Raw genomic sequence first — 57,671 nt, 5'->3', positions numbered from 1 at the left:
GGGTCAGATGGCGTGGCCGTCGGTGTCGCGCAGCACCTCGCGCCGGCCGACATGGTCGGGGCGGCCGACGATGCCGTCCGACTCCATCCGCTCGATCAGCCGTGCCGCCGAATTATAGCCGATGCGGAGCTGGCGCTGGAGCCAGCTGGTCGATGCCTTCTGCGATTCACACACCAGCTGGATCGCCTGGCGATATTGCTGGTCCTCCGCCGAATCCTCGCCGGTCGGCGCACCGTCGAGCGCGAAGCTTTCCGCCGGCTCCTCGGTGACCGACGAGATATAGTCGGGCTGCCCCTGCGCACGCCAGTGATCGGCCACCGCGCGCACCTCGTCGTCGCTGGTGAAGGGGCCGTGGACGCGGACGATGCCCTTGCCGCCGGGCATGTACAGCATGTCGCCGCGGCCCAGCAGCTGCTCGGCGCCCTGCTCGCCCAGGATGGTGCGGCTGTCGATCTTGCTGGTGACGTGAAAGGAGATGCGCGTCGGCAGGTTGGCCTTGATGACGCCGGTAATGACGTCCACCGACGGCCGCTGCGTCGCCATGATGAGGTGGATGCCCGCCGCGCGCGCCTTCTGCGCCAGCCGCTGGATCAGGAACTCGACCTCCTTGCCCGCGGTCATCATCAGGTCGGCGAGCTCGTCGACGATGACGACGATCTGCGGCAGCGGATCGTATTCGAGCTTCTCCTCCTCGTACATCGGCGCGCCGGTATCTGGGTGGTAGCCGGTCTGGACGCGGCGGCCGAGCGGCTGGCCCTTGGCCTTGGCGGCGCGCACCTTGTCGTTGAAGCCGGCGAGCGAGCGGACGCCCACCGACGACATCTGGCGGTAGCGGTCCTCCATCGTCTCCACCGCCCATTTAAGCGCGCGCACCGCCTTGGCCGGATCGGTGACGACCGGGGAGAGGAGGTGGGGGATGTCGTCGTACATGCTGAGTTCCAGCATCTTCGGATCGATCATGATCATCCGGCACTGGCTGGGCGTCAGGCGGTAGAGCAGCGACAGGATCATGCAGTTGAGCCCCACCGACTTGCCCGATCCGGTGGTGCCCGCGACCAGCAGGTGCGGCATCGGCGCGAGATCGGTGATGACGGCGTCGCCCGCGATGTTCTTGCCCAGGATGATCGGCAGCTGCGCGGACTGGTCCTCGAACGACTGCGAGCCGACGAGTTCGTGCAGGGACACCGATTCGCGCTTGGCGTTGGGCAGCTCGATGCCGATGACGTTGCGGCCGGGGATCACCGCGACGCGCGCCGACACCGCCGACATGTTGCGCGCGATGTCGTCGGCCAGCGCGATCACGCGGCTGGCCTTGATGCCGGGCGCCGGTTCCAGCTCGTACATCGTCACCACCGGGCCGGGCCGCACCTCGATGATCGAGCCCTTGACGTTGAAGTCGTCGAGCACGGTTTCCAGCAGGCGCGCGTTCCGCTCCAGCGCCGCCTTGTCGATCACGTTGCCGGCGGAGGGCGGCGCGGGAACGAGCAGGTCGAGGCCGGGCAGCGCGTAGGGCAAGGCATTATGGTCACGCCCTTCCTGCGTGCGCTTCGGCGGCGCGAGCGAGGGTGCCGCCTGGCGGTCGGCGATGACGGGCGCGGGGCGGGGTTCGGGTTCGGCCTCTGTACGCGGGGTGACGGGCTTGCGGGTAAGCGTCAGCGGCTCCTCTTCCTCCTCCGCGTAGCCGTCGTAATCGTCCTCCTCGCGCACCACGGCGCCGTCGCGGCGGCGGCGGAAGCGCCAGCGCCGCTCGCCCAGTGCGATCTCCAGGCTGCGCGCCCAGACGATCACGCCTGCGACCCCCGCGGCCAGGCCGACGCCGCGCGCCGCCCACAACTCGGCCACCGGCTCGCCGACCAGCAGCAGCACCCAGCGTACCGCGCCCGATGCGGCGAGGCCGACCAGCCCGCCCCAGCCGGCGGGCAGCGCCAGCACCGACGCCGCCGACACGAAGGCGAGGGCGGTGGCCATCAACGCGACGCCCAGCATCGCCCCTCGCAGCATCCGTGCCCAGCGGCCCGCGGGCAGGTCGCGCCACAATCGCGACGCGACGATCGGGCCGACCGGCAGCAGCAGCGCGACCGCCGGCCCGAACAGCATCAGCAGCAGGTCGGCGATCCAGGCGCCGGGGCTGCCCAGCAGGTTGCCGACCGCGTCGCCGGAGGCGGTGTTGATCGCGTGGTCGCCGGGATGGTAGCTCGCCAGCGCCAGGGCGACGAGCAGCGTCGCGACGAACAGCATCGCCGCGGCGATCACCGCGCCGCTGCGCACCGCGCCCGCCTTCACCGTCTCGCGCCACAAGACCGGCTGCGCCTGGCTCGCCATCCCCAATCCTTCGAATGTCACAAAAACGCCCGGGCGGAATCATCGGCTTTCGCGTTAACCCCGTCAAGCAGCGGGCGAGTTGGCAGGCCTGCCCGCGACCGGTAGGACGACCCCATGAACCAAGCATCGACCGACGTCATCATCCTGGGCGGTGGGCTCGTCGGCACCACGCTGGCACTGGCGCTGGCCGCCTCCGGCGTGACCAGCATCGTCGTCGATCCCGCCGATCCGGCGGTGACGCTCGCCGCCGGGTTCGACGGGCGCGCCTCCGCCATCGCCAGCGCGAGCGGCCGGATGCTCGACGCGATCGGCGTGGGCGCGGCGATCGCCGGCCAGGGCTGTCCGATCCGCCACATCCGGGTGAGCGACGGGCTGGCGCCCGGCAAGCTCGACTTCGTGCCCGACGCCGACGACGATCCGCTGGGCACGATGTACGAGAACAAGCTGCTGCGCCGCGCGCTGTTCGACGCCGCCACCGCCTCGCCGCTCGTCGATCTGCGCATGCTGACGCGCGCCGATACCGTCGAGCGCGGCTCCGCGGGCGTGGTCGCGACGCTGACCGACGGCACGACGGTGCGCGCGCCCCTGCTGGTCGCGGCCGAGGGGCGCAACTCGCCGACGCGCGAGGCGGCGGGCATCCGCGTCGCGCGCTGGTCCTACGACCATCACGCGATCGTCGGCGCCTTCCATCACGAGCGCCCGCACGAGGGTGTCGCCTTCGAGATCTTCTATCCCGCCGGCCCCTTCGCGCTGCTGCCGCTGCCGGACGACGAGATCGGCCACCGCTCCGCGATCGTCTGGTCGGTGGAGGCGCGCAACGGCCCCGGCTTGGCGAAGCTCGGCGACCGCGCCTTCCTGGCCGAGGCGGAGGCGCGGATGGGTGGTTTCCTGGGCAGTCTGTCGGCGCCGAGCCCCCGCGCCAGCTACCCGCTCGGCTTCCATCACGCGGCCACCATCGTCGGCGATCGGCTGGCGCTGGTCGGCGATGCGGCGCACGGCATCCACCCGATCGCGGGGCAGGGGCTCAACCTGGGCTTCCGCGACGTCGCCGCGCTCGCCGAGGTGCTGGTGGAGGGCAAGCGGCTCGGCCTCGACCTGGGCGACGCGCAACCGCTCGCCCGCTACGGCCGCTGGCGCGGGCTCGACACGCTGGCGGTGGCGGCGGCGACCGATACGCTGACCCGGCTGTTCGGCATCCGGGGGCGTACGGCGAGCGCGGTGCGCCGGTTCGGGATCGGTGCGGTGGACCTGATCGCGCCGCTCAAGAACCGTTTCATGGCCGAGGCGCGTGGCGAGAGCGGGGCGCTGCCGCGTTTGTTGCAGGGCACGGCGATCTGACCAGCGGATCGACGCGTCGTTAGGACGGCGTTAGCCTTTACCTGCGATGCGACAAGGCATGACGGACCACGCCCCAGAAGCCGGAACGGAACGTGACAAGCGCAGCGGCGTGATCTTGCGCGCGATGATCGACGTCGATGGCCTGGTGGTCGAACGCCGGGTCCGTAACCTGTCGGTACGCGGTGCCTGCGTCGACAATGACGGCGACCTGATCGTCGGCAGCACGGTTCTGGTGACGATGGGCGAACTGGAAGCGCTGGTCGCCGAAGTGATGTGGGCCAAGCCCTCGCTCGCCGGCCTCCGATTCCACCGCAGCATTGACCTGGAGGCGGCCCGCAAGCCGCGGGGTCGCGGCCTCAAGGCAGGAGCCGGGTGGATGACCGACATCGATCACGCTTACCGCAAGCGGGCGTGATCGCGTTCAATGAACCTTCGTCACTCCGGCCTTGAGCCGGGGGCCATGGCTCCGCACGAGCAACGGCGGAGTAGGTAGCCCCATGGATGCCGGGTCGAGCCTAGCATGACGGTGAATGAGGCGGTTCTGTAGAGCTCGAAGGCCCAGCGCGGCGATGGATGGCGCTGTACGAGAATCGATGTCGATCAGGGTTGGTCACCCTCCCGCAGCGGCGCTGCTCCGTCCCTCCCAGCAGCGGGAAAGACGCCGAAGGCGGCGAAGGGTGAAGACGACCAGAGGCGATCGAGTTCGACTCTAGCCGAGCCTCAGCCCCGATCCTCCAGCCGCCGCGCTTCCTCGACCAGCATCACCGGCACGCCGTCGCGGATCGGATAGGCGAGGCCCGCCGCCTCCGACACCAGCTCCCCTGCCACCTCGTCATAGTGGAGCGGCGTGCGCGTCGCCGGGCAGACCAGCCGCTCGAGCAGCCACGGATCGATGGTCATTGTCCCGCCTTCATTGCAGCGTCACCCGTTCCTCGCCGTCGTGGCGGCCGAAGAAGCGCATCAGCTGGATCAGCAATTCGGCTCTTGCCTCGATCCCCTCCGCCTCCAGCAGCCCCTGCTTGGCGGCGGCGTCGAACGGCGCGATCTGGGCGACGCCGTTGACCAGGCTCTCGTCGTCGAGCCGCGCGACCGCGTCCCAGTCGACCGCGTAACCGGCGGCGTCGGCGAACCGGCGCGACTCCGCTTCCAGCGCGGCGCGGCGGCCGAGCGAGAGGTCGTCGGGGGAGGGCAGCGCGATCAGCTCCGCCTCGACCTGGCGGAACAGCGTCGTCACCTCCAGCTCGCGTAGGATGCGGAACAGCGACACGCCTTCGAGCACCAGATTGTAGCGACCGTCTTCCATTGCCTCGACCTCGACGATGCGGCCGATGCAGCCGACCGCGTAGAGGCCGTCCTCGTCGTCGGACGGCTGGATCATCCCGATGCGCCGGTCGCGCGCCATCGCGTCCGAGATCATCGCCTGGTAGCGCGGCTCGAAGATGTGAAGCGGCAGGTGCAGCCCCGGGAAGAGCAGCGCACCGGGCAGCGGGAAGATCGACAGCCGCATGGGGCTAGCCGAACAGCGCCGCGGAGAGACGGCGGCGCTGCGCAGAGACCCAGGGGTCCATCAGCCCGACGACCTCGAATAGCTTCAGCAGCTGCGCGCGCGCCGCGCCCTCGTTCCAGTCGCGGTCGGCGGCGACGATGTGGAGGAAATTGTCCGCAGCGGCATCGCGCTCGCCCGCCGCCATCTGCGCGTTGGCGAGATCGAAGCGTTTGGCATGATCGTCGGGGCTGGCGGCGACCTCGGCGGCGAGGCCGGAGAAATCCTCCATCACCGGCGCCGACCGGGCGAGGTCGAGCGCCGCCCTGGCGCGATCGATCCCGGCGTCCTTCACGCCCTCGGGCAGCGCCGCGATCGCCGCGTCCGCCTCGTCGTGCAGGCCGGCGGCAACCAGCGCGCGGATATGGCCCGACAGGACCGCCGGGTTCTCCGGCGCCATCTCGACCAACTGCGCGAAGATGCCCAGCGCGCGCTCAGCGTCGCCTTCCGCCAGCACTTCCTCGCCCATCGCGATCAGCGGTTCCAGCTCGGCCGCCTCGTCGGCGGCGGCGGACTTGATCGGCAGCTGCTTTAACAACTGGTCGAGCATCGTGCGGAGCGCGCTCTCGGTCCGCGCGGGCGTCAGGTCGGCGACCAACTGGCCTTGGAACATCGCGTAGACGGTGGGGATCGACTTGATCTGGAATTGCGAGGCGATGAACTGGTTCTTGTCGGTGTCGACCTTGGCCAGCACCACGCCCTTGTCGGCATAAGCAGCGGCGACCTTCTCCAGCACCGGCGTCAGCGCCTTGCACGGCCCGCACCATTCCGCCCAGAAATCGATAATGACGAGGCTCGTCATCGACGGCTCGACGACGTCGCGGCGGAACGCCGTCACCGCGTCCTTGTCGGCGGCGGTCATACCCAAGGTGGCCAAGTGCTGCTCCCGTTGTTCGTTACGCCGCTATGTGGGCGCGGGGCGGCCTCAATGGAAGTCCCGCGACTTGGGCAGGATGCGGACGTCCCTGGGATGGCTTGGGCGTGCCTCGCGCGGATCGTGGCTCTTGGCCACCGTGCTGCCGACGGGCAGGTCGCGCGCGCGGCGGATGCCTTGGCGCATCACGCAGGCGGGCGCGTTGGTGACGTCGCCGCGCGCGAACTCGGGCTCGAACGTCACGTCCTCCGACAGGCGGCGCAGCTCGTGCGTGCGGTCGTCGACGCGCGCCGCCATCAGGTGGATCACGCCCTCCTCGCTCCGCTGCACGACGCCGTGCATCACCATCAGCCGCGACGCCATCACCGCGCGCCGGTTCGCCTCGAAGTCGCGCGCCCAGATCAGGCCGTTGACGATGCCGAACTCGTCCTCGATCGTGACGAAGATCGCATTGCCCTTGCCCGGCCGCTGGCGGACCAGCACCACCCCCGCCACCGAGGCGCGACGACCGTCCTTCAGCCGGTCTAGCTCCGCCGACGACAGGATGCCCTCCGACCGGAATAGCGATCGCAGAAAGGTCATCGGATGGTCCTTCAGCGACAGCCGCGTCGCGCGGTAATCGGCGGCAACGTGCTCGGACAAGGGCATGGCCGGCAGCCGCGCGTCGGCCTCCTCGCCGAGTTCGGGCGCGTCGGCGGCGGCGAACAGCGCGAGCTGTCGTGGCGGCGTGCGCCGCGCCTGCCATCCCGCCTCGCGCCGGTCGGCACCGAGCGATCGGCACGCGTCCGCCTCGGCGAGCAGGTCGAGCGCGCGCCGCGGCAGCGACGCGCGCCGGGCGAGATCCTCGATCGAGGCGAAGGGCGCGGCGGCGACGATCGCCCCGGCCCAGCTCTCGCGGAAACCGTCGATCTGGCGAAGTCCCAGGCGGATCGTCAGATCCCCATCGAAAGATCGTTCAAGCGTGTTGTCCCACCCGCTCGCGTTCACGTCCACTGGTCGCACCTCCACCCCGTGCTCCTGCGCGTCACGGACGAGCTGTGCGGGAGCATAGAAGCCCATCGGTTGCGAGTTGAGGATCGCACAGCCGAACACCGCCGGGTGAAAGCATTTGATCCAGGACGAGACGTAGACCAGCCGCGCGAAGGACAGCGCGTGGCTTTCCGGGAAACCGTAGCTGCCGAACCCTTCGATCTGCTTGTAGCAGCGCTCGGCGAAATCGGCCGGATAACCGCGACGGACCATGCCGTTCACCAGCTTGGCTTGGAAATTCTCCATGCCGCCGACGTGACGAAACGTCGCCATGGCGCGGCGCAGCTGATTGGCTTCATCCCCCGTGAAGCCGGCGGCGACGATCGCCAGCTTCATGGCCTGTTCCTGGAAAAGTGGCACGCCGTAGGTGAAGCGAAGCAGTTGTTGTAGTTCGTCCGGGGGGCCGTGGCGGGGTGAGGGCGACGGGAAAACGACCGGCTCCTTGCCCGCGCGGCGGCGTAGATAAGGGTGGACCATGTCGCCCTCGATCGGACCAGGCCGCACGATCGCGACTTGAACGACCAAGTCGTAGAGCTGCCGTGGTTTCAGGCGCGGCAGCATGTTGATCTGCGCGCGGCTCTCGACCTGGAACACGCCGATGCTGTCGCCCTTGCACAGCATGTCGTACACCGCCGGATGCTCGTCGACCGCGACGCTGTCGAGCGCGGGCCGACCGAGGCCGTGGCGTTCCATCAGGTCGAACGCCTTGCGGATGCAGGTCAGCATGCCGAGCGCGAGGATGTCGACCTTCATCAGGCCGAGCACGTCGATATCGTCCTTGTCCCACTCGATAAACGTCCGGTCGGCCATCGCACCGTTATGGATCGGGACCATCTCGTCGAGCCTGCCCTGCGTCAGCACGAAACCGCCGACGTGCTGCGACAGGTGACGGGGAAATTTGAGCAGCCGGTTCACCAAGTCGTGCAGCCGTGCCATCTCCGGATTGGCGGGGTCAAAGCCGCTGCCCTCGAACCGCTCCGTGCCGAACCGGTCGGAGAAGCTGCCCCACACGGTGCTGGTCAGCCGCTGCGTCACGTCTTCGCTGAGGCCCAGCGCGCGGCCGACCTCGCGAACCGCGCTGCGCGGGCGGTAATGGATCACGGTGGCCGCGATCGCCGCGCGGTGGCGGCCGTAGCGGCGATAGATGTACTGCATCACCTCCTCGCGCCGCTCGTGCTCGAAATCCACGTCGATGTCGGGCGGCTCGTCGCGCTCCGCGGAGACGAAGCGCGAGAAGAGCAGATCGTGCTTCATCGGATCGACCGAGGTGACGCCGAGCAGGTAGCAGACCACCGAATTGGCCGCGGATCCCCGCCCCTGGCACAGGATCGCCGGTTCGCATGATCGCGCGAACCGCACCACGTCGTGCACGGTCAGGAAATAATACGCGTATTTCCGCTCGCGAATGAGATAGAATTCTTCATGAAGGAGCGCGCGCATCTTGTCGGGAACGCGGTCCTCATAGGTGTCGAGCGCGATCTGCCAGACGAGATGTTCGAGCCAATCCTGCGGGTCCCAACCGCCCGGCACAGGCTCGTGCGGGTATTCGTAGCGGAGCTGGTCGAGCGAGAAGCCGATCCGGCCGAGTAGCCGGCCACTCTCTGCCACCGCATCAGGTCGGTCGCGGAACAGGCGCGCCATCTCCTCGCCGTCCTTCAGATGCCGTTCGCCGTTCGCGGCGAGCAGGCGACCAGCGGCATGCACGGCGACGCCCTCGCGGATGCAGGTAACCACATCGTGCAGATCGCGATCGCCCGCGTGCGCGTACTGCGCGTCGCAGGTCGCGAGCAGCGGCACGCCGGCCCTGCCTGCCATGTCCGCCATCTTGGCGAGCCGACGTCGGTCGCGCCCGCGCCGCGGCATCGTCACGCCCAGCCATGTCGCGGTGGGATCCAGTCGCTTCACCGCCAGCAATGTCGCGAACAGGCCGGCATCGACGCGGCGCGGCGGTAACTCGGCACCAGCCACCGGTACCTGTGGCCGTGCAGTGGAGGCAGGAAGGACGATCAGCAACAGGTCGCGATGGAGTGCGATCAAGTCTCCCAAACCCAGGATGCAGCCGCCCTTCTGCGCGCGGCCGTTGCCAATGGTGAGCAGTCGGGTCAGCCGGCCCCAGCCGATGCGGCTCGACGGGTAGGCGACGATATCCGGCGTGCCGTCGGCGAACACCAGCCGCGCACCAACCGCGAGCTTGAAGGCGAGCGGCGGCAGATGGATACCGCGCGAGCCTGTGCGCGCGCGCAACAGCGCGTCATAGGCACGCACCACGCCCGCCACCGTGTTGCGATCGGCGATGCCGATGCCGGCATGGCCCAGCTCGATTGCGCGGGCGACCATGTCGCTCGGTTGGCTGGCGCCGTCGAGGAACGAGAAGGCGGTCGCCGCGACCAGTTCGGTGTAGGCGGTCACGATCAGTCGCTCCGGTGTTGAATCGTCGATGGTCGATCCGGCCACCTATCTTCGTCACCCCGGACCTGTTCCGGGGGCCACCGTGCCGCATGACCTGCGTCCTCCGCTCCTGCGGGACCGTGGACCCCGGAACAGGTCCGGGGTGACGGATGTGGGTGCACGCGGCCGGCCGTCACGCGAACAGCCCGTGGACGTACCAGCGCGGGCGCTCCGTCTCGGCATACAGCCCGTGGCGGAAGATCCAGTAGCGGCGGCCGCGGCGGTCCTCGACGCGGAAATAATCGCGCGTCGGCACGGGGGCGTCGTGGCGGCGCCACCACTCGCCCGCGATCCGCTCCGGACCCTCGGCGCGCGCCACGTCGTGGACGGCGCGCCGCCAGCGGAAGCGGGCGGGGGGACCATCCGGCGTCTCCGCGGCGATCGAATCGATCGGCTGTGGCGGATCGAACAGGTAGATGGGGCGGAGCGGCGGCTCGCCCGGCTCGGTCGCCAGCCAGTCTGGCGCGGGGGAAGGGGCCTGCGCCGCGGGCAGCATCAGCTCGGCCTGTTCGGGAATGTGGCTCTCGCGGGGCGCGAAGCGGCGCACCCGGCCGCGGCCCAGCCGGGTCGACAGCCGGTCGACCAGCGCGCCAACCTCGCCCTCCCGATCTTTGGCCCGGACATGGCCGCCCTCCAGCTTCAGCTGGCTACCTTCCAGCCGCTCGGCCAGCACCACGCCCAGCCGGATCAGGTCGTAGCCGAAACCGGGATCGAGCGGGTCGGCGAGCGCGTCGATCCGCTCGGCGAACAGCCGCATCAGCGCGGCCACGTCGCGCGTCGGCCTGGCCGTCTCGACGCGCAGCCGCTGAACCTGCCCGTCGGCGCGGAACAGTCGCGCTTCCCAGCGGCGCCCGCCCTCGCGCCGCTGCTCCAGCATGTCGGCCGCCTCGCCGGCGAGTTCGGCGATCACCGCCAGCGCGAACTCGGTGCGCGCGATCGGCTCGGCGAAGCGGCGCTCGACCACCACCGGGATCGCTACCCGCCGCGCGGCCACCGGCGCGCGCGTGTCGCCCGACAGCCGGCGCACCGCCGTCGCCGCCTCCTCGCCGAAGCGCGCCGCCAGGCCGGACAGCGGCCGGGCCATTACGTCGCCCACCGTCTTCAGCCCCGCCGCGACCAGCGCCGCGGTGTCGTCCGCGTCGAGGCCCAACGCCGCCACCGGCAGCCGCCTGACCGCGCCCTTCTCGTCGGGGGCGGGCGCGCCAGCGTAGCGGGCGAGCGCGTGCGCCACCTCGGGCGTGTCACCGAACGCGTGCCGGGCGATCACGCCGCGCCGCGCCAGCCGCCCCTCCACGTCGGCGGCCAGGAAGCGCTCGCCCTCGAACGCGTGGGTGCAGCCGGCGATATCGAGCAGCAGCGTGTCGGGCGGCGCCAGCGACACCGTCGGCGTGTAGCGCGCGCAGCCGTCCGCCAGCCGCTCCAGCCAGGCATGGTCGGCATGGGGATCGGCCTCGAACACCTCCAGCTCGGGCACCCGCGCGCGCGCGTCGGCCAGCGTCAGGCCGGGGACGAGCCCGGCGAGCAGCGCCGACCGGTCGAGTGCGGCGAGCCGGATCGCGCCGCCGACCCGCTCGGTCAGGGCGAGCGGCTGTTCACCCCGCCCGACGAACAGGTGCGGCCGGTCGGCGCGCAGCCGGTCCACCGACAGCCAGGGGAACACCAGCGCCAGCCAGCGGCGCCTGGTAGGAGGACGGGTCGTCGAAGCATCGGTCATCACGGTTCCATTCCACGCGCGCGCGGGTTCCCGCGGGGCCACCGCGGCGGCGCAGGCATTCGATCTCGAAGGCAGGGGCACCCGGCGCGTCGGCGGCGAGCGCGGTGGAGGGGCAGGCCGCCACCGCCCAGCGCGTCGCCGCGGCGCTGGGGCACACCGCCGCGCCGACCCGCACGCTGAGCACGGTCACCCCCGACGCCTCCGCCGCCAGCATCAGTCGCCGCGTCGCGGTGAGGTCCAGTCCCGGCGCCCGTCCGCGACTCTCGACCAGCAGCGTCCCCAGTCCGGCGCAGCGCGCGGCGTCGGCGGCGGTGCGCAGGGCGGCGTCCTCGTCGGGCACCACGACCAGCAGCAGCGCGTCGGGCGCCAGTCCCAGTTCCAGCAGCCCGGTCGCGTGCAGCCGCCCGGTCGCCGCCTCGTGTCCTTCCGTGCGCAGCCACAGCACCGGCAGCGCCCCGGCGGCAAGCGCCACCGCCACCGCGAAGCCGATCGCGGCGGGCCCGTCGGCGTCCTCGGCGGCGTAGATCTCGTGCAGTTGCCCGCGCGCCAGCCCGCCCCGGCGCCACGCGTCGGCGGGCCGTGGATCGGCTTGCGTCGCGGCCCCGCCGGCGACTAGCTGGCGCAACTCGGCGATCGAGAGGGGTGAGTCGCTCACCCGTGTTCTTGTAATGTTCTCATACCGGAATCGCCAAGCGGGAAATTTCTCCAACATGTCGCTTGCGGGATCGAAAGGTCGCTGCTAGTGGCCCCGCTCACCCCGCCGGGAGCCTCCACGAAGGATGCCCGGCCCGGCGCCAGAGCGGGCGTAGCTCAGGGGTAGAGCACAACCTTGCCAAGGTTGGGGTCGAGGGTTCGAATCCCTTCGCCCGCTCCAGCGATCTGCGGAGAACGGATGAAATCCGCTCCGTAGCGCTTCGATCGGCGTGAGAGCTGCGCCTCGGTGAAGGCGGAGACGCCTCACCTGCCCATGCCGATGATCGTGATCGACGACGTGGTCGTTTCGGCGTTCATTCTGACCCCGGCAGTTGGGCGCGCTGCTCGCGCAAGATCGCCGGATGGTTCCGCGAGTGACCCTGGAAGCGGTGTGGGCGATCCTGGGCTCCGTCCTCGCCTGCTCAAATGATCGGCGGCCGCGCGGCATTCCGCCCCGCGGATTGGACGGGCGATCGCCGATCATTGATTCGGCCGGATCGGTCGACAAGCATCGGCGGCGCTGCGATAGGCCGCGGATGGCCACGTCCGCCCTGCGTCCGTCTCCCATCCGCCGCATCGCCATCGGCCGCGGTGGCCCCTTCACCGACGTGTCGCGGTGGGCGGCCCGGTTCGAGCGGCGGCGTGAGGCGGTGATCGTCGGCGTCCGCGTGTCGGCACCGATGCTGCGGATCGACACGGTGGCGGCGGGCGGCGGCTACGGTCACCCTCATCCTTCCGCACCTGGTGGCGCTTCCTCCCTTTCCCACCGGGAGAGGGAAGAACCCGCGGAGCCGGCGAAAGGCGGGGGCGACCGTTCCTGGGAGGACCCCCGCTGATGCTCGTCCTCTCCGGCGTCGCGGTGATCGCGCTCGGCTTCCTGCTGCGCTTCAACCCGCTGCTCGTCATCGTCGTCGCGGCGCTGGTGACCGGGCTCGCCGCCGGGCTCGACCCGCTGGCGGTGCTCGCCCGCTTCGGCCACGCCTTCAACGAGACGCGCTACGTCACCGCCATCTACATGGTGCTGCCCGTCATCGGCCTGCTGGAACGCTCGGGGTTGCAGGCCCGCGCCCGCTCGCTCGTCGCCGGGCTCAAGGGGCTGACCGTCGGTCGCCTGCTCGCCGGCTACCTCCTCTTCCGCCAGCTCTCCGCCGCGCTCGGCCTCAACGCCGTCGCCGGCCATGCGCAGACCGTCCGCCCGCTCGTCGCGCCGATGGCGGAGGCCGCCGCCGAGGGGCAGGGCGCCACCGATACGGAGCGGGTCCGCGCGCTCGCCGCCGCTACCGACAATATCGGGCTGTTCTTCGGCGAGGACATCTTCATCGCGATCGGATCGATCCTGCTGATGAAGGGGGTGCTCGACGGCTACGGCATCCATATCGAACCGTTCCACCTGTCGGTCTGGGCGATCCCCACCGCGATCGCCGCCTTCCTGATCCACGGCGTCCGGCTATGGCTGCTCGACCGCGGGCTGGCGAGGGCGCGGGTAAGGGCGGGGGCGAGCCGATGATCGGCCTCGGCTTCGTCTACCTCGTCGCGGGCAGCTTCTTCGCCGCCTGCGCGATCCTCGGGGCGGCCGACCGGCGCTGGGGAAACGCGCTGTTCCACGCGCTGCTCGCCGTGTCGTTCTTCTTCGGGGATCGGATCGGCGATGTCGGCAACGGCGTGCTCGTCCTCGCGCTCGTCGCCGTCGCCACCTCCGGCCGGATGCGCCGCGGCGAACCGGTCGAGCCGACGAGCCCGCAGGGGCCGCTCCTCGCCTTGGCGCTCGTCATCCCGGCCGCCGCGCTCGGCGGCACGCTGCTGTTCAAGCAGGTCCCGGCACTGGTCGATCCCGGCCAGGTGACGCTGGTCGCGCTCGCGGTGGGCGTCCTCCTCGCGCTCGCGCTCTGCTGGCTGATCCTGCGCCGCACCCCGGTGGAGGGCGTCCGCGCCGGTCGCCGCTTGCTCGACGAGATCGGCTGGGCCGCGGTGATGCCGCAGCTCCTCGCCAGCCTCGGCGCCGTCTTCGCGCTGGCAGGTGTCGGCGAGGTCGTCGGCGGCCTCGTCGGCGGCGCGATCCCCGACGGCAGCGTGCTCGGCGCGACGATCGCCTACGGCCTCGGCATGGCGCTGTTCACGGTTGTGATGGGCAACGCCTTCGCCGCCTTTCCGGTGATGGCGGCGGCGGTCGGCATCCCGCTCCTCGTCCGCCACTACGGCGGCGATCCCGCGCCGGTCGCCGCGATCGGCATGCTCGCCGGCTTCTGTGGCACGCTGCTGACGCCGATGGCGGCGAACTTCAACATCGTTCCCGCCGCGCTGCTCGAACTGAAAGACCGATACGGCGTGATCCGCGCGCAAGCGGCGACCGCGCTGCCGCTCCTCCTGTTCAACATTCTGCTCCTCTGGTGGGTGATCCGATGACGACGCTGACCCCCGACCTCGCCGCCCGCTTCGCGGCCGTGACGCTCGACCATGTCGGCCGCGAATATCCCTACAAGCTCGACCAGATCCTCATCGGCCCGCACGACGTAACGGCGCCCGCCACGCTGCACCCGATCTTCCATGGCAGCTTCGACTGGCACAGCTGCGTCCATGGCTGGTGGCAACTGCTGACAATCCGCCGCCTGTTCCCCGACCTGCCCGCCGCAGCGACGATCGCCGCCCGTGCCGACGCGATGCTGACGCCGGCGCTGGTCGCCGGCGAGCTGGCCTATCTCGACCGGCCGATGACCGCCGGGTTCGAGCGGCCGTACGGCTGGGCCTGGCTGCTCGCCCTCCAGGCGGAGGCGGCGCGCCACGACGCGCCCTGGGGGGACGCGCTCGCCCCGCTCGCCGCCGCCTTTGCCGAGCGCCTCCGGGGCTATCTGCCCAAGCTCACCTATCCGATCCGCGTCGGCACCCATTCCAACACCGCCTTCGCGCTGGTCCACGCGCGCGACTGGGCGGTGACGCGCGACCCGGCGCTCGTCGCGTTGATCGACGATCGTGCCCGCGTCTGGTTCGGCGGCGACCACGGCTGCCAGGCGTGGGAGCCGTCGGGCGACGATTTCCTCTCCTCCGCGCTGACCGAGGCGTTGCTGATGAGCCGGGTGCTGCCCGCATCCGACTTCGCCGCCTGGTTCGACGCCTTCCTGCCCGACGTGGCGCAGGGGCGTCCGGCGACGCTGTTCGCCCCCGCGCACGTCTCCGACCGCAGCGACGGCAAGATCGCGCATCTCGACGGCCTCAATCTCAGCCGCGCCTGGTGCTGGCGCGCGATCGCCGCGGCGCTGGGCCCCGCGCATCCGGCGGTCGCCGCGATGGCCGATGCCGCCGACCGCCACCTCGATGCGGGGCTGCCGCACCTCGACGACGATTACATGGGCGGCCACTGGCTCGCCAGCTTCGCGCTGCTGGCGACGGCGTGTTGCGTTCCCGAACGAAACGGATAGTTTCACCGGTACATCCGGGGGGACCTATGCTCGAACTGAACGGCGTCAGCCACGTCTACGCCAATGGCACGCGCGCGCTGGACGAGGTGTCGTTCTCGATCCCCACCGGCATGTTCGGGCTGCTCGGCCCCAACGGCGCGGGCAAGTCGACGCTGATGCGCACCGTCGCGACGTTGCAGACGCCCACCGCCGGCACCATCCGCTTCGGCGACATCGACGTCATCGCCCAGCCCGAACGCCTGCGCGAGACGCTGGGCTATCTACCCCAGGATTTCGGCGTCTATCCGCGCGTGTCGGCCTATGACATGCTCGATCACATGGCGGTGCTGAAGGGCATCGCCTCCGCCGCCGACCGCCGCACCACCGTCGAGACGCTGCTCGCCCAGACCAATCTCTGGACGCACCGGAAAAAGGCGATCGCCGGCTTCTCGGGCGGCATGCGCCAGCGTTTCGGCATCGCCCAGGCGCTGATCGGCAACCCGCGCCTCATCATCGTCGACGAGCCGACTGCCGGCCTCGACCCGGAGGAGCGCAACCGCTTCCTCAACCTCCTGGCGGAGATCGGCGAGAACGTCGTCGTCATCCTGTCGACCCACATCGTCGAGGACGTCGCCGACCTGTGCCCGCGCATGGCGGTGCTCGCCGCCGGGCGCATCCAGCTGGAGGGCGCACCGCTGGACTTGATCGCGCGGACGCGGGGGCAGGTGTGGGCGAAGACGATCGGCCGCGACGAACTGGACGACGCGCGCGGGGCGCACGAGGTGATCTCCACCCGCCTGTTCGCCGGGCGCACGATCATCCACGTGCTGGCCGACCACGATCCCGGCGACGGCTTCCGCCCGGCGGAGGGTGGGCTGGAGGACGTGTATTTCTCCACGCTCGCCCGCTCGCGCCGCGCGCCCGGCGTCGTTCCGGCTGCGGCCGCCGCGCCCGCGATCGCGGGCTGAGCCGCCATGGTCGGCGCGATCGCCCGGTTCGAGCTGCGCTATCAGCTCAGGAACCCCGTCTTCTGGGTCGTCGCGATCCTGTTCTTCCTCCTGACCTTCGGGTCGATGACGATCGACCAGATCCAGATCGGCAGCGGCGGCAACGTCCACAAGAACGCGGCCACCGCGCTCGCGCGAACGCACACGATCATGTCGATCTTCTTCATGTTCGTGACCACCGCGTTCGTGGCCAACGTCGTGGTCCGCGACGACGAGAGCGGGTTCGGCGCGATGGTCCGATCGACCCGTGTCACCAAGGCGGCGTACCTGCTGGCCCGGTTCGCGGGTGCGTTCGCCGCCGCCGCGATCGCCTTCCTGGCGGTGCCGCTGGCGATCTGGCTCGGCTCGCTGATGCCATGGGTCGATCCGGAGACGCTCGGCCCCAACCGCCTCGGCGATTATCTCTACGCCTATTTCCTGCTCGCGCTGCCCAATCTGTTTCTCACCGCAGGCGTGTTCTTCGCGGTCGCCACGACGACGCGGTCGATGACCTACAGCTACTTGGGCGTCATCGTCTTTCTGGTGCTGTACTTCGCGCTGGTCGGCATCACCGGCACCCGGCCCGAGTGGCGCGAGACGGTCGCCTATCTGGAACCGTTCGGCAACGCCGCGTTCGGCTGGGTCACCCGCTACTGGACGGCGGCGGAGGCGAATGCGGCGATGCCCGCCTTCGCCGGCGTGCTGGCGGCGAACCGGCTCCTCTGCCTCGCGCTCGGCAGCCTGGCGCTGGCCTTGGCGTACGCGCGCTTCTCCTTCGCCGAGCGCGGCGCCTCCCCGCGCCGCCTTCGCCGCGAGCAGCGCCGCGCCGCCCGGCTCGCCGCGACCGAGCCGCGCGTCGCGGCGACGCTGCCGCCGACCGACCCGGTGGGCGTGCGCCGCGTCCAGCTCCTCGCGCGCACCCGCTTCGAGATGGCGCTGATCTTCCGCAGTCCCGGCTTCCTCATCATGCTCGCGATCGGGTTGTTCAGCGCGGGCTCCCGGCTGTTGTTCGCGGGCGAGCGCTACGGCACGCCGACCTATCCGCTCACCTTCTCGATCATCGACCAACTGGCCGGCGCCTTCGCGCTGATGCCGATCATCATCGCCATCTACTACGCGGGCGAGCTGGTGTGGCGTGACCGCGAGCGCGGCATGAACGAGATCGTCGACGCGACGCCGCTGCCCAATTGGGGATATCTGGTGCCCAAGACGCTGGCGGTCGCCGGCGTGCTGGTCGCAATGCTGCTGGTGTCGGTGCTGCTCGCGATGGCGGTGCAGTTGTTCCGCGGCGTCACCGATCTGGCGCCGGGCGAGTATCTCGCCTGGTACGTCGCGCCGTTCGCGGTCGACTTCATCCTTCTCGCGGTACTCGCCGTCTTCATCCAGGCGCTCAGCCCCAATAAATATGTCGGCTGGGCGGTGATGGTCGCCTACCTCGTCGCGACCAGCGTGTTCACGACGATCGGCTGGGAGCATCCGCTCTACCTGTACGGGGCGACGGGCTCGATGCCGCTGTCGGACATGAACGGCGATGCGGTCGGGGGCGCGCGGGGCTGGTGGCTGCGGCTCTACTGGTCGGGCTGGGCGCTGGCGCTCGCCGTCGCCGCGCACCTGCTGTGGCGCCGCGGCACCGACGTGAAGCTCGCCCACCGGTTGCGGCTCGCACCCGCGCGGCTGCGGGGGCTGCCGGGCGTGCTGCTCGCGGGCGCGCTGGCCGTTATCCTGGCGAGCGGGGCCTTCATCTACCGCCAGATGAACGTGCTCAACACCTATCGCAGCGGGTCCGAGCAGGAGGCGCGGATCGCCGCCTATGAGCGCAAATACTTGCCCTACGCCTCGCTTCGCCAACCGACGCTGACCGACATCCGGCTCGACGTCGCGCTCCACCCGGCCGAGCGGCGGATGGCGGTGGCGGGCCGCTACGTCTTCGTCAACGATACCGGCGCGCCGCTGCGCGACCTGCACCTGCGCCTTCAGGACGATCGCACCCGGCTGGTCGCCATGGTCGTCCTCGGTGCGCAGCCGGTGATGGTCGATCGCGACTTCCAGTACCGCATCTACCGCTTCGATCGTCCGCTCGCGCCCGGCGCGGTCGGTACGGTCGCCTTCCGCACCGCGCGGATCGATCGCGGCTTCACCGCCAACGACGACGACACCCGCCTGGTCGGTAACGGCAGCTTCCTCAACAACCGCGAGTTCGCGCCGGTGATCGGCATGGACAAGAGTGGCCTGCTCCAGGACCGCGCCAAGCGCCGCAAACAGGGGCTGCCTGCCGAGCTGCGTCCCGCCAAATTGGAGGACCGCGCGGCGCAGTGGCGCAACTACGTTCATGCCGACTGGGTCCGCTCCGACATCACCTTGTCGACCGACGCCGATCAGGTGCCGATCGCGCCCGGCCGCAAGGTGGCGGACGTGACCGCCGGCGGCCGCCGCACCGCCCATTTCGTGTCGGAAGCGCCGATCCTCGCCTTTTTCTCGATCCAGTCGGCGCGCTATCGGGAGGCGATGCGATTGGCGGACGGGGTGCGCCTGTCGGTCCATTACGACCCGCGCCACGCCTTCAACGTCCGCCGCATGCTCACGGCGATGCAGGCGACGCTGAGCTATTACCGCGGCAATTTCGGGCCATACCAGTTCGACTATGCCCGCATCGTCGAGTTTCCCGGCTACTCGACCTTCGCGCAGGCGTTCGCCGGCACGATCCCCTATTCGGAGAAGATCGGCTTCATCGCCGACGCGCGCCGCGCCGACGATATCGACTACGTCACCTACGTCACCGCGCACGAGCTGGGCCACCAATATTGGGCGCACCAGATCATCAGCGCCGACATGCAGGGCGGCACGCTGCTGGTGGAATCCATGGCGCAATATTCGACGCTGATGGTGATGAAGCACCTCTACGGCCCCGACAAGATCCGCCGTTTCCTGAAATACGAGCTCGACGATTACCTGCGCGGCCGCCGGTCGGAGGCGGTCGAGGAACAGCCGCTGATGCGCGTCGAGAACCAGGCGTACATCCACTACAACAAGGGTGCGCTGGCGCTCTACCTGCTCCAGGATCGCCTCGGCGAGGACCGCGTCAACCGCATGCTGGCGGCGCTGCTCGACCGCTACCGCTTCCGCGGGCGCCCCTATCCGCGCTCCACCGACCTCGTCGCCGGCTTCGCCTCGCTGGCGCGGACGCCGGAGGAGCGGCAGCTCGTCGCCGACCTGTTCGAGCGGATCGTGCTGTGGGACTTGAAGGCGAAGGAGGCGACGACGCGTCGCCTGTCCGATGGCCGCTGGGAAACGCTGCTGACCATCGACGCCGACAAGTTCGTCGCCGATGGGCAGGGCAACGAGAGGCGCGTGCCGCTCGCGGGCAGCTTCGACGTCGGCGCCTTCACCGCGCGACCCGGCTTCGGCGGCTTCTCGCGCGCCGACGTGCTCGGGTTCGAGCGCCGCCCGATCCGCAGCGGCAGCCAGCAGGTCCGCATCGTCACCGCGCGGGCGCCCGCCTTCGTCGGCGTCGACCCGTACAACAAGTACATCGATCGCAGCGGCGACGACAATGTCGTGGAGGTTACCCGGTGAACCACAGCCTGCGCCTCGACGGCGTCGTCAAGCGCTTCGGCGATCGCACGGCGGTGGACGGTCTCAGCTTCGCCGTCCCGCCCGGCGAGGTGTTCGGCTTTCTCGGCGGCAACGGCGCCGGCAAGACCACCTCGCTGCGCATGGTGCTCGACATCATCCGGCCGGACGCCGGGTCGATCGAGGTCTTGGGGCACGCGCCGGGTCGCGAAGTCGGCCGGCGGCTCGGCTTCCTACCGGAGGAGCGCGGGCTGTACCGGTCGATGACCGCGCTCGACACCGTGGTCTATTTCGGCCGGCTGAAGGGAATGAGCGCGGTCGACGCGCGGGTACGGGCGCGCGCGCTGCTCGACCGGTTCGGCCTGTCGGCGAACCTGAAGACCAACGTCGACAAGCTGTCCAAGGGCATGGCGCAGAAGGTTCAGCTCGCCACCGCCGTCGTCAACGCGCCCGACCTGCTGATCCTGGACGAACCGTTCTCCGGCCTGGACCCGGTCAACCAGGGGCTGCTGGAGGACGAGATCACCGGGGCCGCGCGCGGCGGCGCCGCGGTCGTGTTCTCGACGCACGTGATGCAACATGCCGAGCGGCTGTGCGACCGGCTGCTGCTACTCGCCCACGGCGCCAAGCTGTTCGACGGAACGCAGGACGAGGCGAGGGCGATGCTGCCCGCGCGGCTGGAGCTGGTCGCGCGCACCGATCCTGCCGGGCTCGACGGGGTGGAGAGCACGGCGGCGCAGGGCGATGCGGGTGACGGCTGGACCCGGTGGCGGGTCGAACTCTCGCCCGGGCGCGACCCCGGCGACCTGCTCCAGCAATGTACCGCGCGCGGCGTGCCGCTGCGCCGGTTCGAGCAGCACCGGCCGGGGCTGCACGACGTCTTCATCAGCATCGTCGGTTCGGCGGAGGTTCGCTCGTGATGTCCCGCATCCTCCTCGTCGCGGCGCGCGAGTTCCGCCAGATCGCCGCCACGCGCAGCTTCTGGCTGACGCTGCTGATCCTGCCGCTCGCCTTCGCGATCGGGCCGCTGGCGTCGCGCTTCATGGACCGGTCGGAGACGACGCGCGTCATGCTGATCGACCGTACCGGCGGCCAGACCGCGCAGGCGATCGCCCGGCGGCTGAAGCTGGACGACGATCGCCGGGTGCTGGTCGCGCTGTCGCGCTACGTCGATCGCCACCATCTGGAAGCGGCGGACCCCGGTGCGACCTGGGCGCGGCACGACCGCTGGTACACCGACGAGGAGGTGGCCCGCTTCGCCGCCACCGGCGGTGTGTCCGGTGCGCTCGCCGCGATCAGGCGGATCAAGCCCGCCGAGGTGCCGGACTTCGTGGCACCCGAACCCGATTACGCGCTGGTGCCGGTCCCGCCCGCCATCGCCGCCGCCCCCGCGGCCCGGCTCGACGCGCTGCTCCGCCCGCTGCTGCGGCCCGACGGCAAGGCGGAGCCGCTCGACTATGCCCTGCTGGTGCCCGCGGAGTTCGGGAGGGCGCCGCTGGTCCGCCTATGGTCGAACGGGCAGCCCTCGGCCGACTTCGTCCAGCCCGTGCAGCAGGTGCTCGGGCGCGAGCTCCAGTCGCGCTACCTGGCGGCGAGCGGCGTCGCGCCCGCCACCGCCCGTGCGGCGGCGATGCTGACGCCCGCGATCGCGGTGCAGACGCCGACGCGCGACAGCGTCCGTCAGCGCACGCTGATCCGGTCGATCCTGCCGCTCGCCAGTGCCTATATCCTGCTCATGTCGCTGATCCTGTCGGGCAGCTGGATGCTGCAGGGATCGGTGGAGGAGCGCAGCAACAAGCTGATCGAGGCGATGCTGGCCTGTGTCAGCCCCGACGAGCTGATGTACGGCAAGCTGGTCGGCACCGTCGCGATCGGCCTGTCGATGGTCGCGACCTGGGCGGCGTGCGGCCTGTTCGCCGCCTACGCCACTCACGGCGCGATCGCGGACATGATCCGCCCGGCGCTGGAGCCGGTATCGTCGGTCGGCGCGATCGCCACGATCCTGTACTTCTTCGTGCTCGGCTACGTGATGGTCGCGATGATCTTTCTCGCGATCGGGGCGACGGCCGAATCGATGCGCGACGCGCAAGGCTATCTGACGCCGGTGCTGCTCATCATCATGGTGCCGGTGACGGTGCTGGTGCAGGCGGTGCTGCGCGGGTCGGAGGGGGTCGGCGTCCAGGTGCTGACCTGGATCCCGATCTACACGCCGTTCGCGATCCTGGCGCGGCTCGGCACCGGGGTGCCGACCTGGCAGGTGCTGGGGGCGGGAGCGCTGCTCGCCGCCTTTGTCGCGCTGGAGATGGTGGCGCTCGGCCGGGTGTTCCGCGCCAGCCTGCTGGCGAGCGGCGGCCGGCCCAGCCTGTCGGCCCTCAGCCGGATGATGCGGCGACCGGCTTGATCGCAGCGCGCGGGCGCGTCAATCGATCATGGCGGCGAGCGGCGGGGTGATGATCTCCACCGGTCCCGCCTCACCCGCGACGATCAGCCGCAGCGGCACCTCGGCCAGGCCCGCCCCGGCGAGGTGCGGATAGGCGACCAGCGCGGCCGAGGCGAGCGCGTCCGCCCGCATCGCCGTCGGCGCGATCGCGCTGGCGGCGACGACGCCACCCGGCGGGGCATGGCCGGTGCGCGGATCGATAGTGTGATCGCCGCGCCGGTAGGTGCCCGACGTGGCGACGGCGAGGCCGTGCAACGCCACGCGCACCGGCGGCAGGGCGATGCCGGGCGGGTTCTCCAGCTCGATCCACCATGGGTCGCCGTCCGGCCGCAGGCCGCGGCCCGCCAGCTCGCCGCCGATCTCGACCAGGCAGTGGCGGATGCCGCGCCCGGCGAGCAGGTCGGCGATCGCGTCCACCGCGTAACCTTTGGCGATCCCCGACAGGTCGAGCCGCACGCCACCCGGCTGGTGCAGCAGGCGCTCGACCGGGCGCCAGGCCAGCCGGCGGTATCCGCTGTTCGCGCGCGCGCGGGCGATGTCGGTCGCGGTGGGTGGTGGCCGGCGCCCCGGCGGACCGAAGCCCCAGGCGTCGACCAGCGCGCCGATCGCGGGGTCGAAGGCACCACCGCTCGCCTCGGCGATCCGCCATCCCTCGTCGACCACGCGCGCGAGATCGGGCGGCAGGCGCATCCGGCTTCCCGCGGGCGCGTCGTTGAAGCGGCCGACCGCGGAGGTGGCGTCCCAGTGGCTGAGCTGCGTGACCAGCCCGGCCAGCCGCCCGACGATGCCCGCGCGGGTCTCCGCCGCGGGCCAACGACCGGCGTACAGCACCCGCCACGTCGTCCCCATCGTCGCGCCCGTCAGCTCGACGATCGGCGCGGACGGATCGTGGCCGGCGAGCGCCGCCGGATCGATCTCGGGTACGGCGATGCGCGGCGTCGTCAGGGCGTCATCACCTCCAGCGTCGTGGTGTAGCTCATCCGCCGCTGCGTCGCGCGCGGGGCGGTGGCCTTGTCGTCGGTCACCGTCGCGTTCAGCCAGTACATGCCCGCTGCAGGCCACTCGACCGCGAGCACGCCATCCGTGCCGGTGGTCAGCTCTCGCGCGCCCTCCGCGTCGCGGTAACGCTTGCCGCCGGGGACCACCGTGACCTTCAGGCCGGGCGCGGGCTTGCCGTCGACCAGGAAGCGGAACCGCGCGGTCTCGCCCGCGACCAGCTCGTCAGGGTGCGTGACGGGATCGAGTTCCAGCCCCTTGCCCGTGGGTTGGAGCACCGTGCGCGTGGGCTCGCCCGCGGTGACGAATATCTCGTTGCGGCTCGACGTCTCGGTCAGCTTCACGTCGGTGGCGTTGGCAGGGATGTCGGCGACGGTGAGCGGCGCCGGCCGCGCGCCACCGGCGACGGGCGGCGGACCGCCGCGACCGCCGACGCGCTTCTCGACGCCGTCGACCTTGAAGCTGCCCATCACGCCGGACATCGCGCTGCCGATCTTCCACGTGCCCGGCTTGTCCAGCTTCACGTCGAATACCGATCGATAGCGGCCGGTGGCGCCGTTCTGGATCTCTCCGGGGCTGCCGTCGGGCTGCCAGACCTTGACCGCCTCGATGCGGCCGGGCTGGTGGTCGGCGTAGAACAGGTCGTTGGACACCGCGCTGTCGACCGTCACCCAGCCGTCGGTGCCCGAGAAGACGGTGCCCGACGGCAGCAGCCACATGCGGTGCGCGGAAACGGCGGCGGGCACGGCGAGCAGTGCCGCGGCGACCAGGAGACGGGTATGGGTGAGCATGGAAGGAACCTCCTGGATCAGCGGGCGGAGAGGGTGACGGCGCCCAGTTCGTGGCTGCCGGTGGCGCGGCCGGTGGCGGCGGGGGCGGTGAAAGGCAGCCGCACCAGTTCGCGGCCGCCGGTCTCGCGCGCGGCCTCGACGTTCAGGACGTACGGACCCGGCTTCAGGTCGGCGGGCAGCGGGATGGCGTGGGTGCCGGGCGCGCGGGTCGCGCCGCTGACGCCGTTAGCGGGCAGCGCCAGGCTGCGCCCGCCCTTGCGCCACCAGGCGCGCAGGTCCGCCAGCCACTTGGTGCCGGGCTCGTTGCCGCGCTTCTTGACGTCGTACCAGACGGCGAGCGTCCGCGCCGCGCCGCCGCCGGCCGGCTCCACCCACACCGCGACATAGGGTCGGTGATACTCCGCCACCGGCAGCCGCGGGACCGTGACACTGACGGTGCCGGCGGCGGCGGGCGCCGCGGCGGTACCGCCCAGCAGTAGGAAGGAGCAGAGGCGCATGGAAAATCTCCTCAGTGGATCAGGAAGACGGCGAGGACGACGGGCAGCACCAGGCCGATCGCGACCAGCGGCCAGGTCGACGGGCGATGCCGTGCGTGGAGCTGGAGCAGCAACAGCCCGGTCAGCGTGAACAGCACGCAGGCGGCGGCGAACACGTCGATGAACCAGAACCAGGCGGTGCCGGCGTTGCGGCCCTTGTGCAGGTCGTTCAGGTAGCTGATCCAGCCGCGATCGGTGACCTCCGCCTTGATCGCGCCCGAGCCGCGGTCGATGCTGACCCAGGCGTCGCCGCCGGGCCGCGGCAGGGCGACGTAGACCTCGCCCTCCGACCATTCGCCCGCGTGGCCGCGCGGGTCGAGACCGACCGCGCGTTTCACCGCGGCGGCGACGGGCGGCGGCAGCGCGCCGTCGGCGGCCTGCTCGCCCGCGAGCAGGCGGCGGAGCGGCGGCGGCAGCGTGGCGGCGCGCTCGGCCACCTTGGGCTCGGCGGAGATGGTCGCGGCATGGTTCAGCGTGATGCCGGTCACCGCGAACAGCAGCATGGCGACCAGCGACACCGCCGCCGACACCCAGTGCCAGGTGTGGAGCTGCTTCAGCCACCAGCTGCGCCAGCGGCGCCTGGCCGGGCGTTTGGCCGTGGACGCGGTCACGCGTCGGCCCAGCGGCGCAGCAGGTTGTGGTAGACGCCGGTCAACTGCACCACCGTCGAGTCACCTTGGCCGCGGTCGGCGGCGACCGCCTGGACGGCGCGGTCGAGCTCGAACAGCGTCCGCCGCTCGCCGTCGTCGCGGATCATCGATTGCAGCCAGAAGAAGCTCGCGGTGCGCGTTCCCCGCGTGACCGGGGTGACGCGGTGGAGGCTGGAGGCGGGATAGAGGATCATGTGACCGGCCGGCAGTTTCACCACCTGCGGCCCGAACTGGTCCTCGATCACCAGCTCGCCCCCGTCATACGTCGTCGGATCGTCGAGGAAGAGCGTCGCCGACAGGTCGGACCGGATGCGGAAGTCGGTGCCGCGCTTTATCCGGATCGCGTTGTCGACGTGCAGGCCGAAATCCTCGCCGCCCTGGTAGCGGTTGAACAGCGGCGGAAAGACCTTGAGCGGCAGCGCTGCGGCGACGAACAGCGGCGATCGACCGAGCGCGTCGAGGATCAGGCCGCCCGCCTCGCGCGCGGCGGCCGAGTCTTCGGGCAACTGGTGGTTGCGCTTGGCGAGCGCCGATTGGGGGCCGGAGGTGACGTTGCCGTCGACCCACTCGGCGCCGTCGATCACCGCCCGCACGCGGGCGAGCGCGGCGGCGTCCAGCACGTCGGGAATGGCGATCAGCACGCCCGCACCCTATCCATCACCACGCCTGCCGCACTCAGAAGTTGTAGAACAGGCTGAGCACCGCCTGCCGCCGATCGCCGGGCACCGCCCAGCCGCCAGACACCGCGCCGGTGTTGCCGTTGACGTTGCTGCGGATGCCGGTGAGGTATTTTTCGTCGGTGAAGTTCTGGACGTTGAGTTGCAGCGTCGCGCGCTCGGCGATCGTGTAGGCCAGATAGGCGCGGTGGATCAGGTAATCGTCCGCCTCGAACTGCACCGGCTGAAGCAGCGTCGGGACGTTGAGCTTGACGCTGCCCTGATAGGTCAGGCCGTAACCCAGCTCCAGGCCGAACGGCAGCTTGTAGGTGGTGAACAGCGAGCCGGAATTCTCCGGCGTCTGCACCAGCGTCGCGCCCGCCTGCGGATCGCGAACGCCCGCACCCCGGTCGCGGTCGGAGATCGACTGGCGGACGCCGCCGTCCAGATAGGTGTAATTGGCGAAGATCGTCCAGTTCGGGGTGATCGATCCCGACGCGCCCAGCGCGATGCCGTCGACGCGGGCGCGGCCGTCCAGCACCTGCAAGCCGGCGGGCAGGGCCGGGTCGTTGGAAGCGACGCGGTAGTTCGTCCGCTCGTTGCGGAATACCGCCGCGGTCAGTTCCAGCCGGCGGCCGAACAGCCCCGCCTTGACCCCGGCCTCGTAGTTCCTGGCCGATTCCGGCGCGACGGCGCACGGGTCGGCCGCGGTGGTCGCGTTGGGCACGCCGCAGCCCAGCCGCACCGTCTGCGACGAGGGCGTCTTGGCGTTGCCGTAGCCAGCGTAGACGCTGACATTCTCGACCGGGTGGAACACCGCACCGACGCGGTAGGAGAACAGCCGCTCCTTGCTGCGCTGGAGCCGCTGCTGGAGCGCGGTCAGCTGCGTCGATCCCGGCGGCACCACCGCCAACGGCAGCGCGCGGAAGCGCGCGTCCTGCACCTCCCAGCGGACGCCACCGTTCAGTTCGAAATACCGCCCGAGCTCCAGCGTGTCGAAGGCGTAGACCGCCAGGTTCTGCGTCTCCGACCGCGCGCGCGAGGTGACGGTGAAGTTGACCGGACCGGCATAGGTCGTGTCCGGGTTGCTGATCGGCAGATCGGGCAGCGTTACCGCCGCGCCCGCCGCCGTGCGCGCCAGGCTGCCGCCGGTGATGCGATATTGTTCGATCGCGCCCGACACGCCGATATTGGCGACGTTGCGGATACCGCCCCGCTTGCCCGCCTCGTGGCGGATGTCGATCTGATCGTAGAGCAGCTTGTTGACTTGGTCGCGGACCAGCCCACGCGGCCCCGACGGCCGCCAGAAACCGGGCTGGAGCCCGGTCGGGCAGGGCAGGCCGACGGTGGCCGTGGCGCTCTCGCCGACCGGCTGGCGGCCGGTGGTGCCCAGGCAAAAGGTGCCCTGCGGCGCGCTGGTCACGCCGTCCTGCTCGACCCGCTGCCAGCGGGCCAGATTGCGGACGGAGAGTTGCTCGTTCACCTGGTGGCGGAACGTCGCGGTGAAGCGGTCGACCTGCTGGTCCTGCCGATCCAGGTTGACGATGCCGTAGTAATCCGACCGGTCGACCCCGGCGAGGATGCCGCCGCCGATCGGGCTCTGGAAGTAGGGCACGCCGTAGACCGGCGTGTTGCGGTCCTCCTGGTGGACGTAGGCGAGGGTCAGGCTGGTCGGTCCGCCGATGCCGATCGTCGCCGACGGCGCCACGCCCCAGCGCTCGAACTTCTCGACGTCCCGGCCGGGCACGTCGTTGTGGTGGTAGGCGGCGTTGAGGCGCACCGCGACCAGGTCCGACACACGCTCGTTGGCGTCGAGCGCGGCGCGGTAATAATTGTCGGTGCCGACCGACCCTTGCACGATCGTCAGGTCGTTGGGCGTCGGCACCTTGGAGACGAGGTTGATCGTACCGCCGACCGATCCCGATCCGTTGAACACCGTGTTGGCGCCGTTGTAGACCTCGATCTGCTGGAGGTTGAACGGGTCGGTGCGGCTGTACTGCGCCGAATCGCGGACGCCGTCGACGGTCAGGTCGTTGCTCGCCGAATAGCCACGCAGGTTGATCGAATCGCCGTAACCGCCGCCGCCCTCGCCCGCGCCGAAGGTGATGCCGGGAATGGTCTGGAGCGCGTCGCGCAGCGTCTGCAGGTTCTGCTTGCGGATCGTCTGGTCGTTCAGGACCGTGATCGTCTGCGGCGTGTCGAGCAGTGAGGAGGTTGCCTTGGGGCTCTCCACCTCGGGCGTCTTCAGGCGCTGACCGTTGACGATCACCTCGTCGCGACGGTCGACCTGATCCTGCACCGTGGGCTCGGACCCCGGCGTCGCGGCGGCGGCGGCCGGCCGCTCGGCATGGAGCGGCGCGGACGCGATGAAGCCGACGCACGACAGCGCCAGGAAAGACGCGTTCTTGTTCATGATGACCCCCTTTGTTACGGGGCCAACTATTGCGACTGACTTGCAGCGTCAACGCTAATGAGAGCCATTCTCGAATCTACCGGGCATAGAGGCGCTCGGCGTCGGCCTTGAACGCGGCGCCGCTGTCGCTGCGGCTGTAGAACATATGGCCGCCCGCGTAGACGCGCAGCTGCACCCGCTCCGCCTGGCCGAAGGCGGGCATCTGGTCGACGATCAGCCGCGACGCGAAGAAGGGGCAGGACAGGTCGTCCCAGCCATGGACGATCAGCACGCGCATCTTGGGATCGTTGGCGATCGCCTTGCGCAGGTCGGTGACGGGCGTGTCGGCGGGCTTGCCGCGATCCCAGGCACGGTTCACCGCGTAGGACAGCGCGTTGTAGCGCGCGTCCGTCTTCCAGCCGACCTCGCGCGTGACGAAATCGACCATCGCGCTGGTCGTCGGTGCGATCAGCGCGTCGAGGATCGGATCGTTGGACTGCTGCTGCGGCGACCAGGGAAAGGGATCGAACGCGGTGACGTTGGAGTCGTAGATGCTGCCGATGGTGCCGTCGGCGCGGTGCACTTCTCGCAGGTAGGTGCGGCTGTCGACGCGGCCGCCGAGGCGGCGGACCAGCGCCGGGTCGAGGCCGGTCAGCTCCGTCACGCGGGTCACGATGCGGTTGGTCGCCTCCGGGTCCGATCGCCCGCGCAGCAGGTCGCGCGCGAAGTCGCCGCGGGTGTACGCCTCCACCGCCGCCATCGCGGCGGGGGTGAGCCGCTGCTGCCGCTCCAGATGCGCGGCGGCCATGGAGGGCAGGTCGATCATCCATGGCAGCGGCGACAGCGCGGTGGCGTCGTCGCCCGAGGCGGGATCGAGATAGGGCGACACCATGATGAGCCCGTTCACGCCGACGCCGATCTGCGACTGCAGCTCATAGGCGATACGCGGCGCGCGGTAGCCGCCGTAACTCTCGCCCATCACGTATTTGGGCGAGCGCAGCCGACCCTCCTTGACCAGCCAGTCGTAGACGACCTTGGACAGGTAACGGATGTCGGGATCGTTGGCGTAGAACGCCTTCTTGGTCTCCGCCTCGTCCACCAGGCTGCGGCTGAACCCGGTGCCGACCGGATCGATGAAGACGAGGTCGGTGAAATCGAGCCAGCTGTTGGGATTGTCGCGCGCGATCGGCGCGTCGGAGGGGGCGTCGCCCTGCGCGCCGAACTGGACGCGCTTGGGCCCGACCGCGCCCAGGTTGAGATAGACCGACGCCGCGCCGGGACCGCCGTTGAACGCGAAGGTGACCGGGCGCGCGGGGTCGCGGCCGGGCACCGTGTAGGCGGTGTAGGTGACCTGGCCGATCTCCTTGCCCTTGTCGTCGCGGACGGGGATCGTGCCGACCGTCGCCTTGTAGGCGATCGTGCGGCCGCCGATGCGCGCGCTCTGGCTAATCGACTCGTCGGCCGGCAGCGGCGGCAGCTTGGGCTCGTTCTCCGTCTTTTTCTCGACCGTGGTGGTGGTCTTGTCGGACTGGCCGAGCGCGGGCGTGGCGACGACGGCCGCGAGCAGCGACGCGGAGATCAGGAGGGACAGGCGCAAGGGAGGCTCCGGCAAGGTTGGACAGCGATCATGCCCGATCCTCGGCGCCGCGCAATAGCGCGCGATTTCATCCTGCCTCGCGGTCGACCGCCATCGATGCCGCCGCCTTCATCGGGTAGAATGGATGGCGATCCGTCGTACCGACATTCGACCTGGTGGCGTTCCCCGGCGGAGGCCGGGGCCTAGGTGGAAAGGTCCGGGTGACGACGCGCAACGGTCGTCATGAACGTCCCCCACCTGGGCCCCGGCCTCCGCCGGGGCGCACGAGCAGCATTGTCCATCCGGCCTCCGCCTGCGTCAGGCGACCGCCGGCAGCTTGTCCAGATGCTTCTCCAGCGTGATCGGATAATCGCGCACGCGCACGCCGGTGGCGTTGTAGATCGCGTTGGCGACCGCCGCGCCGACGCCGCACAGGCCGAGCTCGCCGACGCCCTTGGCCTTCATCGGATTGGCCTTGTCGTCCGCCTCGTCCAGGAACACGACCTCCTGGTGCGGGATGTCGGCATGGACCGGCACCTCGTAGAGGGCGAGGTCGTGGTTGACGAACAGGCCGAAGCGCTTGTCGACCGCCAGCTCCTCCATCAGCGCGCCGCCGACGCCCATCGTCATGGCGCCGATCACCTGGCTGCGCGCCGAGACGGGGTTGATGATCCGCCCCGCCGCGCAGACCGCCAGCATCCGCCGCACGCGGGTGACGCCGGTATAGGCGTCCACCCCGACCTCGACGAAATGCGCGCCGAAGGTCGACAGCTGCCAGGTCTTGTCCAGGTCGCCGAACTCGATCTTGTCCTCGGCGACCAGCTCGCCCGTCGCGGCGGCCTGGCGCAGGTCGGCGGAACGGTTGCCGCTCGTCACCCGGCCGTCTTCGAACACCGCGTCGGCCGAGTTGAAGCCGAGCCGCTGCGCGACGCTCGCGCGCAGCCGCACGCAGGCGGCGTAGACGCCGGCGGTGGAGTTGGCGGCGCCGAACTGGCCGCCCGACCCCGCCGAGACGGGGAAGGACGAGTCACCCAGCTTCAGCACCACCGAGTAGACGGGCACGCCCATCATCTCGGCGGCGGTCTGCGCCAGGATGGTGTAGCTGCCGGTGCCGATATCGGTCATGTCGGTCTCCACCGTCACCACCCCCGCCGGCGACAGCCGTACCCGCGCGCCCGACGGCATGTTCATGTGGTTGCGGAAGGCGGCGGCGACGCCCATGCCGACCAGCCACCGGCCGTCGCGGACGGCGCCCGGCGCGCGGCGGCGCGACCAGCCGAACCGCTGCGCGCCCTCGTTCAGGCAGCGGACCAGCTGGCGCTGCGAGAAGCGGCGCTTGGGGTCCTCGGGATCGACCTGGGTGTCGTTCTTCACGCGAAACGCGACCGGGTCCATGGCCAGCTTCTCGGCCATCTCGTCCATCGCGATCTCCAGCGCCATCATGCCCGGCGCCTCGCCCGGCGCGCGCATCGCGTTGCCCTCCGGCAGGTCGAGCACGGCGAGCCGCATGGAGATCATCCGGTTCGCGCCGGCGTAGAGCAGCTTGGTCTGGTTGACCGCCGTCTCCGGGCTGCCGCCGGGCTGGTCGCCCGACCCGCTCTCGTGCGCGATCGCGGTGATCGTGCCATCCTTGGCCGCGCCGATGCGGATGCGCTGGCGGGTGGCGGGACGATGGGTGGTGTTGTTGGCGATCAGCGGCCGGGTCAGCGCCACCTTCACCGGCCGCTTCGCCGCCTTCGCGCCCAGCGCGGCGAGGACCGCGTCGACGCGCAGGAACAGCTTGCCGCCGAAACCGCCGCCGACATAGGGGGACAGGAAGCGGATCTTGTCCTTGGGCATGTTCAGCGTGATGGCGAGATCGCTGCGGCCCCAGTCGATCATCTGGTTGGACGTCCACACGCTCAGCTCGTCGCCCTTCCACGCGGCGATCGACGCGAACGGCTCCATCATCGCGTGGCTCTGGTCGGGGGTCGTGTACTCGGCATCGAGCTTCACCGGGGCGGCGGCGAAGGCGCGCTCGAACCGGCCGGTGCGGTCGATCGGCGGCGCGGCGCTGCCCTCGTCGCTCGACCCGCCGGTCAGCGGCGCGGTCTTCAGCGCCTCGGCCAGGTCGTAGCGCCCCTTGGCCCGCGCGTAATCGACGCGGACCAGCGCGGCGGCCGCGCGCGCCTGCTCGAACGTCTCGGCGACGACCAGCGCGACCGCCTGGTGGTAATGATCCACCTGCGGGCCGGCGAGCAGCTTCACCGTGTTGTACTTGCCCTTGCCCAGCTTGCCGGCGTCGGCCGCGGTGACGATCGCGAGCACGCCGGGCGCCGCCTTTGCCTCGGCCAGATCGATCGAGCGGATCGTGCCCTGGCCGATCGCGGCGCCGACGACGTGGCCGTAGGCGGGGTTCGCGATCTCGCGGTGATGTTCATAGGCGTAGGGGGCGAGGCCGGTCGTCTTCAGCGGGCCGTCGACGCGGGACGTGGGCTTGCCGACCACCGTCATGCGGTCGATCGGGTTGGTGCCGGCCGGGGTTTCGAACTTCATGGGGTTAAGCCTTGGACTGGGCGATGACGGAGGCGAGCGCGCGGGTGGCGAGCGGCAGCTTGAAGGCGTTGTCCTTGGTCGGCGTCGCGCCGGCAAAGGCGCGCGCGGTGACCGCGGCGGCCCCTTGCGGCAGCAGCGCCTCCGCCGCCTCGACCCGCCAAGGGCGCGGCGCGACGCCGCCGAAGGCGACGCGGCCGGTGCCGTCCGGCTGGATCACCGCCGCGACCGAGACGAGGGCATAGGCGTAGGACGCGCGGTCGCGGACCTTCTCGTAATAATGCCGGCCGCCGAGCGGGCGGGGCAGGGTGACGGCGGTGATGAGTTCGCCGGGCTTCAGCACCGTGTCCTGCTCGGGATGGTCGCCCCACAGGCGGTGGAAGTCGGCGATCGGGATCGCGCGGCGCTGGCCGGTGCCGTCCACCGTCTCCACGACCGCGTCGAGCACGCGCATCGCCACCGCCATGTCGCCGGGGAAGGTGGCAATACAGCTGTTCGACACGCCGATCACGCCCAATTGCCGCGAATAGCCGCCGATCGCCGCGCAGCCGGAGCCGGGCTTGCGCTTGTTGCACGCCATGTTGGTGTCGTAGAAATAAGGGCAGCGGGTGCGCTGGAGCAGATTGCCCGCGGTCGACGCCTTGTTGCGCAACTGCCCGGACGCGCCCGCGACGATCGCGCGGGTCAGCACCGCATAATCGCGCCGCACCCGATCGTCGGCGGCGAGATCGGTGTTGGTGACCAGGGCGCCGATGCGGAGGCCGCCGTCCCCGGTCTTCTCGATCCGGTCGAAGCCCAGGTCCTGCACGTCGACGAGGTGCGTCGGCGTCTCCACCTCGATCTTCATCAGGTCGAGCAGGTTGGTGCCGCCGGCGATGAACTTGGCGCCGGGGTGGCCGGCGACCGCGCGGGCGGCGGCGACCGGGTCCTTGGCCCGCTCGTAGGTGAAGCTCTTCATGCCCGCTCTCCCGCGACCTCGGCCATCGCCTCGGCGATGTTGGAATAAGCGCCGCAGCGGCAGATGTTGCCGCTCATCCGCTCGCGCATCTCCGTGTTGCTGGCGCGCGGACGGGCGGTCAGGTCCTCCTGCACGTGGCTCGGCACGCCGCGCTTGATCTCGTCCAGCACCGCGACCGCGGAGCAGATCTGGCCGGGGGTGCAGTAGCCGCACTGATAACCGTCGTGGCGGACGAACGCCGCCTGCATCGGATGCAGCTTCTCCGGCGTGCCCAGGCCCTCGATCGTGGTGATCTCGTCGCCTTCGTGCATCACCGCCAGCGACAGGCAGGAATTGATCCGCACGCCGTCGACCATCACCGTGCAGGCGCCGCATTGGCCGTGGTCGCAGCCCTTCTTGGTGCCCGTCAGGTGCAGATGCTCGCGCAGGGCATCGAGCAATGTGGTGCGCGGATCGAGCGACAGGTCGCGACGCTCGCCGTTCACCTTGAAACGCACCGGCATCGTCGGCACCGCGCTGGCGGGAGCCGGCGCCTGGGGGGCGGCAGCGGCGGGCGCGGCGGCGAGCGCCGCGGCGGCGGCCCCACCCGTAAGGATGCCGCGACGCGACATCTCCAGCTCGGACGTATCCGACATGCGATGGTGTTCCTTCCTGCCCGGCATCGCGGGCGTGTCGACGTTGCGGCAACGCCGCTGTGGTGACGACAACGCTCGTGTCGCCCGATAGAGCCTTGAACGCTGCTCGATGGAGCAACGAGCGATCCTCATGATTTTCAGCGAGAATAGTGGGTTGCCCCCCGTCCCCGTGCAAGCCGACCGATCTGTCGGTGCCTCGCCAAGGACCGGGAGCCATCCATCGCTTCCCCCGACGCTTGGCCCGTCATCGCCGCCATCGGGCGAACGGCACGCCGCATCGCGAAGATCGAACCGCGAGTCGGGCTTCGAGAGGGGCTGGACACTGCGGAAAAGCACGTTGGACCCGGCCGCACCGGTCTCGGGGCACCACGTCTGACGGCATTCCGGATGCAGGGCGGCAACGCCGGTTCGGCTCGCGCTTGTCAGGGCATTGATAGTGCTGTCGTTTTTCCCCGAGTGTGATTCCTGAATGATTCATGAAGGATTATTCATGACACTGTGCAACCTAAGTTGCGTTCAGATTGCCTGGGGCGACAAGACGTCGTCCTCCGACAGGGGATCTATCGATGGATCAAACCGCCTTCATGATCGGCTTCACGGTCATGTCACTCGCCTCGCTGGCAATCTATGCCAAGGGTGGCAAATCACCTCCGTCGCGGCACCATACGCTGCTTCACGCGGCGGTGCCGTTCATGGCCGCCAGCGCCTATCTGGCGATGGCATTCGGGATCGGTACGCTGGTGAAGGTCGATGGATCGGCGACCTATTTCGCCCGCTATATCGACTGGTCGGTGACCACGCCCATCCTGCTGTCTAGCCTGGTGCTGCTGGCATTTCACGAGCGTGGGAAGACGGGTGAGGTCGGCGGCTATCTCACCTCGATCATCGTGCTTGACGTGTTGATGATCGCCACCGGCCTGATCGCGTCGCTGGCGGAGGTGCCGCTGGTCAAGTGGGTCTGGTATCTCTGGTCGTGCGCGGCGTTCGCCGGCGTCCTGTACCTGCTCTGGGGACCGCTGCGGACCATGGCGGCCGAGCGGGGCGGCGCGCTGGGCGACGCCTATGGCAAGAACGTCACCTTCCTGACGGTGGTCTGGTTCCTCTACCCGATCGTCTTCCTGGTCGGACCCGAAGGGCTGAAGATCATCAGCGATCCCGCCTCGGTATGGGCGATCCTGGTCATGGATATCGTCGCCAAGGTGGCATACGCCTTCTACGCGGCGAGCAACCTCGACAAGGCTCTGCACCAGCACGGCAGCGACGGCGGCTATCGCGCATGACGCTGCGCGCTCCAGCCTGGGGCTGGAGCGCGCTCCTAGGGGCGGCGACAGCCGCCTCTTTCGGCTCGCTCCCGGTTCAGCTTGCTTTCGCCATCGTCGCGATCGGGATGGTCGGCATGGCGCACGGCGCCAGCGATCTGGCGATCGTTCCGAACGAGCGACACGCCGTGTTTCTCGTGCTGTACGGGCTGGTCGCCACCGTTTGTCTGCTATGGTGGCTCGCCGAGCCGGCCGTTGCGCTGCCGGCGTTCCTGATCGCATCGGCGATCCATTTCGGGCTTGAGGACGCACCCGGCGGGACGGTCATCGAGAAGATCGCCCGCGGCGCGAGCTTGGTCGCAACGCCGGCGGCGCTTCATTCCGTCGCGCTTGCCGACATTCTGCGCCTGGGCGGTATCTCGCCCCAGACGCTGCCCGCCATCGTCGGCACCATGGTCGTCGTCGGTGCCGTCACGGCTGGCGGGCTGATGTTCGTGGCGTTCGCGCATGGTGATCGCCGCTTGCTGGCCGGAACGACGGCGCTGCTGATCCTGCCGCCGCTGATCGGCTTCTCCGTCGGGTTCCTCATCCTCCACGCCGTGCCGCAGACCGATGAGCGGCGTCGCCAACTCGGCTGTGCGGATTACCGCGCCTATCTGCGTGCGACATGGCCGATCCTGCTGGCGGCGGTGATGCTGGCCGGGCTCGTCGGCGTCCTGTTGTTGCGCCGCGATCCTTCCGGCGTCCGGTCGCTGTTCGCCGCCATCGCCGCGCTTGCCATGCCCCACCTGCTGGTCACGCCCTGGTTCGACAGACGGGCGGCATCGGCGGTGCGGAGCCGAGCGACGGTGCCGATCGCGGACAGGTTGGGGGCAAGTTGATCCGCCGGTGGACAAGGCTGTTCGCCCGCACCGTCCGTAGCGCATTGCGCGACGATTTCGGCATCGCGGCGAGTTCGATCGCTTTCGCGGCCTTTCTCGCCGTCGTTCCGTTGGTCGGGCTGGTGGCCGGGATCTACGGCCTGGTCGTGCCGGCCGCGGCCGTTCAACACAATCTGGCGACGCTCACCGCTATCCTGCCGGTCGACGCGCAGCGCATCGTCGCCGGCTCCCTGCACAACGCGCTCGCTTCGGACCGGGCCGGCATCGTGACGCTGATCGTGACGCTCGGCATCGCCTTGTTCAGCGCGCGTCGGGCGGGGCGGTCGTTGTTATACGGCATCAACCTGGCCTATCGCGTCGAGTGCGAACGGCAGGGTCTGCATCGGCAGATCGTGTCCATGCTGCTGGTGCTGGGCTGTGCGGCGCTGGTGCTGACCGCGCTGGTGTCGCTTTCCGTGCTGACTTTTCTGCAAAGCTACGTGCCGGATGGATTGCCCGGGGCGCGGCTCACGTCGACGGTTGTCCTGTTCGGATCGCTGACGCTGGGCGCGGGTGGCGGACTGATCCTCATCTACCGCTACGCTCCTGCGACCGGCTCGGTCGCGTGGCGGCAGGCTCTGCCGGGAACGATCGCCAGCGTGGTCATGTGGCTGGCGACGACGGTCATGTTCCGCGCCTATGTCGCGCACGTCGCGCGTTTCGACGACACCTACGGTTCGCTGTCCGCCGTGGTCGTGCTGATGCTCTGGCTGACGATGTCGGCCTGGGCGCTGCTGCTGGGCGCACGCCTCAACGTCGAGGCGATGGACCATCCGATGACGGAGCGACGCGCATGACCGAGGTTCCCATCCAGGACCGCTATCGCAATCGCCTGCTCGGCATCATCACCGCGCTGCTGCTGATCGGCGCGCTGAGGATCGGCTACACGGTCGTCATGCCGATCGCCTTCGCGGCGATCATCGTCGCCGCGCTGTGGCCGCTCAAGCGCGGGCTGTCGCGCTACATGCCGTCATGGCTCGCCTATATGCTGACGCTGCTCGCGCTCGTCGCGATCCTGGGGGCGTTCGCCGCAGCGGTGTACCTGTCGGTCGGGCAGGTCATCGGCGCCCTCGCATCGCAATGGGACAGGCTTCAGGCCGGATACGACCACCTCGCCCGCTGGGCATCGACACGAGGCGTGCCACTCTCCGGCACAATCGACCGTCAACGAGTCATGGTTCTTGTCCAAATGCTCGCGAGCAGCGTCTACGGCTTCGTGACCTATGTCGGCTTCATCGGCATCGTCGTGATGCTGGGCTTGCCCGAGGTGCCGCGCCTGCGCCGCAAGCTCTACGAGCTGTTCGAGGGCGGCGCGCGGCGCGACATGCTGTCGGTCGGCGAGGAGATATCGGGTCAGGTCCGCCGCTATCTCGGCACCACGCTCGCCACCAGCATCCTGACCGGCGTCGCCTCGTCCTTATGGTCGTGGATGACCGGACTGGAGCTGGCGCTGGTCTGGGGCATTCTCAACTTCCTGCTCAACTTCATTCCCGTCATCGGCAATATCGTCGGCATCATCCCGCCGGTGATCTTCGCCTTCGTTCAATTCGGCGGGTGGCACATGCCGGCGTTGGTGTTCGTCGGCTTCGTCATTCTCCAGATGACGATCAGCAACGTCGTCTATCCGCTGATGCAGGGCAAGCAACTGTCGCTGTCGCCGCTGGCGATCATCATCGCGATGACGTTCTGGAGCTGGGTGTGGGGCATCGCCGGTGCACTGATCGCGGTGCCGCTGACTGCCGCCATCGCCATCATTTGCAGCCAGTTTGATCGCAGCCGCTGGATCTCGAAGCTGCTGTCCGCATGAAAACGTATCGCCTTACCCGTTGGGATAGTGGCACGGGTGCGTAGAGCAAAGAGAGGGGAACGGTGTGCGCCGCTGAAACTCCTCAGAAAGAGCATCTGGTCAGCCGAGGTGTGTGGCGCAGCTGCCAGGTCGATGCGGACGCGTCTCAGCTCGACCCAGGTGACCGAAGCGGGCAGCGGCCTTGTCACGGCTTCTCGTAACGTAGCTCTCCAGTACCTCACCTTCGTGATCCACCGCTCGCCACCGGTGGGCCATCTAACCCTCCAGCTTCACGTACACTTGATCCAGGCGAGCCACGCGAACGCAAAGTGATCGCGCACGCCGCCGAGATCATCCGGCAGGCTAACTCCTACGTGAACGGCTGACAAAGCTCCGGTCGCCGGGTTCCATTGCGCCGCTTCTATCGTATCCGCGTAGTCCGCCGTGACTTCCTCGGCCGCCCACCCTGCCGAGACGCGCACAATTGCCGCCACGTCCTGTTTAGCCGTGTCCATGCCCATTGCATGTGGCACTCGTATGCAGCCGAACGCTGTCTCGGCACCGACGTCCATCAACAGATGACGTCAAGGGAGCTTGTGCCGGCCACAGCGATTTTGCTATCAACATCAACTACCCATTGCGGCATATAAGGGAAGAAACCAGGCGGAAGCGAGAGGATAGCAGCAGAGAGGTGCCGCTCGGCGGCTCAGTACCTCAGCGGGTCGCCGGCCCCTCATTGACGCCGGACTGCGTCTCGCCGGTGGCTTGCTCCACCACGTGCTTGCTCATCATCAGCAACCCCGCACCGAACAGCGGCAGGATCGTGATGATCGCCCAAACCAACGCTGCACCGCGCGACGTGAGCTTCCGCTGCCGATGCAGCCACATGCCCGATGCTGCGAGGACGATCGAGCCGCCAACACACAGAAGAAGCAGCACGAGGATGTCATTGCCGGTGCCGTTGCCCATGATAATCGCTCCTATCGTCGGGTCTCAACGCCAGTGCAGCGATCGCGGTCCGACGGTGTCGGTATCCCAAGTTGTTTCAAATCAAGATGGCAAAATCCGCAATCTTTCCCATTTTCTTCCTGTTCTTTCGGTCGTCAGAGCGCGCGGCGGAGAAGGGGACCAACACATAGGCGCGCTGCGGTGAGGGTCCCCCGGTTTCTCATCCAAGTCGAGGGTGAGTTTCCGGCATTCATGAGGGTCCCCCGGTTTCTCATCCAAGTCGAGGGTGAGTTTCCGGCATTCATTCGGCCGCGATCCTGGCCGCGGCAGCAGCATATTCGACCGGCGTCAGCCAGCCAAGCGATGTGTGAGGACGGCTCTCGTTGTAGTCCCGCCGCCATGCTTCAATCTTGGCTCTGGCGTCCTCCAGCGACAGGAACCAGTGCGTGTTCAGGCACTCGTCCCGAAGGCGGCCGTTGAACGACTCCACAAAGGCGTTGTCCGTAGGCTTGCCCGGCCGGCTGAAGTCCAGCGTGACGCCATTCTCGTAAGCCCAGCGGTCGAGCGCCTTCGAGATGAACTCCGGCCCATTGTCCACCCGAATGGTCCGTGGCGCGCCGCGGATCGATGAGATCCGCGTTATGGCCTCGACCACCTGTTCGCCCTTGATCCCCTGGTCGACGTCGATCGCCAGCGCCTCGCGCGTGAACGCATCGACGACGGTCAGCGCCCGCAACCGCCGGCCGTCGAACAGCGCGTCCGAGACGAAGGCTCTCCTGAGCTTGCCGAAGGGTCCATCGACCACATCTCGTTGGCCGCCAGAGCCGCAGGTTGCCGGTCGCGGTTGGCAGCGCTGACGTTGCGGCGGGGTTTCTTGAGCCGAAGGCTCAGTCCATCATCCCGGTAGAGCCGATAGACGCGCTTGTGGTTCACGAGCCATCCCTCCCTGCGCAGTAGGATGTAGATGCGGAAGTAGCCATACCGGGTCCGCGTCGCGGCCAGATCACGGATGCGCAGCATGAGCGGCGCCTGGTCCGGTCGATGCGACACGTAGCGTACCGACGACCGATCGACGCCCAGCGCCAGGCAACTGCGTCGCTCGCTGACACCATGAGACGCCTGGACGTGCGCGACGAGTTCGCGCCGTCGTCCAGGCGTCAGGGCTTTTTTGACAAGACGTCCTGCAGGATATGCTTGTCCAAGCTCAGATCCGCGACCAGCTGTTTCAGCTTGCGGTTCTCCTCTTCGAGCAGCTTCAAGCGTCGCAGCTCGCCCACGCCGAGGCCGCCGTACACCTTCTTCCAACGGTAGAACGTCTGCTCCGAAATCCCCATCCGGCGGATCACCTCCGCCACCGAGGTGCCCGTCTCCGCCTGCTTCAGCGCGAACGCGATCTGCTCCTCGGTATGCCTCGTCTTCTTCATGTCCCAGCTCCTCGCCCGCAGGCTTCAAAGGGCCGGAAAACTCTCACTCAACATGGATGAAAAAAATAGGGGGGACGTCAAATCTCCACCGACGTTGCCAGATCGCGGCCGGTTCGGGCTCATAAACCGCCGTGAGAAATGCTCGTTCCTGGTATTGTTGCGCCAGTACCTAGTCGGTCTGCACTACGTCGACGCCGTCCAACCGTTGCCGGTAGAGTTGCTCGAGCCGCAGGTGGATGGCCTTTACGCTACCTTGTTCAGCCTGCTCAGCCATCCGCCGGTGATCGTCAGCACGCCCGAGCACGTAGAGGCGCTCGTCAGTGTCCGGATAGGTCGTTTCGTCAGAGGACTTGTTAGTCTGGTCGGGCCATGTTGAACGCCTACCAGCTCCTTTTGTCGGCCTTTCGGGATCTCAGAACCAGACATTCGTTCATGGTGTAGTTCTGTGGGTTGCCGCTCTCAGCACTTGGTTTCCGGCATTGCCGTCAGGTACAGGACGAACCCGATGGCGGCGATCGCCGCGAGGGTCAGGAAGCTGGCGCTGTAGCCTGCCGCGACGATGATCGCGCCGGCGAGGCTGGCGGACAGCGCCGCCCCGAGCCCCTGCGCCGTCGCGACCGCTCCTTGACTGACGTTGAAGCGCCCTGACCCTCTGGTAAGATCGGCGATGACGACGGGAAACAGCGCACCGAAGATGCCCGCGCCGATACCGTCCAACGCCTGCACGCCGACCAGCCACCATGGATCGTTCGACACGGTGTAGAGCGCGCCGCGCGCCGCCAGGAAGGCGAAGCCGACGAGGAAGATCGGCTTGGTGCCCCAGCGTTCCGTGTTGCGCCCGACCACGATCGCGACGGGGACCATCACCAACTGCGCCGCGACGATGCATGCAGCCGTCAACGACGTCGCCTGATCCTTGCCGACCGTCCTGGCGAGCAACTGGCCGACCGAGATCAGCATGGCGGCGTTTGCGAGATGGAAGGTGAAGACGATCACCGCGAACAGCAGCAGGGGTTTGTTCTCGACCAAGCACATCCAGGCGCTCGGCTGCTCGCACTCCTTGTCGGGTGCGCAGTCGAGGCCCCGCGCCACGTCGTTATCGATGTCGTCGTTGCGGAGGCGGGTGGCGGTCACGATGCTGGCGACCGTCAGGCCCGCCATCAGCCAGAACACGACCACCGGCCCGAACGTCCAGGCGAGCAGGCCCGCGAGCCCCGCCGACACCGCGTTGCCGCCGTGGTTGAAGGCCTCGTTGCGGCCGACGCGTTTCGCGAACAGCTTGGGTCCGACGAGGCCCAGCGTGATGGCGGAGATCGCCGGCGCGAACACTGCACCCGCCACGGCGGCGATCGACTGGGTGACGGCGACCATCGTGTAGCCCGACACGATCGGCAGCGACACGCTGCTGAGCGTGACCAGCAGCGCCGCCACCATGATGAGGCGCGGCTTGTTGGTGACGCGGTCGATCAGCGATCCGGCCGGTGTCTGACAGAGCAGGCCGACGATGCCGGCAATGGTCAGCACCGATCCCACCGTCGCCTCGTTCCAGCCCTGCGCCGGCCCGCGCACCGCGATCAGGTAAATGGCGAGGTATGGCCCCAGCCCGTCGCGAACGTCGGCCAGGAAGAAGTTGAGTGCGTCGAGCACCCGGTCGGGTGCCTTCTTGCGCTCCGATCCTTGCCCGATGTCGGTTGCCGCGGTTGCCATGCTGCTGTCCTTCATGTGCGGGTGTCCGACCTTCAGCCGATGAGGAGGCGTGCGCCGAGCGCGGCGACGAGCGCGGGCGGCATCGTCACCGCGCCTACCTTGAGAAACGTCCAGAAGCCGACATCCTCGCCCTCGCGACGGATCGCTTGGAGCCAAAGGATGGTGGCGAGGCTGCCGGTGATCGACAGGTTGGGGCCGAGGTCAACGTCGATCAGCAGGCCGTCGACGACCAAGCGCGGCGCGTGCGCCTGCGCGATCGCCGTACCGGCGATCAGACCGGCAGGCAGGTTGTTGACCAGGTTGGAGCCGAAGGCGATGATCGCGCCCGATGCTGCGGCGGCCAGCGACGGGGCGCCCGCGGCGGCGCGCAACAGCTCCGCGATCGCGGCGACGACGCCGGTCCGCTCCAGCGCCTCGACCAGCACGAACAGCCCGGCGACGAGCGGCAGCACTCCCCAGGAGACGCATCGCACCGGCGCGAGGAGCGACCGGCGCGTGAGCAGGCAGACGCCGAACGCTGTGATGACCCCCGCCAGCGCGGTCGGCAGGCCGAGCTCGACGTCGAGTGCGGACACGACGACCAGCAGCACCGCTGTGCCGACGATGCCGGCCAGCGCCGCCCTGCCGCCCACGGACAGCGGCTCGCGCTCCACGTCGCTGATGCACCTGCCCGCGATCCTCTTGCGTTCATGCCATCGGAGTATCGTGAAGGTGACCGCGATCGCCGCGATCGACGGCAGCGCGAACGAGCCCAGCCATGTTCCCAGCGGCGGCATGTGCCCACCGTAGAGGACGAGATTGGCAGGGTTGGAGATCGGCAGCACGAAGCTCGCCGCATTGGCGATCAGCGCACAGGCGAAGAGCAGCGGCATCGGGTCCGCCTTCGCCTTCCTCGCCGCGGCGTAGACGGCGGGCGTGAGGACGACGGCGGTGGCGTCGTTCGACAGGAAGGTCGTGGTCACGATGCCGGTCGCATAGACCAGCGCGAACAACCGCGGCGATGATCCGCGCGCGTGGATCGCGGCGGTCGCGGCCGCCCAGTCGAACAGGCCGTGTTCGCGTGCGACCTCGCTCAGCAGCATCATGCCGATCAGGAACAGGTAGACGTCCGCTCCCTTCGCGATGGCGGTTGCCGCCATGCCCATCGGCAATAGCCCGAACAGCACGAGTGCCGTCGCGCCGGTGACCGCCCACAACCACTCGGGCAGCCGCCACGGACGGCCGATCACGCCCGCAGTGGCCGCGGTGCAGATCGCCCAGGTGACGCCGTGCGCGATGTTCACCGGCCGGAACCGGAGCAGATCGGTTCGATCGGCATGTTCATATGACCCTGCAGCATCGCTTCGCGTCCATGGATCGGGGCGGAATGATATCCGCCCCGATCAGCTGTTAGCGCGCCTGGACGCCGACAGGCGGAGAAACCGCAGCGGTGTCGCTGGTGGCAGCGGCAGGCGGCGGCGGAGCCTTTCCATCGGCGCCGGGCGGCGGAGGTGGTGCGCCCGGACCGCGATCGGGTCCGTCGTGCGGTCCGTGCGGCGGACCGGCGAGCGGCCCGCACGCCAGCACCTTGTTGTCCGTGCCGATCAGGAAGGCGGCATGAACGAAGCCGCGCTCGAAGCGGCCCTGCACGGTGATGGGCTGGTTGATCGCGACCAACTGGCGATCATCCCCCTCGCGGCCGGTATCGACCAGCGCGCGGCCGGTGCCGTCCTCCATCACGAACTTGTTGCCGTACACCTCCGCCACGCGACCGCGGATCGTCACGATGCCGGTGGAAGACAGCGAGCGGATCGCGACGGGCTTGACGGGCGCCATCGACACGGATGGCCGCGTCTCGGCCATCACGATCGCTCCGGTAATGCCGCCGAGCGCGAGCAGGCCGGCGCCGAGGATGGTGAGGCCGGCAGGGCGGTTGAACCGGAAGCGGGAACGGTGTTCATCATAGGCTGGCATGGAAAACTCCTTCGGGGGTTGGTGCCGTCTTTCTACACGGGTGCCCGGCCGTCCCGCTGAACCATGCCGTTCAGATTCGGTTTGGCTTGGCAGGATAGGCTACCGGCGGGAGGATCCGGTTTGCGCATATTGCTGGTCGAGGATGACAAGGTTCTGGCGGACGGCATCGCGCGGGCGCTGAGAGCCGAGCGGTTCGCCGTCGACGTAGCCGGTAACGGCGAGGATGGCGGGCATCTCGGCTCGACCGAACTCTATGACGCGGCGGTGCTCGACCTTGGCCTGCCAAGGAAGGACGGCGTCACCGTCCTGCGGGAATGGCGCGCCGAGGGGCGCAACCTGCCCGTCCTGATCCTTACCGCCCGCGACGGCTGGTCGGAGAAGGTGGCTGGGTTCAAGGCCGGTGCGGACGATTACCTGACCAAACCCTTCCGGATGGAGGAGGTCGTCATGCGGCTGCGCGCGCTGGTGCGCCGCGCGGCAGGACACGCCGGCGCGGTCGTCGCCTGCGGCAGGCTGGCGTTCGATGCCCAGCTCGGCACGTTCGAGCTGGACGGCCTGCCGCTGAAGCTCACCGCCCTCGAATGGCGGGTGCTGTCCACGTTGATGCTGCGCCGGGAGATGGTCGTCGAGCGGCGCGAGTTGATCGAGCGGGTGTACGAGGGGGATGCAGAGGTGGACTCCAATTCGGTCGAGGTCATCATCGGTCGGCTGCGCAAGAAGATCGGGGCCGGGATGATCGAGACGGTGCGCGGGCGCGGCTACCGCGTGACGGCGGGAATACGGTGAAGCTATTTCCACGCTCGCTGGCGGGCAGGCTCCTCGCCATCTCGACTCTGACCACGATCGCGGCGCTGGTGTTCGCGGCCTTCGCCATCGGCCATGTGCTGGAGCGGTTCGTGATCCGCGGGCTCGATCAGCAGCTCGACGCTGAGGTCGCCATGCTCAGCCGTGCGCTGCGGCCCGATGGCACGCTCGACCGAGCGCGGATCGTCGACCTGCCGGTGTTCGAGGAAGCCGGTCGAGGCTGGGGTTGGAAGGTCGAAAGCTCGCGTGGGCGCTGGACCGGTGGGGACGCGATCGGTAGCGGCGTACCCCGCCCCGAGCACGGTCCGAAGGATCGTCATGGTCCGTCGCACACCGGCGCGATCCCCAGAGAGGGCGTCACGGACGCGGGCGAGCCCGTTCACACGCGCACGTTGATCGTGCCCACTAGGGCGGGGGACGTAGCGGTTGTCGCCGGTGGACCGCGTCGTATCGCCACCTCGCCGCTCCGCGAGGCGATGCTGCCGTTGCTCGGCTCGCTGGCGATCCTGGGACTGGGCCTGGCGCTCGCGACCATGGCGCAGCTACACTTCGGGCTGAGGCCCCTCCGCACCTTGCGGGCGGCGCTCGCCGACGTGCGCGCCGGTCGCGCGCGTCACGTTCCCGAGGATCAGCCCGCCGAGCTGGCGCCGCTGGCTGTCGAACTGAATGCGCTGGTCGATCAGAACAAGACGCAACTCGAGCACGCGCGTCGTCACGTCGCGAACCTCGCGCATGGGCTCAAGACTCCGCTGGCGGCGTTGAGCGTCAAGCTGGCGGAGGGCGGGCGTGATCCCGACCATTCCCTGCGCACGATGGTGGCGGATCTCGACAACCGCGTCCGACATCATCTGGGGCGGGCACGGTCGGCCGCGCCGGGCGGTCGGCACCATGTCCGGACGGTGCTGGTACCCGCAGTCGACGCCCTCGCGGCGGTGATGCGCGGGGTGCACGCCGACCGCACCATCGATCTCACGATCGACATCGCACCAGACATGGCGGTGACCGCGGACCCGCAGGATCTCGATGAGATGCTCGGCAACCTCTTCGACAATGGCTGGCGACATGCCGCCTCGAAGGTTCGCATCAGCGCCCGCCGGATAGGGGCGACCATCGAAGTCGCGATCGAGGACGATGGCTCCGGCTTGTCGGAGCAGTTGATCGAGGAAGCGCTCGTGCCGGGCCGCAGGCTAGACGAACGCGGCGATGGCCATGGGTTCGGGCTGCCGATCGTGCAGGAACTCGCCGAACTGCACGGCGGCTCGCTAAGGCTCGGCCGATCAGACCTTGGTGGATTACGCACCACGCTGGTGCTCCTGTCCTGCGCAGACGAGCGCTGAGTGCTATGATCTGCCAGGACCTATATTCGGCCGTTCACGGGTTGAGAGAGCCTTGCCGCTTTCAGCTCTTCATTCATGTATTTCATGCGACCGACTTGAAGCCGGTCTGCTCCGCTACGTTCTAGACGCCGTGCCGCGCGACGGTGACGAACCACCGAACGCTAACACGACGATGATACGCGGCGGTGCTGTCAGTCTAACGCGAACCGCTCTCCACACGATGCATGTCGGTCTTTGAGGGCAGGGGTCTAGCTGCCACTCCGCCAGCGCGGCGGAGCGTCGTTCCCGGTAGGTCTGTCGATCGGTGAGGTGGCGCTCCAGACTGAAGTGGTTGTGGACGTTGGCGTGGACGGAGGCGAACTTCTGTAAGCTCTTCATCTGCCGGAACCGGAGCATGGCTCGTTCTCGTCGTCGGAACGGCAGGTGGCTGTTCTCCACCCGGTTGTTCGCCCAGCAACCGACCTCCTGCTTCTCGGCGGTGCCGAGTTCGTTCATGGCGGCACGGTAGGAGCGCAGGCTGTCAGTGATGAGCGTCTCGGGCGCGCCGTGGCGCTTGAGCGCCTTCTTCATGAAGGTGAGTGCCGCCGCCTTGTCGCGTCTCCTGGTGACGTAGCTCTCGAGCACCTCGCCCTCGTGATTTACCGCTCGCCAGAGGTAGACCATCTCGCCGTTCAGCTTCACGTACATCTCGTCCACGTGCCAGCGCCAGTAGCGAAAGCCACGCATGCGGCTCACCCGTGCCCGGCGGATGTCACCGGCGAACAGCGGGCCAACCTGTTCCATCAAAATCTGACTGTCTTATGACAAACGGCAATGCCGCGCTCGAACAGCAAGTCCTCGACGTTCCTGAGCGACAGCGGAAAGCGTACGTACATCAGCACGACCAGTCGAATCACCTCGGGGGACGAGTTGAAGCGGCGGAAAGGGGAGGGCGGTTTGGCTCTGGATCTACGGGGCACGCAGGGATCGTATCAGTCCCATTGCGACGCTGTCACGTTGGTCTTACAGCGCCATGTAGTGCATTTCAGGCTGTATTTGATCATCTAAGCAGATCGGTGATCGGCTGCCCATAGCTTTGACAACACCCGCGGTGTGCTTGGTCACGAGAAAAGAGTACCGTTCCGCAGCTTAGACGCGGTGCATCGGGTCTTATCGCTCCTGTGCCTTTATGCGACAAAATCTGGCTCTCGGGACGTCAGGGCCTTTGCCAGCCGCCTCCAAGTGCGCCGTAGAGTGCGATCGCGTTTGTCAGCCGGTCGTTTTCGGCCTGCACCAGCGACAGCTCGGCGGTGAGCAAACTGCGCTGGGCGTCGAGCTGCTCGATGTATGCCGAATAGCCCGCGCGGTAGCGATTGGTCGCGTTTTGGAGCGCACCGCGCGCGGCGGCGACCTGCCCTGCGAGGGCCGCCGCCTGCTCGCGCGTGCGCTTAACCCCCGCGAGCGCATCGTCGACGTCCCGAAAGGCGGACAGCGCCGTGCGGCGGTACGCGAACGCCGCCTGGTTGCGCCGCGCGGTCGCCGCATCTTCCTGCGCGGCGAGCCGGCCGCCGTCGAAGATCGGCGCGAGGATGCTGGCGCCGAGCGAGAATACCCCGACCGGATTACCAAGCGCAGTCGACAGCACCAGCCCCGCGGACCCGGTGAGCGCGAGGTTCGGCAGGAACGTCGCGCGCTGGCTGTCGAGGCTGCGGTCGGCAGCGACCAACGTCTGTTCGGCCTGGAACAGATCGGGACGGCGGCGGAGGAGGTCGGCAGGTAACCCGGCGGGTATATCAGGCACGGTCAGGCGGTTGAGCGGCAGCCCTCGCGCGATCGGCCCTGGGGTATCGCCGACCAGCAGCGACAGCGCATTCTCCTGGCGCGCAATCGCCAGCTGGGCAGTTGGAACGAGCTGCTCCGTCGCGGCGTATTCGGCCTGTGCCTGCCTGAGCTCGAGCCGGGACGAGTAGCCGGTCTCGAACCGGCGCCTCGCGATCCGCAGCGCCTCGCCGCGTGCCGCCAGCGTATCGCGCGCGATCTGCAGCCGCTGGTCGAGTGCGCGCAAGGTGACGTAGCCGCTCGCGGTGCTGGTCGCGGTCGCAAGCCGCACCGTGTCGCGGGCCGCCTCAGTCGCCAGTAATTGCGCCCGCGCCGCGCGGCTCGCCTGGCGCAGCCGCCCGAACAGGTCGAGGTCGAAGCTCGCGGTCACCCCCGGCTGCGCGCCGATCGCGCGCGACGGAGTGCCGAGCGGGCTGAGCGTCTGCCCCTGCGTCTCGGGCAGCGTGCCGCCGACCTGGGGGGACAACTGCGCGCGCGCCAGCGCCTCGGCGGCATGCGCCTCCTCGACCCGTGCCGCGGCGACCGCCACGTCGACGTTGTTGGCGAGCGCGCGCGCGACCAAAGCCGACAGGGCGGGATCGCCGAACCGCGTCCACCAGTCGGCGTCGACCGTCGCCCCCCGCCCGGTGCCGCTCCGCCACCCGGGCGGCGCGACGACCTCCGCCGCAGCGGGTGCGGGCGCGCGCGGCCCCGCCGAAACGCAGGCGGCGAGCGGCAGCGCGAGGAGGAGGCCCGCGCGCCTCATCGCGCATCCGCGGTGTCGACCTTGGCCACCACCGACATGCCCGGCCTGAGGCGTGCCGCGAGCGGCTGGCCGGGGTCAATGCGCAGGCGCACCGCGATCCGCTGCGCGACCTTGGTGAAGTTGCCAGTGGCGTTGTCGGATTTCAGCACCGCAAACTCGCTCCCGGCGGCGGGCGAGATGCGCTCGACTCTTGCCGTGAGCCGCTCACCGCCAAGCCCGTCGACGGTGAAGCTCGCCCGCTGCCCGACCGCGATGCGCGCGGTCTGCGCCTCCTTGTAGTTGGCGATCACCCATATGTCGGGCGGGACCAGGAACAGGAGCTGCGACCCGGCGGTGACGTACTGGCCGACGCGCACGCCTACCTCGCTCAGCCGCCCCGCCTCGGGTGCGCGTATGACCGTGTTGGCGAGGTCGATCCGTGCGAGCCTCAGCGTTGCCTCTGCCCCGGACACGCCCGCCTGCTGACCGCCGCGCCCGACCTCGACGGTGCGGATATCCTGCCGAGCGATCTCGCGCGCCGCGCGCGCCTGTGCCACCCCCGCCTCGGCCTGGCGCAGCGCGGCGCGGGTCTGGTCGCGCTCGCGCAGGGAAACCGAGCCGTCGCTGACGAGGTCCTCGACCCGCGCCATGTCGGCGCGAGCGCGCATCAGCTGTGCCTCGGCATTGGCGACAGCGGCACCTTGCGCGCCAAAGCTCGCGGCGCGGCTTGCCGCCTGCTGGCGGCTGTTGGCGAGGGTCGCGGCCTGCGCGGCCACCTGCGCTTGGGCCTGTTCGACCCGTTGCGCGTAGATACGGCGGTCGACCTCGACCAGGGGCTGCCCGACCTTGACGGTGGCGAAGTCGGCAACAAGGACGCGGGTGACGTAGCCTGACACCTGCGGCGCGATCACCGTCACCCTGCCGCGAACATAGGCGTTGTCGGTGGTTTCCACCGCGGTCGCGAACGGTCCGATCCGCCACGCCGCCATCACCGCCGCGACGCCGGCGAGCACGAGCATCGCGATGACCAGCACCGCGCGCGCCGACAGCGGGGGCGGACGCCAGCCGGAGCCGGCAGGCGGCAGTGGGGCATCGTCGGCCAGCTTCTCCTCGGAAATGGGGCCGGCGGCCACCGGTGATCTCGGATCGGTCATGCAAGCTCTCCCCGCCGCCCCCGGTACGCCCGGCGCGCGAGCAGTGCGGCCAGATAGGCGAAGGTCAGGCCCGCGAGCAACGCGACGAGGCGGAACACGTCGCCATAGGCAATGACGTTCGCCTCGCGCGTTGCCGCCTGCGACAGGAGCGCACCGCCCTCCGCCGCGCGATAGGCAGGATCGCCGACGACCCGCCCGACGCCCGCCGCCCCCGCCTGGAGCCTCGCCTGGACAATCGGGTTGGTCGGCTCGATCGCTTGGACCAGCGCGGCGCTGTTCTCCTTCTCGCGGACCACCTGGTAGGTGCCGAGCAAGGCGCTGCCGCCGAGCCCGCCCAGGGAGTTGATGATCCCGAACAACGCGATGAAGCTGATGATGTGTCCGGTGCCTTCCTTTAGCGCGCGGGTCAGCCCGAAAAGGAGCGCAGGACCCAGGAAGAAGGTCGTGGCGAACGCGATCAATGCCTGGGTCCAGTAGAGCTGCGGCGCGCGGGTCAGGCTGGTCGCGTAGCTGTCGGCCCAGGCGGCGACCGCGACGAGGCCGACCGCAAGCATCACCGGATGCGCGGGCCGCGCGACGTCGAGCGTCGCCGCGCTCGCCACCACCCCGGCGAGCGAGGCGACCGCGACGATCGCGAACAGCGTCTGGAGCTGGTCGTTGGTCTGGCCGAGCGCGGTAAGAAGCCCGATCGCTCCCACCGTTTGCTCGGACAAGACGATCCGTGCCATCACCGTGACGATCGCGAAGCGGACGATGTCGGCGCTCGCCAGCCAGCGGATGTTGAGAAGCGGGTTGGCGCGTGCGCTTTCGATCAGGAGCGCCGCCCCCAGCATCGGGATCGCGGCCAGGAGCGCCCAGCCGATCCACGCCGCCTCGGTCCACCACACGACGCGGCCGAGGCCCAGCACCGCCGCGAACAATGCAGTGCTGCCCGCGAACAGCACGAAGGTGATGAAATCCAGCGGCTCGAACGCAGGGCGCTTGACCGTCGGCGGCAGCCGGAAGGCGAGCACCGCGGCGAGGCTGAGGATCGCGAGCCCGAGTTCGAACAGGTAGAGCGTCCGCCACTGGCCCATCGCGAGGAGATCGGGCGAGAACAGCCGCGCGAGCGGGGTCGCGCATTGCGGCACGCCGATTCCCAGCACCACGCCGCGCAGCCGTGCCGCGGGCGGCACTGCCTGCATGATGTAGTAGAGCGCGAAGGTCGACAGCGGCGCCGCCGCCATGCCGCTGCCGGCGCGCACCAGGATCGCGGTGGAGAAATCGTGCGCGAACAAATGGGCGAGGGTTAGCACGACGTAGAGTCCGACGAAGATCAGCGCAAAGGGACGGAGGCCGAACTGCTGGCGAAACTTGATAAGGAGGAGATTGATGCTGACGTTGGTCATCACATAGACGGTCGGCAGCCATGCGATCTGGACCGTGTCGAGCCCCAGCGCGCCGCCCAGTGTAGTCGTGTTCACCGCAACAAGCGCGTTGCCGAACCCTGCGGTCAGCCCCAGCAGCACGCCGACCAGCGCATAGGCGAACCGCCGCGTGGGCGGATGGTCGGGAGAACCCGGCGAACCGGGCATCTGCGGCGCCTCGTGCGCGGCATAGACCCAGTCCTCCTCGGCGAGAAAGCGGCTGAGGCGAGCGCGGAGCGACATCGGTACTGCTCTACTGGAGAAGGGGATTGTGTCACTAACAACCATCTGGCGACCTTCGGCATCACGCCGGATGTATGAGATCGCTAATATGCTGGTTCGGCAATCGATCGTCTGACTGGACCCAGATCCGGTCATCATCAGCGTTTCTGTTGGTTTTTTAAACCGGACGCTCAATTACACGGGGGCGTCAGTACGCGGCCGCTAAGAATGTGATACTTTTAGGCGTCATATTCTGGTCAGCTGGCCATGGCTGGTCAGACCCACTTTCCGACATTGGGAGTGCTGCTTCCGGCTCTCAGCTTCGGACGTCCGTTCATTCAGGTGAGTTGCGTTACGATGTAGGTGGCGATCTTCGTGTCGGCGCTTGCGAGAGGATCAGGCGGTCCACCACTGCCGCCAACCGCTCGTCCAGCAGCGGCAGGAGTTCCGTCCACCCGCTCACGCCATCGAGCTTACCCGGACCGTCGGAGACGCCGCGAAGTCCGATCATCGACACGCCGAACCGCTGGCAGGCGCGCAGCACGGCGAAGGTTTCCATGTCGACCAGGTCGGCGTCGATGGTCGCGTAACGGTCGCCCGCAACGATGTCGCTGCCGGTCGAGAGGGTGGCGCACGGCACGCCGGCGAGCGGCGTCGGCAGGCTGATGACCGGGGGATGATCGGCGAACGGCGTCACACCCGGCGGGAAGCCGAGCGGCGAAGCGTCGATGTCGCGCCACGACACGGATCCGATCTGGTACACGCCGCCGAGTTCGCAGCGACGCGAGCCGGCCGAGCCGAGCGAAACCACGAGATCCGGCAACTCGCCCGCCGCCCGGAGCTGTTCGAGGCGGATCGTCGTGCCGATCGCCGCCTCCACCGGACCCACGCCGGTGATCAGCGGGTTGATCCGTGCGCGCAGCTTCTCGCGATACTCGTGATCGGTCGCCATCACGAACAGGACGTGCCGGCTACCCGCCGATCGATCCGTGAGCGGGTTACCGATTACGATGCCCATCCCGACATATCCTCTTCCTGCGCAATCAGCGCGAGCCCGTGCGCAATCGAGGTCAGCTCGCCACCCGATGCGATCCGCTCCACGCCGAAACGCCGGGTGAACAGTGCACGCACCAGCGGCACCAGCGACGTGCCACCGGTGAGGAACACCCGATCGATGTCGGGCTCGCCGACGTTGGCGGCGATCATGGCCGCGTCCACGGCCGCGGCCATGCGGGCGACGTCCTCGGCGATCCAGCGCTCGAACTCTCCGCGCGTGACGTCCGCCTCGATCTCGACACCTGCGCCCGAAAAGCGGAAGGTGGCGCCGTCCTGCTCAGAGAGCGTCCGCTTGAGCCGCCCGACCGCATCGTACAGTGGAAAGCCGAGTTCGTTCTCAATCATCGCGATCATGCGCCCGATCGCGTCCGGGTCGAGCGCGGCACGACGCAGCCGCTCCAGTTCGTCCAGCGTGCGCCGGTTGCGCATCATGGCCAGCCTGGACCAGTCGCCGAACTCGGCGAAATAGCCGCCGGGTATTTCCAGCACCTTGTCGAAAGAGCGATATCGGCCGCCCTTGCCGAGCATCGGCAGCACCAGCCTGTCCACGATCCGCTGGTCGAACCGGTCGCCCGCAAGTCCGACGCCGGCATGGCCGAGTGGTCGGCATCGTTTCGGAGTGCCGGGTGCCTCGACCCGTACGACCGAGAAGTCGCTGGTGCCCCCGCCGAAGTCGGCTACCAGGATCATCGCCGGCTCGGTCAGGTGCGAGGCATAGCTGAACGCCGCAGCCAGCGGCTCGTATACGTAATGCACCTCGTCCGCGAAGCCCGAGAACATTGCGTCGTAGCGCTGTCTCGCCAGCTCCGCATCGGCACGTGCCCCGGCATAATGGACGGGCCGCCCGACGACTACGCGGTCGAGCCGATCGAGCCGACCGCCTGCCTGCGCTGCCAGCTGCTCAAGGAACAGACGTCCCAGCTCCTCGAAGCGATAACGTCGGGCGAACACCGGTGCGCTCTCGAATAGTGGGCTCGCCGCGACCGACTTGAACGACTGTAGGAAACGGCTGCCATCCGGATATTCCAGATATTCGTGGATTGCGGCAGGGCCTGCCGCCACGGCAAGGCCGCCGCGGATTGCATCGTCCTGCCAGAAGCACAGCGCCGAGCGGAACACGTCGGTGAGGCCGGCGGGGCCGTCGAACGTCATCAGCCGTGGCGGTGCGGTGTCGGCGTCGGCCAGCGCGGCGACGCTGTTGGTCGTCCCGAAATCGAGACCGACATGGCGGGGCGGACCCAGGCTCATCGGGCCGTACCTTCTGTTCCGCCTGCACGATCGAGCACCCAGGCAAGCACGATCCCGCTAAGGATCATCGCGATGCCGAGCGCGTGACAGGGATGCAGAGGCTCGGCCAGAAGGAAGTAATCAGCGCTGCTTCTTCGTGATGGTTGCGGTGAAGTCCGGATCCTTCTTCGCGACCCAGTCCACGAATCTGCGGACGTTAGCGTTGTCCAGCAGGCCCGCCACTTCCATGCCATGGCGCTGGAGTTCGGAATTGGTGAAATTGGCGGTAAGCGTCTGCTGGCAGATCGAATGCATTGGCACGACGTCGCGCCCACCGCGGCTCTTCGGGATGGGATGGTGCCAGACGATCGTCTTGCCGGTCGGCCGGCCGCACAGCCAGCATGGCACCGGCTCAGCCGCGGCATCGTCTTTCTGCGGGAGATGATCGTAGGGATCATGCTTCGAACGTCTGGCCATTGCTCAATCTAATTGCCTCGATTGCCGCCGCCTGTAGCGAAGCGAACAGCCGGATCATATTGAAAGCTGCCAAGGGTCCAGCGCCGCGGCATGATCGAGGAATAACCATGACGGACAAGGTGAAACCCTGGGATGCGGCATTGGTGCGAACGTGGCTTGATCGCCGTTGCGAAGCGTCAAGGCTGGATCAAGCAGCGGCGGACAGGCGCGGCTATGACGCCCGGGATGATTTTGACAAGGCTGCGGCCGAGGAATGGGCGTGCCGCGCGCTGCAAAGCGCCAATTGCACGAACGATCAGGCCGCTTTCGCCGCCCGTCTCAAGGAGTTGATCGGCCAGGACGAATATCCCCTAACTGGGCTCAATGACGAAGTCCGGTTCGAACGGCATGTCCGCACCTATCTGCGGAAGCTAGCCAAGATGACGAAGGCGAACGAAGGCTTCGAGAAGACCCTCCGCCATCAATGACGGTGATGGTGCCACAATCGATTAGACCCAAAGGCGGCCGCTGAGCGCTGCCGCTCACCTTCCAAATTTCTATCATTCGTTCAACAATCTGGCGGGCCTGCGGCTTGGATGTGGCGCATACCTGCTGAGTGGTCGACCTTTTACGATCCGTTCGGCGGTGTGAGCCAGCCTTGGTAATGAACGATAAGTCCGACCAGTGGCAACGTGATCGGCACGTCGAAGCTGAACCGGCCTTGCGCGTCTTCCGTCTCGCGCGCGTCTGATCGAGGTGCGAGTGCTAAAGGCAGGGGTACCCCGAAGCACGACCAGCCCCGCATGACCATGCGTAGGCCCCGTCCTTCGCGGATCAGCACGAAGCGGAAGCGGAGTGGTCCGAACCGCTCGACCAACTCTTGGCCACGCTGTGACATGCGGCTGCGGAACCGCCGTCCGGCGAAATCGCGCGTCCATGTCTCCTCGCCGTCCTGCTCCGAGAAGGACACGTGCAGCGCATGCTCGCCTGCGGGCGGAAAGCCGACGGCGGCGGCGATCAGCCGGGCGACGGGATGACCGCCGCGTGTCACCGTCGCATGGCCAGACGCACCTCCGTCGCGCAGGACGTCATGTAGCCCGCGCACCGCAGGGCAAAGCCGGTCGAACTCGCTACCCATGACCTGCCGGTAGAGCGGATCGGGTTGGCCGATCTCCCGCGTCTCGTGCCGGATCGCCAACCGCATGAAGTCGGGCTGGAAGTCAGCGATCGAGAGCGCCTCGCCGGCGTCGCGAGGACCGGGACTGCAGGCACCGGCGAGGATCCGCTCGGCCAGGATCGCGGCGGCGAGCGTCGGGATTTCCGGCCCGTCGCCCTTTTCGGCGATCAGCGTCCAGCGCCGCTCGACACGGCGGCCAGTAGCAACGCCGAACACGCGGACCACCATGCCTGAACGATCGCTGCCGAGCGCCGCCGTAAGGCGCTGAAGCGGCAGCAGCCATCGCGCCAGCGGGCGGAGTGAGACGCCAAACCAGCGAACAGGCCAACTCACCAGCCACAGCGCGAGGTTCTGGAAGCCGAGCTCCGTGCCCGCGCGAAACGTGACTGCGGGACGCCCGACCATCCGCTTGGGCAACAGACTCAGGTCGGGAACATCGGCAATCGCTACCCAGCGCCGACCAAGCGAGGTGCCGTCCGCGAAATCAAAATGCTCCCGGCGCATGTCCTGCCAGCCGTAGCCCGTACTCGCGCGACCGCCTCGCCTCAGGGGAACTGGCTGCCCCACCGAAGACAGGATCGCCGTCGCAACGGACCGGCCCGCTGCCGCCTGGTTGGACGCGCTGATCGCGGCTTCGACGGCGGTGACGCGCGACATACCGGCGGCAAGATGGCGCGCCACGGCCGCGGACAAGGCCGGTACGCTCGACGCCCCAGAGATCATGGGGACATCGGCGCGGAGAGTGCCGATACCTGACACAAATGCTCGGTCGTCAGCCAGGTCGAGATACGGTATGTTCAGCGCGGCGCACGCCTTCGGCACGCGGTAACCGCTGTCCTGAAAAGGACCTGCCGCATCAATGACCAGCGCGGGACGCTCTGTCGCGAACAGGGCTGTCAGTTCCCCGTTCCGATCGGCAACCAGCGGTCGACAGCCAGGTAAGCCGGAGCAGAAGCGCGTGGCTTCGGAGAGCCGACGTCCCGCCACGACGACCTCGTGCCCCGCTTCGGCCAGTCGACGCGACAGCCGGCCGCCAAAGCCACCATAGCCGCCCAGCACCAGTATCCCGCTCACAGTACTCGGTCGCGATCTGCAGGACTGGGCAGCCAGCACGTCTCGCGACGTCCGAACAAGCGGTAGCGGTTGCGCGCCACCAGCCGATATAGCGGATCGCGCAACGCCCGTGGCACCGCTCGCAACCAACCTGCAGCCCGCCAGGGCCAGCCGAGCCCGCTGTAGATCGCCAACACCGCATCGGAATTCTGCAGCACCTGATCGCCATCGACGACCAGGATCGTGTCCGGGTCCGAGGGGTCGATGCCGTGCCGTGCAAACAACTCGGCACCAATCCGGCCCTGCATGGAAGCCAGCTTGAAGCGCCGCCGCCGATCATGACGCAGCACGAACTGCGCGTTGGCGCTGCACAACACGCACATGGCGTCGAAAAGGATGATTGTCGGCTGCCGGTCCACGCGCGTCAGCAAGCTCATTACGATCGAGATGTCCAGCGTGCGCGCGACCGCGCGAGCAATGACCCACTTTTTGCCTTTCTTGGAGTCCCTGGCGCTCCTCACTTCCAGACGCTGGTTCATCCAAGTCCGCCGCAGAAGGCGTCCTTTCTGACAGGTAGGCAGTATGCATGCGGCAACCCGATCCTTCGCTCAGGGATTGTGCTGGTGGGCGATCGAACCGCCAAACCAATCGAGGAAGACCATGACCGATAGCGCCCTGAATGCCGGCGACGGCGGTGAGACGCACCAGAGGACGGACGCTGACCATCCCGTCCTGACGACCAACCACGGCACGCCGATCAGCGACAACCAGAACCAGCTCAAGGTCGGCGCACGCGGGCCCGTGCTGCTGGAGGACGAGGTCTATCGCGAGAAGATCAACCATTTCGATCACGAGCGTATCCCGGAGCGGATCGTCCACGCCCGCGGCTCGGCCGCGCACGGCTATTTCGAATGCACCGACAGCCTGTCCGACATCACGGTCGCCGACCTGTTCCAGAAGAAGGGCCAGCGCACCGACGTGTTCGTCCGCTTCTCCACGGTGGCCGGCGGTGCGGGATCGATCGATACGCCGCGCGACGTGCGCGGCTTCGCGGTGAAATTCTACACGCGCGAAGGCAATTGGGACCTGGTCGGCAACAACATCCCCGTGTTCTTCATCCAGGACGCGATCAAGTTCCCCGACCTGATCCATGCCGCCAAGATGGAGGC

General features: G+C 68.9%; 49 protein-coding genes, 1 tRNA gene and 3 pseudogenes. 20 read left to right on the top strand and 33 right to left on the bottom strand.

Translation table 11 applies throughout. The annotated features are described in order from the left end of the window. Positions 1-3: 3 nt before the first annotated feature. Positions 4-2,322: an FtsK/SpoIIIE family DNA translocase gene (locus BM145_RS10950; RefSeq protein WP_093333696.1), complete on the bottom strand. Its 2,319-nt coding sequence runs from the start codon at positions 2,320-2,322 to the stop codon at positions 4-6. A gap of 114 nt (positions 2,323-2,436) precedes the next feature. Here BM145_RS10950 and BM145_RS10945 point away from each other — a divergent pair, with 114 nt between their 5' ends. Together BM145_RS10945 and BM145_RS10940 are read left to right on the top strand one after the other, a co-directional pair. Then, entirely contained in the window at positions 2,437-3,660 is a 1,224-nt protein-coding gene (locus BM145_RS10945; RefSeq protein WP_093333695.1) for a UbiH/UbiF/VisC/COQ6 family ubiquinone biosynthesis hydroxylase, read from the top strand. 58 nt (positions 3,661-3,718) lie between these two features. Beyond that, positions 3,719-4,075 carry a PilZ domain-containing protein gene (locus BM145_RS10940; RefSeq protein WP_093333694.1) on the top strand — a complete coding sequence of 119 codons (357 nt, stop codon included), beginning with the start codon at positions 3,719-3,721 and terminating at the stop codon, positions 4,073-4,075. Between the two features lie 305 nt (positions 4,076-4,380). Here the strand turns inward: BM145_RS10940 and BM145_RS10935 are convergent, their stop codons facing one another. The 6 genes from BM145_RS10935 to BM145_RS16395 all read right to left on the bottom strand — a co-directional run bounded on the left by BM145_RS10935 (position 4,381) and on the right by BM145_RS16395 (position 11,923). Beyond that, positions 4,381-4,560, bottom strand: a complete 180-nt coding sequence (locus tag BM145_RS10935) for a Trm112 family protein (RefSeq protein ID WP_093333693.1) — start codon at positions 4,558-4,560, stop codon at positions 4,381-4,383. Positions 4,561-4,570: 10 nt separating this feature from the next. Continuing rightward, positions 4,571-5,167, bottom strand: a complete 597-nt coding sequence (locus BM145_RS10930; protein ID WP_093333692.1) for an LON peptidase substrate-binding domain-containing protein — start codon at positions 5,165-5,167, stop codon at positions 4,571-4,573. A gap of 4 nt (positions 5,168-5,171) precedes the next feature. Further along, positions 5,172-6,065, bottom strand: a complete 894-nt coding sequence (locus BM145_RS10925) for a tetratricopeptide repeat protein (protein WP_093333691.1) — start codon at positions 6,063-6,065, stop codon at positions 5,172-5,174. 63 nt (positions 6,066-6,128) lie between these two features. Beyond that, positions 6,129-9,560, bottom strand: a complete 3,432-nt coding sequence (locus BM145_RS10920; RefSeq protein WP_425441092.1) for an error-prone DNA polymerase — start codon at positions 9,558-9,560, stop codon at positions 6,129-6,131. Between the two features lie 127 nt (positions 9,561-9,687). Further along, complete coding sequence (locus BM145_RS10915; RefSeq protein ID WP_245739288.1) at positions 9,688-11,187, bottom strand: Y-family DNA polymerase; 1,500 nt, start codon at positions 11,185-11,187, stop codon at positions 9,688-9,690. Beyond that, positions 11,147-11,923: a hypothetical protein gene (locus BM145_RS16395; protein ID WP_245739266.1), complete on the bottom strand. Its 777-nt coding sequence runs from the start codon at positions 11,921-11,923 to the stop codon at positions 11,147-11,149. The genes BM145_RS10915 and BM145_RS16395 overlap by 41 nt, the downstream gene beginning before the upstream one ends. Positions 11,924-12,067: 144 nt before the next feature. On the opposite strand from BM145_RS16395, the gene BM145_RS10910 reads away from it, so the two are divergent. The 9 genes from BM145_RS10910 (at position 12,068) to BM145_RS10870 (ending at position 22,310) form a co-directional block, all read left to right on the top strand. Then, positions 12,068-12,142, top strand: a tRNA-Gly gene (locus BM145_RS10910). Between the two features lie 355 nt (positions 12,143-12,497). Further along, entirely contained in the window at positions 12,498-12,797 is a 300-nt protein-coding gene (locus BM145_RS16390; RefSeq protein WP_093333689.1) for a hydantoinase/oxoprolinase family protein, read from the top strand. Next, complete coding sequence (locus tag BM145_RS10900) at positions 12,797-13,468, top strand: DUF969 domain-containing protein (protein ID WP_093333688.1); 672 nt, start codon at positions 12,797-12,799, stop codon at positions 13,466-13,468. The genes BM145_RS16390 and BM145_RS10900 overlap by 1 nt, the downstream gene beginning before the upstream one ends. Further along, entirely contained in the window at positions 13,465-14,364 is a 900-nt protein-coding gene (locus tag BM145_RS10895; protein ID WP_093333792.1) for a 5-oxoproline transporter, DUF979 family subunit, read from the top strand. Before BM145_RS10900 ends, BM145_RS10895 begins: the two co-directional genes overlap by 4 nt. Continuing rightward, positions 14,361-15,374: a DUF2891 domain-containing protein gene (locus BM145_RS10890; protein ID WP_093333687.1), complete on the top strand. Its 1,014-nt coding sequence runs from the start codon at positions 14,361-14,363 to the stop codon at positions 15,372-15,374. The genes BM145_RS10895 and BM145_RS10890 overlap by 4 nt, the downstream gene beginning before the upstream one ends. Before the next feature lie 26 nt (positions 15,375-15,400). Continuing rightward, positions 15,401-16,321: an ABC transporter ATP-binding protein gene (locus tag BM145_RS10885; RefSeq protein WP_093333686.1), complete on the top strand. Its 921-nt coding sequence runs from the start codon at positions 15,401-15,403 to the stop codon at positions 16,319-16,321. Between the two features lie 6 nt (positions 16,322-16,327). Beyond that, positions 16,328-19,912 carry an ABC transporter permease/M1 family aminopeptidase gene (locus tag BM145_RS10880; protein WP_093333685.1) on the top strand — a complete coding sequence of 1,195 codons (3,585 nt, stop codon included), beginning with the start codon at positions 16,328-16,330 and terminating at the stop codon, positions 19,910-19,912. Then, positions 19,909-20,829: an ABC transporter ATP-binding protein gene (locus BM145_RS10875; RefSeq protein WP_093333684.1), complete on the top strand. Its 921-nt coding sequence runs from the start codon at positions 19,909-19,911 to the stop codon at positions 20,827-20,829. The genes BM145_RS10880 and BM145_RS10875 overlap by 4 nt, the downstream gene beginning before the upstream one ends. Beyond that, positions 20,829-22,310, top strand: coding sequence for an ABC transporter permease (locus BM145_RS10870; protein ID WP_177200176.1), 1,482 nt, complete (start codon positions 20,829-20,831; stop codon positions 22,308-22,310). The genes BM145_RS10875 and BM145_RS10870 overlap by 1 nt, the downstream gene beginning before the upstream one ends. An 18-nt stretch (positions 22,311-22,328) precedes the next feature. On the opposite strand, the gene BM145_RS10865 is transcribed toward BM145_RS10870, so the two are convergent. From BM145_RS10865 to paoA, 10 genes are all read right to left on the bottom strand, one after another. Further along, entirely contained in the window at positions 22,329-23,198 is an 870-nt protein-coding gene (locus BM145_RS10865; protein ID WP_093333682.1) for an FAD:protein FMN transferase, read from the bottom strand. A 92-nt stretch (positions 23,199-23,290) separates the two neighbouring features. Beyond that, positions 23,291-24,136, bottom strand: a complete 846-nt coding sequence (locus BM145_RS10860) for a DUF4198 domain-containing protein (protein ID WP_093333681.1) — start codon at positions 24,134-24,136, stop codon at positions 23,291-23,293. Between the two features lie 17 nt (positions 24,137-24,153). Continuing rightward, on the bottom strand, positions 24,154-24,633 hold the full coding sequence (locus tag BM145_RS10855) for a DUF2271 domain-containing protein (protein WP_093333680.1): 480 nt from the start codon (positions 24,631-24,633) through the stop codon (positions 24,154-24,156). A gap of 11 nt (positions 24,634-24,644) precedes the next feature. After that, positions 24,645-25,283: a PepSY-associated TM helix domain-containing protein gene (locus BM145_RS10850; RefSeq protein ID WP_093333679.1), complete on the bottom strand. Its 639-nt coding sequence runs from the start codon at positions 25,281-25,283 to the stop codon at positions 24,645-24,647. Next, on the bottom strand, positions 25,280-25,963 hold the full coding sequence (locus BM145_RS10845) for a Fe2+-dependent dioxygenase (RefSeq protein WP_093333678.1): 684 nt from the start codon (positions 25,961-25,963) through the stop codon (positions 25,280-25,282). The genes BM145_RS10850 and BM145_RS10845 overlap by 4 nt, the downstream gene beginning before the upstream one ends. 34 nt (positions 25,964-25,997) lie before the next feature. After that, a complete protein-coding gene (locus BM145_RS10840; protein WP_093333677.1) occupies positions 25,998-28,391 on the bottom strand; it encodes a TonB-dependent receptor in 2,394 nt (797 codons plus the stop codon). A gap of 76 nt (positions 28,392-28,467) precedes the next feature. Next, positions 28,468-29,967 carry a S10 family peptidase gene (locus tag BM145_RS10835; protein ID WP_093333676.1) on the bottom strand — a complete coding sequence of 500 codons (1,500 nt, stop codon included), beginning with the start codon at positions 29,965-29,967 and terminating at the stop codon, positions 28,468-28,470. A 297-nt stretch (positions 29,968-30,264) separates the two neighbouring features. Beyond that, positions 30,265-32,481, bottom strand: a complete 2,217-nt coding sequence (gene paoC, locus BM145_RS10830; RefSeq protein ID WP_093333675.1) for an aldehyde oxidoreductase molybdenum-binding subunit PaoC — start codon at positions 32,479-32,481, stop codon at positions 30,265-30,267. 4 nt (positions 32,482-32,485) lie between these two features. Further along, positions 32,486-33,436, bottom strand: coding sequence for an FAD binding domain-containing protein (locus BM145_RS10825; RefSeq protein ID WP_093333674.1), 951 nt, complete (start codon positions 33,434-33,436; stop codon positions 32,486-32,488). Then, the gene (paoA, locus tag BM145_RS10820; protein WP_093333673.1) at positions 33,433-34,071 is read right to left on the bottom strand and encodes an aldehyde dehydrogenase iron-sulfur subunit PaoA; all 639 of its coding nucleotides are present in this window, start codon (positions 34,069-34,071) and stop codon (positions 33,433-33,435) included. Before paoA ends, BM145_RS10825 begins: the two co-directional genes overlap by 4 nt. 566 nt (positions 34,072-34,637) lie before the next feature. Here paoA and BM145_RS10815 point away from each other — a divergent pair. Genes BM145_RS10815 through BM145_RS10800 form a run of 4 tightly spaced genes read left to right on the top strand, consistent with a single transcriptional unit; the run spans position 34,638 to position 38,057 of the window. Next, positions 34,638-35,351: a bacteriorhodopsin gene (locus BM145_RS10815; RefSeq protein ID WP_093333672.1), complete on the top strand. Its 714-nt coding sequence runs from the start codon at positions 34,638-34,640 to the stop codon at positions 35,349-35,351. Beyond that, on the top strand, positions 35,348-36,211 hold the full coding sequence (locus BM145_RS10810) for a Brp/Blh family beta-carotene 15,15'-dioxygenase (RefSeq protein WP_093333671.1): 864 nt from the start codon (positions 35,348-35,350) through the stop codon (positions 36,209-36,211). Before BM145_RS10815 ends, BM145_RS10810 begins: the two co-directional genes overlap by 4 nt. A gap of 44 nt (positions 36,212-36,255) precedes the next feature. Next, complete coding sequence (locus tag BM145_RS10805) at positions 36,256-37,047, top strand: YihY/virulence factor BrkB family protein (RefSeq protein ID WP_177200175.1); 792 nt, start codon at positions 36,256-36,258, stop codon at positions 37,045-37,047. Then, positions 37,044-38,057, top strand: a complete 1,014-nt coding sequence (locus BM145_RS10800; protein WP_093333669.1) for an AI-2E family transporter — start codon at positions 37,044-37,046, stop codon at positions 38,055-38,057. The genes BM145_RS10805 and BM145_RS10800 overlap by 4 nt, the downstream gene beginning before the upstream one ends. Before the next feature lie 171 nt (positions 38,058-38,228). On the opposite strand, the pseudogene BM145_RS16625 reads toward BM145_RS10800, so the two are convergent. The 4 genes and pseudogenes from BM145_RS16625 to BM145_RS10785 all read right to left on the bottom strand — a co-directional run. After that, a pseudogene (locus BM145_RS16625) lies at positions 38,229-38,345 on the bottom strand (DDE-type integrase/transposase/recombinase); the annotation flags it as partial. Continuing rightward, on the bottom strand, positions 38,327-38,551 hold the full coding sequence (locus tag BM145_RS15725; protein WP_143090166.1) for a hypothetical protein: 225 nt from the start codon (positions 38,549-38,551) through the stop codon (positions 38,327-38,329). The pseudogene BM145_RS16625 and the gene BM145_RS15725, both read right to left, overlap by 19 nt. 199 nt (positions 38,552-38,750) lie before the next feature. Further along, positions 38,751-39,005, bottom strand: a complete 255-nt coding sequence (locus BM145_RS10790; RefSeq protein WP_093333668.1) for a hypothetical protein — start codon at positions 39,003-39,005, stop codon at positions 38,751-38,753. A 280-nt stretch (positions 39,006-39,285) separates the two neighbouring features. Then, positions 39,286-40,408: pseudogene (locus BM145_RS10785) on the bottom strand (IS3 family transposase). Between BM145_RS10785 and BM145_RS15720 the strand changes: the two are divergent. Then, entirely contained in the window at positions 40,407-40,784 is a 378-nt protein-coding gene (locus tag BM145_RS15720) for a hypothetical protein (RefSeq protein WP_143090165.1), read from the top strand. The pseudogene BM145_RS10785 and the gene BM145_RS15720 sit on opposite strands and share 2 nt — an antisense overlap. An 83-nt stretch (positions 40,785-40,867) precedes the next feature. Here BM145_RS15720 and BM145_RS10780 read toward each other — a convergent pair whose 3' ends face one another. The 3 genes from BM145_RS10780 to BM145_RS10770 form a co-directional block, all read right to left on the bottom strand. Beyond that, positions 40,868-42,115: an MFS transporter gene (locus BM145_RS10780; RefSeq protein ID WP_093333791.1), complete on the bottom strand. Its 1,248-nt coding sequence runs from the start codon at positions 42,113-42,115 to the stop codon at positions 40,868-40,870. A 32-nt stretch (positions 42,116-42,147) separates the two neighbouring features. Continuing rightward, positions 42,148-43,398 carry an arsenic transporter gene (locus BM145_RS10775; RefSeq protein ID WP_093333667.1) on the bottom strand — a complete coding sequence of 417 codons (1,251 nt, stop codon included), beginning with the start codon at positions 43,396-43,398 and terminating at the stop codon, positions 42,148-42,150. Positions 43,399-43,504: 106 nt separating this feature from the next. Then, positions 43,505-44,068: a hypothetical protein gene (locus tag BM145_RS10770; protein ID WP_093333666.1), complete on the bottom strand. Its 564-nt coding sequence runs from the start codon at positions 44,066-44,068 to the stop codon at positions 43,505-43,507. 120 nt (positions 44,069-44,188) lie between these two features. Between BM145_RS10770 and BM145_RS10765 the strand changes: the two genes are divergently transcribed. Together BM145_RS10765 and BM145_RS10760 are read left to right on the top strand one after the other, a co-directional pair. Continuing rightward, a complete protein-coding gene (locus tag BM145_RS10765; RefSeq protein ID WP_093333665.1) occupies positions 44,189-44,854 on the top strand; it encodes a response regulator transcription factor in 666 nt (221 codons plus the stop codon). Positions 44,855-44,964: 110 nt separating this feature from the next. Further along, positions 44,965-46,209 (top strand): sensor histidine kinase, encoded by a 1,245-nt coding sequence (locus tag BM145_RS10760; RefSeq protein ID WP_245739264.1) that lies wholly within the window; start codon positions 44,965-44,967, stop codon positions 46,207-46,209. A gap of 252 nt (positions 46,210-46,461) precedes the next feature. Here the strand turns inward: BM145_RS10760 and BM145_RS10755 are convergent. The 7 genes and pseudogenes from BM145_RS10755 to BM145_RS10725 all read right to left on the bottom strand — a co-directional run. Beyond that, a pseudogene (locus BM145_RS10755) lies at positions 46,462-47,168 on the bottom strand (IS6 family transposase); the annotation flags it as partial. Positions 47,169-47,404: 236 nt separating this feature from the next. After that, positions 47,405-48,772 (bottom strand): efflux transporter outer membrane subunit, encoded by a 1,368-nt coding sequence (locus BM145_RS10750; protein WP_093333663.1) that lies wholly within the window; start codon positions 48,770-48,772, stop codon positions 47,405-47,407. After that, entirely contained in the window at positions 48,769-49,905 is a 1,137-nt protein-coding gene (locus BM145_RS10745; RefSeq protein WP_093333662.1) for an HlyD family secretion protein, read from the bottom strand. The genes BM145_RS10750 and BM145_RS10745 overlap by 4 nt, the downstream gene beginning before the upstream one ends. Then, positions 49,902-51,554, bottom strand: a complete 1,653-nt coding sequence (locus BM145_RS10740; RefSeq protein WP_093333661.1) for an MFS transporter — start codon at positions 51,552-51,554, stop codon at positions 49,902-49,904. Before BM145_RS10740 ends, BM145_RS10745 begins: the two co-directional genes overlap by 4 nt. A 331-nt stretch (positions 51,555-51,885) precedes the next feature. After that, complete coding sequence (locus BM145_RS10735; RefSeq protein WP_093333660.1) at positions 51,886-52,551, bottom strand: 5'-methylthioadenosine/S-adenosylhomocysteine nucleosidase; 666 nt, start codon at positions 52,549-52,551, stop codon at positions 51,886-51,888. Beyond that, the gene (locus tag BM145_RS10730) at positions 52,539-53,837 is read right to left on the bottom strand and encodes an Hsp70 family protein (RefSeq protein ID WP_093333659.1); all 1,299 of its coding nucleotides are present in this window, start codon (positions 53,835-53,837) and stop codon (positions 52,539-52,541) included. Before BM145_RS10730 ends, BM145_RS10735 begins: the two co-directional genes overlap by 13 nt. 120 nt (positions 53,838-53,957) lie before the next feature. Beyond that, the gene (locus BM145_RS10725) at positions 53,958-54,293 is read right to left on the bottom strand and encodes a hypothetical protein (protein WP_093333658.1); all 336 of its coding nucleotides are present in this window, start codon (positions 54,291-54,293) and stop codon (positions 53,958-53,960) included. A gap of 107 nt (positions 54,294-54,400) precedes the next feature. On the opposite strand from BM145_RS10725, the gene BM145_RS10720 reads away from it, so the two are divergent. Continuing rightward, positions 54,401-54,760, top strand: a complete 360-nt coding sequence (locus tag BM145_RS10720; protein WP_177200174.1) for a hypothetical protein — start codon at positions 54,401-54,403, stop codon at positions 54,758-54,760. Between the two features lie 140 nt (positions 54,761-54,900). Here BM145_RS10720 and BM145_RS10715 read toward each other — a convergent pair whose 3' ends face one another. After that, positions 54,901-56,508, bottom strand: coding sequence for a saccharopine dehydrogenase family protein (locus BM145_RS10715; RefSeq protein WP_218149652.1), 1,608 nt, complete (start codon positions 56,506-56,508; stop codon positions 54,901-54,903). 11 nt (positions 56,509-56,519) lie between these two features. Next, entirely contained in the window at positions 56,520-57,041 is a 522-nt protein-coding gene (locus tag BM145_RS10710; protein WP_245739261.1) for a thiol-disulfide oxidoreductase DCC family protein, read from the bottom strand. A 121-nt stretch (positions 57,042-57,162) separates the two neighbouring features. On the opposite strand from BM145_RS10710, the gene BM145_RS10705 reads away from it, so the two are divergent. Next, positions 57,163-57,671 (top strand): catalase (locus BM145_RS10705; RefSeq protein ID WP_143090164.1); only part of this gene is annotated, 509 nt, incomplete at its 3' end.

Source organism: Sphingomonas rubra (assembly GCF_900115745.1).
GTDB lineage: Bacteria > Pseudomonadota > Alphaproteobacteria > Sphingomonadales > Sphingomonadaceae > Sphingomonas > Sphingomonas rubra.
The sequence above is the reverse complement of the archived record's forward strand: the minus strand, read 5'-3'. Positions and strand labels throughout refer to the sequence as shown.

Coding starts and splice junctions, on each gene's coding strand:
- BM145_RS10950 (WP_093333696.1), bottom strand. CDS start 2,322: ATGGCGAGCCAGGCGCAGCCGGTCTTGTGGCGCGAGACGGTGAAGGCG.
- BM145_RS10945 (WP_093333695.1), top strand. CDS start 2,437: ATGAACCAAGCATCGACCGACGTCATCATCCTGGGCGGTGGGCTCGTC.
- BM145_RS10940 (WP_093333694.1), top strand. CDS start 3,719: ATGACGGACCACGCCCCAGAAGCCGGAACGGAACGTGACAAGCGCAGC.
- BM145_RS10935 (WP_093333693.1), bottom strand. CDS start 4,560: ATGACCATCGATCCGTGGCTGCTCGAGCGGCTGGTCTGCCCGGCGACG.
- BM145_RS10930 (WP_093333692.1), bottom strand. CDS start 5,167: ATGCGGCTGTCGATCTTCCCGCTGCCCGGTGCGCTGCTCTTCCCGGGG.
- BM145_RS10925 (WP_093333691.1), bottom strand. CDS start 6,065: ATGACCGCCGCCGACAAGGACGCGGTGACGGCGTTCCGCCGCGACGTC.
- BM145_RS16390 (WP_093333689.1), top strand. CDS start 12,498: ATGGCCACGTCCGCCCTGCGTCCGTCTCCCATCCGCCGCATCGCCATC.
- BM145_RS10900 (WP_093333688.1), top strand. CDS start 12,797: ATGCTCGTCCTCTCCGGCGTCGCGGTGATCGCGCTCGGCTTCCTGCTG.
- BM145_RS10895 (WP_093333792.1), top strand. CDS start 13,465: ATGATCGGCCTCGGCTTCGTCTACCTCGTCGCGGGCAGCTTCTTCGCC.
- BM145_RS10890 (WP_093333687.1), top strand. CDS start 14,361: ATGACGACGCTGACCCCCGACCTCGCCGCCCGCTTCGCGGCCGTGACG.
- BM145_RS10885 (WP_093333686.1), top strand. CDS start 15,401: ATGCTCGAACTGAACGGCGTCAGCCACGTCTACGCCAATGGCACGCGC.
- BM145_RS10880 (WP_093333685.1), top strand. CDS start 16,328: ATGGTCGGCGCGATCGCCCGGTTCGAGCTGCGCTATCAGCTCAGGAAC.
- BM145_RS10870 (WP_177200176.1), top strand. CDS start 20,829: ATGTCCCGCATCCTCCTCGTCGCGGCGCGCGAGTTCCGCCAGATCGCC.
- BM145_RS10865 (WP_093333682.1), bottom strand. CDS start 23,198: ATGGGGACGACGTGGCGGGTGCTGTACGCCGGTCGTTGGCCCGCGGCG.
- BM145_RS10860 (WP_093333681.1), bottom strand. CDS start 24,136: ATGCTCACCCATACCCGTCTCCTGGTCGCCGCGGCACTGCTCGCCGTG.
- BM145_RS10855 (WP_093333680.1), bottom strand. CDS start 24,633: ATGCGCCTCTGCTCCTTCCTACTGCTGGGCGGTACCGCCGCGGCGCCC.
- BM145_RS10840 (WP_093333677.1), bottom strand. CDS start 28,391: ATGAACAAGAACGCGTCTTTCCTGGCGCTGTCGTGCGTCGGCTTCATC.
- paoC (WP_093333675.1), bottom strand. CDS start 32,481: ATGAAGTTCGAAACCCCGGCCGGCACCAACCCGATCGACCGCATGACG.
- BM145_RS10825 (WP_093333674.1), bottom strand. CDS start 33,436: ATGAAGAGCTTCACCTACGAGCGGGCCAAGGACCCGGTCGCCGCCGCC.
- paoA (WP_093333673.1), bottom strand. CDS start 34,071: ATGTCGGATACGTCCGAGCTGGAGATGTCGCGTCGCGGCATCCTTACG.
- BM145_RS10815 (WP_093333672.1), top strand. CDS start 34,638: ATGGATCAAACCGCCTTCATGATCGGCTTCACGGTCATGTCACTCGCC.
- BM145_RS10810 (WP_093333671.1), top strand. CDS start 35,348: ATGACGCTGCGCGCTCCAGCCTGGGGCTGGAGCGCGCTCCTAGGGGCG.
- BM145_RS10800 (WP_093333669.1), top strand. CDS start 37,044: ATGACCGAGGTTCCCATCCAGGACCGCTATCGCAATCGCCTGCTCGGC.
- BM145_RS15725 (WP_143090166.1), bottom strand. CDS start 38,551: ATGGACACGGCTAAACAGGACGTGGCGGCAATTGTGCGCGTCTCGGCA.
- BM145_RS10790 (WP_093333668.1), bottom strand. CDS start 39,005: ATGGGCAACGGCACCGGCAATGACATCCTCGTGCTGCTTCTTCTGTGT.
- BM145_RS15720 (WP_143090165.1), top strand. CDS start 40,407: ATGTCCCAGCTCCTCGCCCGCAGGCTTCAAAGGGCCGGAAAACTCTCA.
- BM145_RS10780 (WP_093333791.1), bottom strand. CDS start 42,115: ATGGCAACCGCGGCAACCGACATCGGGCAAGGATCGGAGCGCAAGAAG.
- BM145_RS10770 (WP_093333666.1), bottom strand. CDS start 44,068: ATGCCAGCCTATGATGAACACCGTTCCCGCTTCCGGTTCAACCGCCCT.
- BM145_RS10750 (WP_093333663.1), bottom strand. CDS start 48,772: ATGAGGCGCGCGGGCCTCCTCCTCGCGCTGCCGCTCGCCGCCTGCGTT.
- BM145_RS10745 (WP_093333662.1), bottom strand. CDS start 49,905: ATGACCGATCCGAGATCACCGGTGGCCGCCGGCCCCATTTCCGAGGAG.
- BM145_RS10740 (WP_093333661.1), bottom strand. CDS start 51,554: ATGTCGCTCCGCGCTCGCCTCAGCCGCTTTCTCGCCGAGGAGGACTGG.
- BM145_RS10735 (WP_093333660.1), bottom strand. CDS start 52,551: ATGGGCATCGTAATCGGTAACCCGCTCACGGATCGATCGGCGGGTAGC.
- BM145_RS10730 (WP_093333659.1), bottom strand. CDS start 53,837: ATGAGCCTGGGTCCGCCCCGCCATGTCGGTCTCGATTTCGGGACGACC.
- BM145_RS10725 (WP_093333658.1), bottom strand. CDS start 54,293: ATGGCCAGACGTTCGAAGCATGATCCCTACGATCATCTCCCGCAGAAA.
- BM145_RS10720 (WP_177200174.1), top strand. CDS start 54,401: ATGACGGACAAGGTGAAACCCTGGGATGCGGCATTGGTGCGAACGTGG.
- BM145_RS10710 (WP_245739261.1), bottom strand. CDS start 57,041: ATGAACCAGCGTCTGGAAGTGAGGAGCGCCAGGGACTCCAAGAAAGGC.